Origin of the sequence: Bradyrhizobium sp. 40 (genome assembly GCF_023100925.1) — a bacterium.
Classification (GTDB): Bacteria; Pseudomonadota; Alphaproteobacteria; order Rhizobiales; family Xanthobacteraceae; genus Bradyrhizobium.
On record NZ_CP064688.1, the window covers coordinates 5,545,742 to 5,601,723 of the forward strand.

A 55,982-nucleotide genomic window follows, 5' to 3' on the forward strand; every position below is an offset into this window, starting at 1 on the left:
GTCGAGCACGAGGTGCGCAGCGCCACCCATCCGATGTTCATGCGGCCGATGGTCAATCGCAATCCGGCGCTGAACAATCGCAACTACGCATCCGGCCACGATCAATCGCTTTGGGCGATGGGACCGGACCAGTACGAGGGATAGGTGATCACCAAGTCCCGCGCCTGGCCGCAGCAACGTCGTAATGACCCAAGTCGCGGCCGGGCGGCTCCGCTGAGTGGAGCCGCCACATGTTGCGTGCGCTCCGGTGGGACGGGCATGCCCACCTTTAGCATCAGACGGGTGAGCGTCCCGTCAGAAGTGGACCTCGGTGCGCATGCCAAGAACCACGGCGTTATCGGTCTTCACGCCCACCGCGTTATAGCCGCGCCCACCGGGATTGATGACATACTGGGCGTCGAACTTGAGGTTCAGCCAGCCGGTTGCCTGCCATCCGTACCAGACTTCGAGCGGCACTTCGTTGCCGCCGGCGTTGGGACTGAGGGCAGCCGTGTTCACGTGGGTCGTTCCCACCGCGAAGCCGACTTCGTCCTGGGGACGCCACGAGAACGTTCCGGTATGCCTGAAGCCCAGGGCGATCTGGTAATCCTGGTACGACGTCCGATGATCGGCGACGGTGGTATTGAGGAAGGTATACCAACCCTGCGCGCCCGGACCCTCGACGGTCAACCGCTGCAGGATCGACTCGTAAACGCCGAAGCGGCCGCGTTGATCACTGATATTTTGATCCGGGACGCCACCGACGCCCGGGATGGTGCTGATAACACCCGGAAGACCGCCATCAATGGAGGAGGCGCTGTCGTACCAGCCGCCAAGTCTCCAGGTCCCGGTCAAGGGGCCCTTCGGCGCCCAGACCAACTCCACCGGCACCATCACGCCACTGGCGCGATTCGAGGCGGGAATGCCGGGCAGGAAGTAGACGCCCGGGTCTGACGTCGTCAGGTAACCCGGATTGGCATCGTAGACACCGACCGACACCGTGAATTCCGGCGCGATCTTGTAATGCACGACACCGGCCCACTGGCTCACCGGCCAATTGTAGATGTAGCCGCCCTGGATGTTGCCGGGCTGGCCGCCGCAGAAGGTCAGGTTGATGAACTCGCAGAGACCGAAGAAGAAGTCGGAGCCGACCGGAAGACGGCCGCCCTTGAGTTCAAGGCGGTCATCGAAAAGCTTCTGCGAATAATAGAGCTGCGTCAGGCGCAGAATATTGCCGCGGCCGAACACTTCGTTGGTCAGCTGCAAGGCGGGAATGTCCGCTTCGGTATTCAGGTTCTTGCCGAAGCGGTCGACCAGCGTGAGACCGACGGTGCCGCCGGGGATGCCGGCGAGTTTTCCCATATCCAGCTTCGCGCCGAACCACAACTGACCGGCGTTGGCTGCGGTGTTCCTGCTTCCACCCGAGACGTTGCCGACGGATTCGTTGCCGAGCGTCAGGCCCAGCTCGATGCCCTGTTCCTTCAGCTTGGTCCTGCCGAGATCGCCGAACAGATACGGCCGCGTCCAGAAATCGTCAGCCGTACCATACGGAACAGGTGCAGCTTTCGTCGAAAAATCGGCCGCATATACTCCACCGCAAAACAGCGATGAGAAAGCAATCCCCACACCGCACACCCCTGCGGTGTTTATAAACCTGCGCAACATTTTACTCGTCCTCCCGCCGTCTCAGGCTTTGCTTGTTTCGCCTCACGTCCCTGCCCAAAGCCCTCGAGCCTGGAACGCACTCCCTCCCCAGCGGCCGCCGACCAGGCAGCCTTGTATCAACTGGAGCCTGGATCCGTCATGCCCGATCACCCGTTCTCGCCGGCAACGCATCCGCGGCGCGCGGTGACGCGCCCTGGACTTGATCGGCCAATGTCGATTTCGGCGCGGCGCGGGCGACGCCGGCCAGTGCCTGCTTGCGCCGCCGTCGTACCTGCAATTGCTGATCCGCCAATACGCCGATCAGAATCACCGTGCCCATCACCGCGAAGTTCAGCGAATTGGGAATGCCCAGGATGTTCACCAGGTTCTGCAACACCTGCAGCAGCGCCGTGCCCAGCACGATGCCGAGAATAGACCCCTCGCCGCCGCGCAAGCTGCACCCGCCCAGGACGGCGGCGGCGATCGCGTAGAGCTCGTAGAAATTGCCGAAGGAGCTCGGCGAGACCGAGTTCGTGTAGAACACGAACAAGACCGTCGAAACTCCGGCGAGCCCGCCGCTGATGATATAGGCGGTTGCGATCACGAAGTTCGTGTTGATGCCCGAGAAGCGCGCGGCTTCCTCGTTCTTGCCGACGGCATAAAGCCAGCGCCCGTAGACCGAGCGGTGCAGCAGCACGCCGAGGATCAGCGCAAGGATGATCAGGAGGATGAAGGTGTTCGGGATTCCCGCCACATTGCCCGAAGCGATGTTGCTCAGTGTCGCGGCCTCGTCGCCGTAACCGAAGCCGCGGGTCGAATCGCTCGTGTAGTAGCGGGCGGCGCCGCGATAGATCAGCAAGCCACACAGCGTCACGATGAAGGGCTGCATCTTCAGCCGGGTGATCAGGAACCCCTGGATGCCGCCAAGCACCAGCCCGCCCAGCAGCACGGCCACGAGCGCCAGGGGCCACGGCACCTCGTAGGTCGTCAGAAGGTCGACGAACACGACGCCGAGCAGCGCAAACATCGAGCCGAGCGACAGGTCGATGCCGCCGGTGATGATTACGAGCCCCTCGCCGAGCGCGAACACACCGAACAGGCCGATCAGATTGGCCATGTTCAAGAGGTTCACCAGCGACAGGAAGGCGGGATTGATCGCGCCCGTGATGGCGGCGATCACCACCAGCAGCAATCCCAGACCGAGCTCTTTCCTGATCATGGCGCGGCCGCTTCCGCGGTTTCGAGCGCCTGACCCATGGCCAGTCGCAATACGTTGTATTCGCTGAACTGCTCCCGCTCGAGCACGCCGCTGACGCTGCCTTCATGCATGACCGCTACGCGGTCGGAGACGCCGATGACTTCCTCCATGTCCGAGGAGATCATCACGATCGCGACGCCCTGGTCGGCAAGCTCGCGCATCAACGCGTAGATCTCGCCCTTGGCGCCGACGTCGATGCCGCGGGTCGGCTCGTCGAAGAACATCACGCGCGGCTGCATGGACAGCCATTTGCCGAGCACGACCTTCTGCTGGTTGCCGCCGGAGAGCGTCACTACCTCCATGTCGATGCTCGGCGCCTTGATGGAGAGGCGCCTGACCTGCTCTTTCGCGACCTTGCGCTCGGCTGCGCCGCTGACCAGCCACATCCGCGCATGATCCAACAGGCTCGCCAGCGTCATGTTCTCGCGGATCGGCAATTCCAGCACGAGCCCGGATTTCTTGCGGTCCTCCGGCACCAGATAGATGCCTTGGCTGATCGCGTCGCGCGGCGATGCGACAGCGACCGGCGCGTTGTCGATCCTGATCTCGCCTCCCAGCAGCGGGTCAATGCCAAACGCTGCGCGGGCAAGAGAGGTGCGGCCGGCGCCCACGAGCCCCGCCAGGCCCAGGATCTCGCCATGCCGCACGGAAAGATCAACCTGCCGGTCGGGGAAGGCTGATGTCACGACGCCGACGATATCGCAGCCGCCCGGTTGCGGTGCCTGTTTCGGCGGGGTATGCAGCGCTTTCAGGTCGCGGCCGATCATCAGCCGGATCATTGCGGCGTGGCTCAGCTGGTCCCGCGCCAACTCGCCAACAGTGCGCCCGTCGCGCAGCACCACGACGCGGTCAGCGCAGGTCATGATCTCGCCGAGCCGGTGAGAGATATAGATCACCGAAATGCCGTGCGCCTTCAGATCGGCAATCACTTCCAGCAGCCGTTCCGTCTCCGAAATCGTCAGGCTGGAGGTCGGCTCGTCCATGATGATCACGCGGGCGTCGATCGAGAGCGCCTTGGCGATCTCCACCATTTGACGCTCGGCGATGGAGAGGTCTTCGACCAGCGTATCCGGCGCGAAATCGGCACCCAGCCGCTCCAGCAGCGGCGTCACGCGATCACGCATCTCGGCATTGTCCACCAGCTTTAGCGGCCCGCCCATCAGCTTCTCGCGCCCGATAAACACGTTGGCTGCGACGTCGAGATTTTCGAACAGGTTCAGTTCCTGGTGCACGAAGGCGATGCCGGCCTGCGTCGCCTCGGTCACCGTCACACGTGCATGGTCGGTGCCGCCGATGCGGATCACGCCCTCGCTCGGCGCGATCACGCCGCCCAGCACGCGCATCAGCGTCGACTTGCCGGCGCCGTTCTCGCCGATCAGGCCCACGACCTCACCGCGATTCACGTGCAAACTGACGTCATCGAGCGCCATGACCCCGGGATAGGATTTGCTGATCCCGGCGAGTTCGAACAGGATTTCCGCCATTCATTTCCTCCCGCGCGACGCCCGGCGGCCGTGCCGCCGGGCGCCTGATACTCACTTCTTGAGGAGGTTCTTCATGTCTGCGGTGAACGCCGCGACGTTGGCCTTGCTGATCACCTTGGTCGGCACGATCAGCTTGCCGCCCGCCGGGATCCAGGACTTGTCGCCGTTCAGCGTCTTGATGATGTTGGTGGCGGAGAGATAGCCGAACTCGTAGGGCTGCTGCACCACCGTCGACTCGATCGTGCCGTCGGAAACACCCCGCAACGTGCGCTGGTCCTCGTCGAAACCGACGATCTTCACCTTGCCGGCCTTGCCCGCCGCCTTGACCGCGTCATAGATCAGCGGTGTCTCGTAGCTCCAAAGCCCGGACAACAGCGCGATGTCGGGATATTTGACCAGCACGTTCTCCATGTTCGCCTTGGCCTTGGCGAAGTCCACCTGGTCGGTGAACACGTCGACCAGCTCGACCTTGGTGCCGGCGATGGCGTCCTTGATGCCCTGCACCCGCTCGCGGGCATTGTCCGCGTCCATCGTGCCGACGAACAGCGCGATCTTTCCGCCGTTCGGCAGCGCCTTCTTGATTTCTTCGCCAGCTTGGCGTCCGGCCGCGACGTTGTCGGTGCCGATATAGGCAAGCCGATTGCTCTGCGGCGCGTCGCTGTCCGTCGTGATCAGCACGGTCTTGGCCGCAACCTTGTTGAGCTCTTCGGTCGCGTGCGGCGCATCGTCGACCGAGATCGAGATACCGGCGACGCCGCGCACCAGCAGGTCGTCCAGCTCGCGCCGCTGGCCTGCCGCGGTCGCCTCGTTGGTAACGATCAACTGGATGTCGTATTCCGGGTGCTCCTTCTGAGCCTTTTCGAGCCCGCGGCCGGCGATGGTCCAGAAATCGGCCGCAGCATTGGTCACCAGCGCGATGGTCTTTTTCTGCTGGGCCTGCGCCGCCCCCGTGGCAAGCGCCAGCGCAGCTGCGGTCGCAAACAGCGACACCATGAGTTTCTTGATCGATCCGTTCATGTACACCTCCCTTGGTCACCCCGGTTCAGGGGTTTCACAGCGCTTATGCGCCATCTTTTATTTACATCGCGAACAAATGCCGCAGGGCAAACCAGCCGGATCAGGATGTACTTGCCCCTTCTTCAAGTCTAAATAGTACAGATGGTACGATAATAGTAAATATGGCTGCTGAAAACCGAATCCGATTGTGCTTTTTCGGTCACACGGGCATCTCATCCTCTCCATTAAATTTACGTGATGAATTAAAGAGGCAGCATGGTTGACCAAATTGAGCCGTCCAGACGCGTGTCGAACACGGCCCGCGAATCCAACCGCGGCCGGCTCGTCGACGTCTTGCGACGCCAGGGGCCGCTGCCACGCGTGGCGCTCGCCCGGAGTACAGGCCTGAGCTTCCCGGCTGTTTCCGGCCTGACGTCGCGGCTGATCGCGGAAGAGCTGCTGTGCGAGACGGAGACGGCGGCAACGCCGTGGTCCGAGGACGGCGAGGAAGAGGATGCGGACGGGCCGAATGGCCGTCGCCGCGGCCGGCCGGCCGTGCTGCTGACCCTGAACCCGGAGTTCGGGCGCATCGTGTCGATCTCGGTCCGCATGAACCTGATCGAGACGCTGATCGCGGATTTCCGGGGCTCCGGCGTGGCGCAGTCGCGACTTGCACTGTCGACGCGCGCGCTCGATGCAGCCGCGCTGCGCGATCTCGTGATCGCGCAGATCAATGCGTTGCTCGATGCGACGGCGACGCCGCGCCATCGGCTGTTGGGAATCGGGATCGCGCTGCAAGGCATCGTGAACGTCGACACCGGCACGACGCTGTGGAGTCCCGCGCTGTCGATCACCGAAGTCGATCTGGCGACGCCGATACGTCAGGCGTTCGGGGTCGAGGTCGTGATGGCGAACGACGCTGTCGCGGTCGCGCTCGCCCTCACGGCCGCCGAACCGGCATTGGCGGAAGGCCTCTCGGCCACGATCATGGTCGGTCACGGCATCGGGATGGGCGTCGTTGCCGATGGTGAAGCACGCTGGGGCGCCGGCAGCGAGATCGGCCATGTCAAGCTGGCGCCGGACGGCCCGCAATGCCGTTGCGGCCAGCGCGGCTGTATCGAGGCTTATCTTGCTGATTATGCGCTCTACCGCGACGCCCGCACCTTTCTCGATCTGCCGCCGGCGGACTCGCAGCAGCCGTCCGAGGGACAGATGGCCCTGCTACGCGAGCGCGCACTGGGCGGAGATCCACGTCTCGAGCACCTATTCCTGCAGGCGGGTCGCGCGCTCGCCGAGGCCGTCGCTGCAACGATATCGGTGCTGCGACCGCACCACGTCATCCTGGCGGGTCCAGGCTTGATGGCCTTCGACATGATGCGCCACGCCTATGAGGAGCGGCTCGAGCAGGCGGTGTTGCCATGGCTGCTCAGGTCCACGGCGATCCATCTGCGTCCAAGCGAGTCGGCGGTCATTGTCGAGGGCATGGTGCGACGGACGCTGCGGGTCGTGGACCAAAACCACATGGAAGCGACCGAGTAAGCGCCGCGAGCTAAGCGCTGGCTGGGGCGGGAGGGATCGAACCTCCGAATGGCGGAATCAAAATCCGCTGCCTTACCACTTGGCTACGCCCCATCAGGCCTTCGGGAACGGCGACGACACGAGCGTCCGCGGATTCCCTCGAGTGGTGCCGGTCTATAGGGAGAGGCGCGGCATTTCAACCGCCCGGAGGGGCAAAATACCACAGGCGCCGGTGGCGCCGCGCCATGCCTTATATGGGCGCTACGCCCCCCGCTCCCGACAGGCGTTCCGCCACCCCCTCCCGACAGTTGAGACCTCCGCCGTTTCATGGGAATACGACGCCAAGACCTGTCTCTCCGGGAGTGAGCCATGACCTACCGCGCGCCGATCTCTGACATGCTGCTGTCGCTCAACCACGGCGCCGGCCTGAAGGCTGCCATGGAGGCCGGCCATTACGGCGATTTCGACGGCGATATCGTGAGCGCCGTGCTGGAGGAAGCCGGCAAGTTCGCAACCGACGTGCTGGCGCCGCTGAACAAGGTCGGCGACGAGCACGGCATCAAGCTCAGCGACGGCAAGGTCACGACCGCGCCGGGCTGGCCGGATGCCTACAAGCGCTGGACCGAGGGCGGCTGGAACGCGGTCTCCGGCCCCGAGGATTTCGGCGGCCAGGGCCTGCCGCTCGCCATCAACGCCGCCTGCACCGAGATCTGGAGTGCCGCCAACGTCGCCTTCGGCCTCTGCCCGCTGCTGACGGCGTCGGCGATGGAGGCGCTGGACGCGCATGGCAGCGACGAGCTGAAGAACATCTATCTCGAGAAGCTCGTCTCCGGCGAATGGACCGGCACGATGCAGCTGACCGAGCCGCAGGCCGGCTCCGATGTCGGCGCGCTGCGCACCCGCGCCGAGAAGCAGGCCGACGGCACCTATCGCATCAAGGGGACGAAGATCTTCATCACCTATGGCGAGCACGACATGACCGACAACATCGTGCATTTCGTGCTGGCGCGCCTGCCGGACGCGCCCGCCGGCACCAAGGGGATATCGCTGTTCCTCGTTCCCAAATTCATGGTGAACGAAAACGGCTCGCTCGGTGCGCGCAACGACATTTTTGCCTCTGGCGTCGAGCACAAGCTCGGCATGCATGCCTCCCCCACCTGCACCATGACCATGGGCGACCATGGCGGCGCCATCGGCTTCCTGGTCGGCGAAGAGAACCAGGGCATGCGCTGCATGTTCACGATGATGAACCAGGCCCGCCTCGGCGTCGGCCTCGAAGGCGTCGGTGTCGCCGACCGCGCCTATCAGCAGGCATTGTCGTACGCACAAGAGCGCAAGCAGGGCCGCGCCCTCGGCAACAAGGGTGACGGCTCCGATCCGATCTTCGTGCATCCCGACGTCAAGCGCATGCTGATGCGGATGCGGGCGCAGACCGCGGCGGCGCGCACCATCTGCTATGCGACCGCCGTCGCGATCGACGTCTCGACCCGCGCCAGCGATCCGAAGGTCCGCGCGGACGCTGCCGCGCGCGCGGCACTGCTGACGCCGATGGCCAAGGGCTATTCCACCGATATCGGCAACGAGGTCGCCTATCTCGGCGTGCAGGTGCATGGCGGCATGGGCTTCATCGAGGAGACCGGCGCGGCGCAGCACTATCGCGATGCCCGCATCACCGCGATCTACGAGGGCACCAACGGCATCCAGGCCATCGACCTCGTCACGCGAAAGCTCGCAGCCAACGGCGGCGCATCGGTGTGGGCGCTGCTCGACGAGCTCTCGGCCATCGTGAAGCAGGTCGAAGCCTCCAACGATCCCGCCTTCGGCACCACGGGCGTGAAATTGCGCGAGGCACTGGAGGCGCTGACGCGCACCAGCAAATGGCTGCTGGAGCGGCTTCCTTCCGCGCCGAACGAGGCGCTGGCCGGCGCGACGCCGTATCTGCAGCAGTTCGGCGCCACGCTCGGCGGCTGCATGCTGGCATCCGAAGCGCTCGCCGCGAAATCCGATGGCGTCACGGACGCCGTGCGCTACGTCTCGCTGGCGCGCTTCTTCGCCGAGAACATCGCCGTACAGGCTGGCGCGCTCGAGCGCACCGTGACGGAGAGCGCGGAGTCGGTCGCGGCGGCGGATGCGGTGCTGCTGGGATAGCTGCGATGCGTAGCCTGGATTGAGCGCAGCGCAATCCAGGATTCGTGCCACGAGCGATGACGGCCCCGGATTGCGCTGCGCTCCATCCGGGCTACGAAGCCGCGAGCTTCGTGCGTCTCCCCGGCCGCCACAGCACAACGGCCGTCGCCACCAGATCTAGCACCACGCACATCGCAAACGCGCTCGTGTAATCGCCGGTTACGCTGCGCACAAGACCGACGATGCCGGGGCCGAAGGCACTGACGATGCCGCTGATCGAGGTGCCCAGTCCCATCGCGGCGGCGAAGGCGCTGGCGCCGATCTCGCGCTGGATGATCAAAGGCGGGAACGTGATCATGTTGCCGATCGAGAAACCGTAGACGGCGCAGCACGCGAGCAGCACGGTCGGGTTCGTGGTTTGCAGAAGCACGAACAGAGCCGCCGCCTGGCTCGTCATCGATGCCGCGCAGGCGAGCCGCGGATCGAGCCGGTCCACGAACAGGCCGAGCGACAGGCGCCCGACCACCGCCATCGCCGCCATGATGGTGACGGCAAGGCCCGCACTGGCGCGGCCGATCAGCGGTTCGAGGAACGTCACCTGGTGGATGATGAATCCCATCTGCGCCAGCAGCGCGATCGCGATCGGCAGCACCATGGTCCAGAACGCCGCGTTGGCGAGCAGCGTCTTGCGCGAGTGAACCGCAGGCACGGCGGTGCCGCCATCGAATGAATCCCCGCCCGGCGTCGGCGGCATTTCCGTCGGCCAGCCTGTGAAGATGACCACCACCGGCAGCACCAGCACCACCATCGCCAGCGTGGCTGCCAGCATCGCGGAACGGAAGCCGATGCTGCCGCTCAGCGTCAGCAGCAGCGGCACGAGCACGATGCCGCCGCAGGTCGCGCCGTTGTAGGCGAGGCTGAGCGCGAGCCCGCGGCGCCGTTCGAACCAGGAGTTCAGCACGGTCGCGATCACCACCGTGCCCATGCCGGTCCAGCCGACCGACATCAGCGCATAGGCGAGGTAGAGCTGCCAGGGCGTCTGCAGCAGCGCCAGCAGCACCGTCGAAGCGCCGAGCGCCGACAGGCCGCACAGTATCAGCGACCGCAGCCCGATGCGGGCGAGCAGATCGTCGGTGAAGATGACGAGCACGGCAGTCAGGAGAAAGGAAAAGGTGCTGGCTGCGGAGACCAGCGTGCCCGGCCAGCCATGGGCGCGCTGCAGCTCGGCGAGATAGACGCCCTGGCCGTACAGACCGAAGCCGAACATGAAGAAAGCCATCAGGAAGCAGGCCAGCACGACGCGCCAGCCGCGATAGTGCAGCGAGGATTCGTCAACACGCGTAGCGGCAATCATCAATCGGGCAATCGGCCAAATGGAACGGCGCGAGGCGATCGTGCACCACAACCAGGGGTTTTTCAAATGAAAAAGGTAGCCGATTGTTGCAACGCGCAGCACGGAGGGGAGCGTGATGCGGCCGTCTCACGCGAATTCAGTCTCCAAAAGGTCGAGCCAACGCATTGGCACGCCTGCAAGATGATGTAGGCTGACGTTTCGCGAGTCTAGCCAATGTCAGTGTCGCGGCGACCGCAGGGGCCCCCTTCATGCCGAATGGCAACATCATCGTCACCGAAGAGCGCGGAACGCGCGTGATCACCCTGCGTCGCCCGAGCAAGAAGAACGCGATCACGCAGGACATGTATCGGGAGATGAGCCGCGCGATCGACACCGCGCAGAACAATCCCGACATCCGCTGCATGATCATCACCGGCGGCTCCGGCGTGTTCACCGCCGGCGACGACATCGACGATTTCATGCACGCCGATACGTCCCGCCCCGAGACGCTGTCCGACGGCGCCAAGTTTCTCTATTCGCTCGCACTCAACGCCAAGCCAGTGATCGCGGCCGTGGACGGCGCGTCGATCGGCATGGGCACCGTGATGCTGTTCCATTGCGACTATGTGCTGGCCTCGAACGCGGCGACCTTCTCCGCGCCCTACATCCATCTCGGGCTGGTGCCGGTCGGCGCGTCCAGCCTTTTGATGCCGAACACGATGGGCTACCAGCGCGCCTTCGCCATGCTGGTGATGGGACGGACTTTTACGGCCGCGGAAGCGCATGCCGCCGGCTTCGTCAACACCGTGGTCTCGCCGGGGCATACCGAGGTCGAGGCGCGCAAGGTGGCGCGCGATATCTGCAGGCTCCCCGCCGAAGCGGTCGCGACCTCGCGCAAACTGCTGCGCGTCGCATCCGAGGAGCTCACCCGCCGCATCGACCAGGAGGCCCATTTGTTCGGCGAGCGGTTGAAGTCGGAAGAAGCCACCGCCGCATTCAACGCTTTTGCGAACAGGAAGAAGAAAAAATAGGCTGCCGTCCGGCGCATCGCCGCGGAATGACGGCGAGAACTTTCGTGAAATCTTCGTGCGGAACGACTAGTCTGGTTCCATGCGACATGTTCTCCGCCTGACCGTCTTCTCGCTCGCGCTCGCCGCCCTGCCCGCGTCCGCCCAAACCGCCGCACCCGTCGAGCTGCGCATCCTCGCGATCAACGATTTCCACGGCAATCTGCGCCCGCCGCCGGGCGGCATCCGGATCAGCGATCCCGAGGACAAGTCCAGGAAGGTGATGGTGGCCGCCGGCGGTGCCGAATACATGGCGACGCTGGTGAAGCAGCTGCGCGAGGGCCACAAGAACACGATCTTCGTCGCCGCCGGCGACCTGATCGGCGCGAGCCCGTTCCTGTCGGCAATGTTCCACGACGAGCCTTCGATCGAGTCGCTCTCGATGATGGGGCTCGCGATCAGTTCGGTCGGCAATCACGAATTCGACGAGGGCAAGACCGAGCTGTTGCGGATGCAGAACGGGGGTTGTCATCCCGTCGACGGCTGTCAGGGGCCGCATCCCTTTACGGGCGCCAAATTCCACTATCTCGCGGCGTCCACCATCGAGACCACGACCGGCAGGAGCGTGCTGCCGCCTTACGAGATCAGGGAGTTCGAGGGCATCCCCATCGCCTTCATCGGGCTCACCTTGAAGGAGACCGCGGGCATCGTCTCGCCATCGGGCGTCACGGGCCTCGAATTCCGCGACGAAGCCGAGACGGTGAACGCGCTGGTGCCGCAGCTGAAGGCGCGCGGGGTCGAGGCGATCGTGGTGCTGATCCACCAGGGCGGCGAGCCGGCCGGTGACTACAATGAATGCCCTGCCATCACCGGGCCGATCGTCGACATCGTGAAGAAATTCGATCGCGCCGTCGACGTCGTGGTCAGTGGCCACACCCATCGTGCTTATGTCTGCGATATTGACGGGCGGCTCGTCACCAGCGGCGACAAATACGGTACGCTGGTCACCGCGATCGATCTCAAGCTCGATCCTGTAACCCGCGACGTCGTCAGCGCCAAGGCCGAGAACGTCCTCGTCGCCAATGCCTCGCTGCCTAGGGATCCCGAGCAGACCGCACTGATCGATGCCTACGACAGACTTTCGGCGCCGATCGCCAATCGCCCGGCTGGATCGGTGACGCAGACGCTGTCACGCGTGCCGAACGAGGCCGGCGAAAGCGCGCTCGGCGACGTCATTGCGGACGCGCAGCTCGCCGCGACCCGGGACTCCAGGGACGGCGGTGCCGTCATCGCACTCACCAATCCCGGCGGCATCCGCACCGACATCGTTCCAAAGGAGAACGGCGCGATCACCTTCGGCGACGTTTTCGCCAGCCAGCCGTTCCGCAACCGGCTCGTCACCATGACGCTCACGGGCAGCCAGCTCAAGGACATGCTGGAGCAGCAATGGCTCGATCCGAAGCGGCCGCGGATTCTCCAGGTCTCGAACGGGTTCAGTTACGCCTGGGATGCGGCGAAGCCGTACGGCGAGCGCGTGATCAACGAGAAGATGACACTCAACGGCAGACCGATCGAAGCCGGAAGCGGCTACCGCGTCACCCTCAACGATTACCTCGCAGTCGGTGGCGACGGCTTCACTGTCGTCAAACAGGGCACGGGGCCGCAATATGGCGGCTACGACGCCGACGCGCTGTTCGCGTTCTTCAGGGCGCACGGACCGATCGGGCCGCTGCCGCTGAGCCGCATCCTGCGCGTGAATTGATCCGGATCAAACGGACCGGTCCGGGACCACCCTTTGCCATTCCCGGGGGAACGCATAGATTGGGTTTTGCATTTGCGTTTTGGCGCCGGATGCGCCAAGCGACGTCGAGAGCCCGCATCCCATGAGGCCGACTGATGAGTACGCTTCTCCTCTCCCACAAGGCCTGCCTCGACCACGTCACGCCGCCGGGACACCCTGAAAGGCCGGACCGCCTGCGTGCGGTGGAGGAGGCGCTGTCGCATGAGCGCTTCCAGTTCCTGGTGCGCGACCAGGCACCGGAGGGCGATCTCGACCTCGTCACGCTCTGCCACAACGAGCACTACGTCACGGAGCTGCGCCACATCGCGCCGACCAGCGGACAGGTCTATATCGATGGCGACACCTCGATGTCGCCGGGCACGTGGGAAGCGGTGATGCGCGGCGTCGGCGGCGCGGTCGCGGCGACCGAAGCGGTGATGGCCGGCGAGCATCGCAATGCCTTCGTCGCGGTGCGCCCGCCCGGCCACCACGCCGAGATCGGCAAGCCGATGGGCTTCTGCTTCTTCGACAACGTCGCCATCGCCGCGCGCCACGCGCAGCGCAAATACGGCATCAAGCGCGCGGCCATCGTTGATTTCGACGTGCATCACGGCAACGGCACACAGGACATCTTCTGGTCGGACCCGACCGTGATGTACTGCTCGACGCACCAGATGCCGCTGTTTCCGGGCACCGGTGCCAAGAGCGAGCGCGGCGACCACGACACCATCGTCAACGCGCCGCTCGCCTCCGAGGACGGCGGGCCGGAATTCCGCATCGCGTTCGAGAATTTGATCCTGCCGCAGCTCGAAAAATTCAGCCCGGAGCTGCTCGTCATCTCTGCCGGTTTCGACGCGCATTATCGCGATCCGCTGGCGTCGCTGAATTTGCGCGCGGAGGATTATGCCTGGGTGACGCGCAAGCTGATGGACCTCGCCGACAAGACCGCCGGGGGGCGCGTTGTTTCTGTGCTCGAAGGCGGCTACGACCTGCAAGGACTGAAAGAATCTGTTACGGCGCATGTCGGCGCCCTGATGGGCGCCTGACGCACCCGCCACATTGCGCCCGCAAAACTTTGCTTTCTCCGACGTGAAGCGAATCGGGCAATCGGAAACTTATATGGCCGAAAATACCCAAATCGACGTCTCCAGGCTGACCTTCGAACGCGCCATCGAGGAGCTCGAAACGATCGTGAAGCGGCTCGAGGACGGCAAGGTGCCCCTCGAGGAATCCGTGACGATCTACGAGCGCGGCGAGGCCCTGAAGCGCCGCTGCGAGGAGTTGCTGCGCCAGGCTGAGGCGCGCGTCGACAAGATCACCACCGATGCCAGCGGCCAGGCCACCGGCACCGCGCCGCTCGACGTCCAGTAAGGGCCGCCTTCAAAACCGCCCATCCCACGCATCGGCCACCCGCAATTTTTCATGATCGCACGCCCGCGTCGGGCCGCTGCTGCTGCTTTGATCCAGGGAACCGGGCCCGGGGAGATCATGGAACTCCCTCACGCGGGCCCATCGTCTCCGAAAATCCCGTCTAAAGCAGCTTCTCACACCCCAAAAACCTGCCGAGGAACCGAGCAAGCTTGGAACTCTTGAGCTGGCGCCGGGATTAACCACTCTGGCCCGGGGGTTGCAGGTGCATGCCCGTAATCGGCCCAGCGGGTTGGCTTTGGCCCAAGCTTTGGTGTAAAGCTGCGCGGAGTGTGGCTTTTTGTAAGCCTTGCGTAGGCACTGATTGCCGACGACAAGCGCTTCAAACTGCTGATGAATTGGCTGGGATGGACGAAGCCGATCTAAGTGACAGGGATCACAGAGACTGAACCGGAGAGCACTTAAGCTCACCTAAGCTTGAAGACGGGGCTTTGCCCCATGCAGGTGGCTCCGACGGTTTAAGGACTCGCGCTGCGCCGATATTGAGCAAACCCATCGCGCACCGGAACGATCTTCCGGCGCTGACAAATTGGAAATCGCCGTGAACGCATATAGTAAAACGCCGCTTCTCGACACCATCCGGACGCCCGACGACCTGCGCAAGCTCAAGGTCGAGCAGGTTCGACAGGTCGCCGACGAGCTGCGTCAGGAGACCATCGATGCCGTCTCGGTGACCGGCGGTCATTTCGGCGCGGGCCTCGGCGTGGTCGAGCTCACCACTGCGATCCATTACGTCTTCGACACCCCGCGCGACCGGCTGATCTGGGACGTCGGCCACCAGGCCTATCCGCACAAGATCCTCACCGGCCGGCGCGATCGCATCCGCACGCTGCGCACCGGCGGCGGCCTGTCCGGCTTCACCAAGCGCAGCGAGAGCGATTACGATCCGTTCGGCGCCGCGCATTCCTCGACCTCGATCTCCGCCGGCCTCGGCATGGCGGTCGCGCGCGACCTCGCTGGCGGCAAGAACAACGTTATCGCCGTCATCGGTGACGGCGCGATGTCGGCGGGCATGGCCTATGAGGCCATGAACAATGCGGGTGCGATGAACTCGCGCCTGATCGTCATCCTCAACGACAACGACATGTCGATCGCGCCGCCGGTCGGCGCGATGAGCGCCTACCTGTCGCGGCTCTACTCGGGCAAGACCTACCGCACGCTGCGCGATGCGGCCAAGCAGATCAACAAGCGCTTGCCCAAGATCATCGCCAGCCGCGCCAACCGCGTCGAGGAATATTCCCGCGGCTTCATGATGGACGGCGGCACGCTGTTCGAGGAGCTCGGCTTCTACTATGTCGGCCCGATCGACGGTCATAACCTCGACCATCTCCTGCCCGTGCTGAAGAACGTGCGCGACATGGAGACCGGCCCGATCCTGGTTCACGTCGTGACGCAGAAGGGCAAGGGCTACGGCCCGGCGGAAGCCTCCGCCGACAAGTACCACGCCGTGGTCAAGTTCGACGTTGCGACCGGCACCCAGGCCAAGTCCAAGCCGAATGCACCGGCCTATCAGAACGTGTTCGGCCAGAGCCTCGTCAAGGAAGCGGAGAAGGACGACAAGATCGTCGCCATCACCGCGGCGATGCCCTCCGGCACCGGCGTCGACATCTTCAACAAGGCGTTCCCGGACCGCACCTTCGACGTCGGCATTGCCGAGCAGCACGCAGTGACGTTCGCCGCCGGCCTCGCCACCGAAGGCTACAAGCCCTTCTGCGCGATCTACTCGACCTTCCTGCAGCGCGGCTACGACCAGATCGTGCATGACGTCGCGATCCAGAGCCTGCCCGTGCGCTTCGCCATCGACCGCGCCGGCCTCGTCGGCGCCGACGGCGCCACCCATGCCGGCTCGTTCGACAACGCCTATCTCGGCTGTCTGCCGAACATGGTGATCATGGCCGCGGCCGACGAAGCCGAGCTGGTGCACATGGTTGCAACGCAGGTCGCGATCAACGATCGTCCGAGCTCGCTGCGCTATCCGCGCGGCGAAGGCCGCGGCATCGAGATGCCCGAAGTCGGCATTCCGCTCGAGATCGGCAAGGGCCGCATCGTCCGCCAGGGCAGCAAGATTGCCCTGCTCTCCTTCGGCACGCGCCTTGCCGAATGCGAGAAGGCCGCCGACGAGCTCGCAGCCCACGGCCTTTCGACCACGATCGCGGATGCGCGCTTCATGAAGCCGCTGGACACCGAGCTGGTGCTCAAGCTCGCGCGCGACCACGAGATCCTCATCACCATCGAGGAAGGCTCGGTCGGCGGTTTCGGCTCGCATGTCGCGCAGTACCTGAGCGATCAGGGCGCGCTCGACAGCGGCCTGGTGCGGTTCCGCACCATGGTGCTGCCCGACGTGTTCCAGGACCACGACACCCCGGCGGCGATGTACGGTCGTGCCGGTCTCGACGCCAAGGGCATCGTCGCCAAGGTGTTCGAGGCGCTCGGCAAGGACGTCAAGGCCGAGACGGTCAAGCTCGCCTGACAGCGAGCTTTGACCTTCCGCGAATCAGCTCGATGAAAATCTATCTGGCAGGCCCCGACGTGTTCCTGCCAGATGCGGTCGAGATTGGCCGGCAGAAGGCCGCGATCTGTGCTGCGCACGGCCTCACCGGCCTCTATCCCCTCGACAACGAGATCGACCTCGCCGCTCCCGACGCCTCGCGGCAGATCTTTTGCGGCAACGAGGCGATGATGGACTCGGCCGATGCGATCATCGCCAACCTCACGCCATTCCGCGGCGCGGGCGCCGATCCCGGCACCGTCTACGAGCTCGGCTACATGGCCGGCCGCCGCAAGTTCTGCCTCGCCTATTCCAATGACGGCGCCGCCTATGCCGACCGCCTCAGTCGCTTCTTGGACGTGACGTCCGAGGACGGGCGGCTAGTCGACGCGCAGGGGCTGACGGTCGAGGATTTTGGCCTCGTCGACAATCTCATGATGATCCATGCGCTGGAGCTGCATGGCTGCCCGCTGGTGACGCCGGCGCAGATGCCGATCGACGTCTGGCACGATTTGGCCGCGTTCGAGGCTTGCGTCCGGATGGCGGCCGCGCGATTGATCGCTACATAAGCGCCTCAGGCGTCTTCGGAGAGATGATGTCCCCTGCCCGCAAGCGCGCGGATGTTCTGCTGGTTGAGCGCGGCCTGTTCGAGAGCCGGGCGCGGGCGCGCGCGGCGATCGAGGCCGGGCTCGTCACGGCCGACGACAAGCAGGTCGCAAAGCCGTCGGAGACGATCGCCGAGGACGCCGTGATCCAGGCCGAGCCCGCGCACCCCTACGTCTCCCGCGGCGGCGTCAAGCTCGCCGGCGCGCTGGAGCGCTACCCGATCGAGATCGAGGACCATGTCTGCCTCGACGTCGGCGCGTCCACCGGCGGATTCACCGAGGTGCTGCTGGCGAATGGCGCAAGTCTCGTCTTTGCCGTCGATGTCGGCACCAGCCAGCTGCATCCCTCGCTGCGCGGTCACTCCAAGATCGTGTCGATGGAAGAGACCGACATCCGCGCCTATGACGGCAAGCGTTTGCCGGCGCGGCCGGATGTCGTCGTGATCGACGTCAGCTTCATCTCGCTCAAGACGGTGCTGCCCGTGGCGCTGTCGCTGGCGGCCGCGCCGATGAGGCTGCTGGCACTGATCAAGCCGCAATTCGAGGCGGACCGGAAGCACAACAAGAAGGGCATCGTCCGCGACGCCGCCGTGCACCGTGAGATCTGCGACGACATCGCCGCCTTTGCGGCCTCGCTCGGCTGCACCGATATCGAGGTGTTCCCGTCGGCGATCACCGGCGGCGACGGGAACATCGAATTCTTCCTGGGCGCCCGCCGTGGTTGAGCGCGTGACGATCGATCACGTCGGCCATCGCGGCGACGGCGTCTCGCTCGACGCTGGGGAAGCCATCTATGTGCCTTACACGCTCGGCGGCGAGACTGTCGAAGTCGATCATGTCGTCGGCAATCATCCTGACCGCCGCAAGCTGCTCGCGGTGGATGTCGCCAGCCCCGAGCGCGTCACGCCGTTCTGCCCGCACTTCGGCGTCTGTGGCGGCTGCGCGATCCAGCACTGGGCGAGTGAACGGTATCACGCCTGGAAGCGCGGCATCGTGGTCGAGACCTTGGCCCAGGCCGGCATCGACTGCGAGGTGGCGTCGCTGGTCGATGCCCACGGTGCGGGACGCAGGCGCATCACGCTGCACGGGCGGTTCGGCACCCATGACATCCTCAAGGTCGGCTTCTCGGCTGCCAGCTCGCACGACGTCATCCCGATCGATCGCTGCCCGATCCTCGATCCCGGGCTCGCGGGTGCACTCGATGCCGGCTGGGCGCTCGCCGAGCTGCTGACGTCCAGAATGCCGGTGACGAAACCGCTGGACATCCAGGTCACCGCGACCGCCAACGGTCTCGACATCGACGTGCGCGGCTCCGGCCCGCTGCCAACGCCGCTCGTGACGGCGCTCTCGCGCGTCGCCGAGCAGCATCGCCTGGCGCGGATGACACGGCACGGCGAGCTGGTGCTGCAACGCCTGCCGCCGACCGTGCAGATGGGCCGCGCCGAAGTGACGCTGCCGCCGGGCTCGTTCCTGCAGGCAACCGTCGCCGGCGAAGAGACGCTTGCGTCGCTGGTGGCCGAGCGCATCGGCAAGGCGAAGAACGTTCTCGACCTCTTCTGCGGGGTCGGTCCGTTCGCGTTGCGGCTCGCCGAAAAGGCCCGCGTCACCGCCCATGACAACGACGCCGGCGCCATTGCAGCGCTCGAAAAAGCCGCGCGCACACCGGGCCTCAAGCCGATCAAGGCCGAGCCGCGCGATCTGTTTCGCCGTCCCATGGTGGCGCCGGAGCTGCGCGATTTCGACGCCGTCGTGTTCGACTCGCCGCGCCAGGGCGCGCAGGCGCAGGCCTTGAAGCTCGCCTCCAGCCAAGTGCCTGTGGTGGTCGCGGTCTCCTGCAACGTCGCGACCTTTGCCCGCGACGCGCGGCTGCTGATCGACGGCGGCTACAAGATGGATGCCGTGGTGCCGGTCGACCAGTTCCGGCATACGCCGCATGTCGAACTGGTGGCGAAGTTCACGCGCTAACGGCGAAGACCGCCCAGCGCCGGTGACTCGCCGGGCAGTATCGACGAGTTGATGTCGCTGTCCATGCGCCCGGATTGCTGCTGGGTGAAGCCGGCGCCGAACGACAGGCTGAGATTGGAGGTCGGCTTAAACTCGACACCCGCAAATGCGCCATAGCCGGGCGAGGCGTTGGAGGTGAGCGGCGCAAGCGAGCTGCCGATGCCGCCGCCGTATTTCAGCGTGTCGAAACCGGCAAAGAACGTGACGGGCATGCCGCCAGCGGTCTTGGTGTTGTAACCAAATTGCGTGCCATCGTAGGAGAGCGCGCTGAAATTGCCGACGGGCCCGCTCTGGCTGAAACCGTTCAAACCGAGATTGCCGCGCTCGCTTCCGACAAAGAACCCGGGACGAAAACTGTAGCTTCCGTCGGCATCGCCGGCCTTCAAGCTTGGAAAGTTGCCGTAGGCGTCGGCACTCTGGCCGACACTGCCGCCCCAACCGAAAGGACCGCCCGGTATCCAATACCTCACGGGCGCCACTTGCGCATGAGCCGATGCTCCGCCGAGGCAAAGCACGGCGAAGAGAATTGCGAAGGCGCGGGAATCTGTGAGGCTGGACATTGAGATGACCGTCAAGGAAGTGCGGAAATTATACGCGACGGATGCCCCGAAGGCCAGTGGAGCCGGCCCGGAGCGTCGCTTCAATCAACTCCCGCACGCGTTTCCGAGGTCTTGCACGGTTCCCACGGCGACAAAAAGGTCGAGAGCGTTCCGCCGCCGCCACCGCTCGTGCCAGGTAACTCGAAGCGTTCGATTGCGGTACTGTGGCGGCGCCGACATCAGGCAGCGGCAAACCACGGCGAGGCGTTACGCCGTTCTGTCCACCGAGGACGATGTATCCGACGGCGGATATTTCGTCACGGGCACGACGAAGGACTTGTTGCGGACCTGGTAGATGATCTTGCCGTTCTGCCCGTCGTCGGTCGCAATCTGGGCCTGCCCGAACATGATGACGTTCTTGTAGACGGTGCCGGTGCCCTGACGGGTGACGCCATCGGTGGTGACGCTGACCTGCGCTTCGTTGCCGTTGACAGCGAGCACCCTGAAGCTCGCGCTCTTGCCATTGTCACTGGAATAGCCGCCCCAGCTTCCCATCAGGCGGCTGTCGGAGGCCGGCGGCGCCTGCTTCTCGAGAGTCGCGGTCTGCTTGCCCGCGCCCGCAGATGACAACAGCACCAGACTCTTGCCGTCCTTGGTGCCGACCGTGACCGTGCCGAAGGTAAGAAGCGAACCGGCGACCTCGCCAAAACCGCGCTCCGTGCGCCCGTTATGGGTGTACTCGACCTGCGCGCGGGCACCGCGGATGTTCACGACCTTGAAGCTGACGGGCTGGTTGTTGCCAGCCCAATTGCCTTTCCACTCACCGAGCAGGGAGCTCTGGTGATACACCCGCTCGAGAGCGGGAGAAATCTGGCTGGTGCTCGATGAGACGATGGCCATTGGATTGCTCGGCGGATTTGTCTGACGGGCCCGCTTGGTTCGCGCCCCGACAGGAACGTCAGAACAGTATCCGGAAACAATTGGAAGCAGCCGATTAGGGCCACGCAACAGTTAACGCATGGTTAAAATTCCATCGCGGGCAAATAGGGCAAAAGGTCTCGTTCGGGTGCAGCGCTCAGCGACCCCAGCGGTCCGACCAGATCTTCTCGCCGATCATGCAGTTCACACGCGGCTCCTTGTCCTTCTCCGCAACCCGCATCACGGGGCGCTCCGGCATACGGCCCGCAACCTCCATCAAGAGCTTGGTGCGGATGGCTTCCTTGAACTTGTCGCGGTCCTTGATCGTGATGACGAAGGAACCGGGACCGCCGATGACGCAATCCTCATAGTAGAAATCGAGATTGTCGATATCCATGGTCGAATAGGAGGGCTCCTTGACCATGATCGGCAGGCCGTTGATAACGATGCCCTTCTCGATCGCCGCGTCGCGCGCGATCGTGACCGGAGTGCCATTGTTGTTGGGACCGTCGCCGGAAATGTCGATCACGCGGCGCAGCCCCCGATAGGGATCCTCATCGAACAGCGGCATCGCGAAACTGATCGCGCCGGAGATCGAGGTGCGCGAGGCGCGCCGGATCGGCGTCTTCATGATTTCGGCGGCGACGGCATCGGCGGTCTCCGGTCCGTCGATCAGGCGCCAGGGAATGATGATCTTCTGGTCGGTCGAGGCGGCCCACTCGAAATAGGTCACCGCGATGCGGCCGTTCGGACCCAGCTTCAGCGCCTGCAGGAATTCCTTCGACTGGATCGCCTGCGCATAGCCTTCGCGCTGGATCGCGAGCTCGTCCATGTCCATGGAGTAGGAGACATCGACAGCGAGGATCAGCTCGACATCGACCGTCTGCGCGTCTCTGTCGGCTGCTTGCCGCTGCGGCTGATTTTTGAGCAGCGCCAGTCTGGGCGACTCAAACTTGGGTCCTGGTGCCGCGATGCCCGCGACGTCCCCTCCGGCGAACATGCCGGTCACCAGCACAGCCCCGATCGAGAACAGCAAGCGCATCGCAGCCTCCCGTCGTATGACGTGATGGTGACATGCAATCGCCTTGCCGCAAAGTCCGAAGATCGCTCGCGCTTCACATTCCAGTTAGGCATTTGCCAGTTAGGCATTTGCGGGCGGGAATTGCCAAGCATTGCGCAAAGCTGCCGCGATGTTGCCGCGCTCGCGCCGCTGGACTGGCGCCGTCACGCGTGGTGCGCTCCCGGACAACGGTCCACTGGACAGCGCACCCTCGCCCACTTGTCCGGCGCGATTTCCATGTTAGGCTGGCCGGACAGATGGGGATGGAGTCCCCCGACAACCGCCCGGCGGCCTGTGACCGTAGTGGGCTGATGACTCCTGCTTGAGGAGGGGCAATTTTCAGGCCTCTGCCTTCGGCGGGAGCATGGACAAACCCGCCGCTGGCGGGTTTTTTGTTGCCCGGATGCGAAGGCCAAGGAGAGGTCAAGCAGAGGCCGAGGAGAAGTCCTGGACGTGACGACGACAACACCGAATGCTGCACGTGCGGGCCTGCCCAGGGGGATCTGGGTGCTCGGCTTCGTCTCGATGCTGATGGACGTCTCTTCCGAGATGATCCACGCGCTGCTGCCGGTCTATCTCGTCACCGTGCTCGGCGCCTCCACGCTCACCGTGGGCTTCATCGAGGGCATTGCCGAGGCGACCGCCTCGATCACGAAAATCTTCTCCGGCGCGTTGTCCGACTGGCTCGGCCGGCGCAAATTGCTCGCCGCGCTCGGCTACGGGCTCGCCGCGCTGACAAAACCGCTGTTCCCGCTTGCCCCGAGCGTCGGATGGCTGGTTGCCGCGCGCTTCATCGACCGCGTCGGCAAGGGCATTCGCGGCGCGCCGCGCGATGCACTGATCGCCGATATCGCACCCATCGGCCTGCGCGGCGCGAGCTTCGGCCTACGGCAGTCGCTCGACACCATCGGTGCGTTCGTCGGGCCGCTCATCGCGATCGGCCTGATGTGGTGGACGGTGGACAATTTTACGATGGTGTTCTGGGTGGCGGTGCTGCCGGCGTTCCTGTCGTTCGGACTGATCGTGTTCGCGGTGAGCGAGCCAGAGCCTGACCCAGGCCGGGAGCCGTCAAAGAATCCGCTCAACATGGCCGCGATGCGCCAGCTCGGGTCCGTGTACTGGCGTGTCGTCGCGGTTGGCGTCGTGTTCACGCTAGCGCGTTTCAGCGAGGCCTTCCTGATTCTGCGCGCGCAGAACATTGGGCTCAATGCGATGTGGGTGCCCGCCGTGCTGGTGCTGATGAACATCGTCTATGCGTTGTCGGCCTATCCGGCCGGCGTGCTCTCGGACCGGATCAACCGCACCGGCCTGCTCGCGCTCGGCCTGGTCTTCCTCGCCGGCGCCGATCTCGCGCTCGCACTGCTGCCAAACCTTGGCGGCCTCGCCCTCGGCGTCGCGCTGTGGGGACTGCATATGGGATTGACGCAAGGCCTGCTCTCGGCCCTCGTCGCCGACGCAGCGCCACCGAGCCTGCGCGGCACCGCGTTCGGCTATTTCAACCTGTTCACCGGCCTTGCCTTGCTGGCCGCAAGCGTGATCGCCGGCGCGCTGTGGGATAGCTATGGTCCGGCCGGCACCTTCCTGGCGGGGCTCGGCTTTGCGCTGATCGCGCTGATGGGACTATTTGCCGTCGGCGGCGGGCTGGTAACGGAGGATACATGATGGAAATGGCAAACGGGGGAACGAGACGTTGAACGTCCAATTCATTCTGGCGGTCGCCGCTGGTGGAGCGCTTGGCGCAGTCGTGCGCTATCTCGTTGCGATCGGTTCAGGCCGAGCGTTCGGCACCGATTTCCCCTGGGGCACCCTGATCATTAACGTGACGGGATCGTTCCTGATCGGGGTTTTCACCGCGATGTTCGCGACGAGGTGGAACCTGCCGCAAGCCGTCCGGATATTTCTGACGGTGGGGATTTGTGGCGGATACACCACATTCTCGACGTTCTCGCTGGATGCCTGGTCTCTGGTCGAGCGTGGACAGACATGGGCCTCGGCCGCCTACATGATTGGATCGGTAGTGTTGTCCCTTGCAGCCCTCATCGCCGCAATGCAACTCGTCCGCGCGCTTCCGTAAGAGCCGAGCGCAGCGGCGCATTCCTGCTCATCCGGAGCCGCATATGACAAGCGCGCCTAGCATCTTGGAGAAGGACGGCGTCCTGCAATATGATCGGTTGGCTGGAAGCTCAACTGCACCAAGGCGTTTCAGAAGCGATGGCCGACACTGTTGCCAAACCGAAAACCAGGACGAAGACCAAGGTCGAGCGACCGAAGCTGCACAAGGTCATCCTGATCAACGACGACTTTACGCCCCGCGAATTCGTCACGATGATCCTCAAAGCCGAATTCCGCATGACCGAGGATCAGGCCTACAAGGTGATGATCACCGCCCACAAGCTCGGCGCCTGCGTGGTCGCGGTTTTCACCAAGGACGTCGCCGAGACCAAGGCTACCCGCGCAACGGATGCCGGCCGCACCAAGGGCTATCCGCTGCTGTTCACGACGGAGCCGGAGGAGTAGCGGCACCGGTCCGGCTTTGGTGCTTTGGCGCCCTCTTTCGATTTCGGCGCCGAATCTGCCCTGCCGAATAATGTATCTATTGGCCGTCAACAGGCGCATGGTAAGCCATCACCGGCCCGTCACGGCATCCGTCGGTGACTGAGAGAGTCTTTGCGCTCCCGCCCAATGCGGAGCGTCCTATGCAAGACACAACCAAGAGAACCATCCCGCTGAGCAATCGCCTTGCCCAATTGGCAGCCGAGGCTCGTCGTCGCGCAGAGATTGCCCCGCCCGGCGTCCAGCGGGAAGCGCTGCTCAGAGCGGCGCGATTGAGCGAAACGGCCTCGCATATTCATGACTGGATAAGCCTGCCTGGTCCCAAAACACCGAGGTAGTGGCAAGCGAACCTGGTCGGCGGCCTGTTCACGTCGAGTGACGAGATCCGGGCCGAGGGCGGCATCCGCCTGCAAATCACACCTCAAATATAAGTTGTATGAAATGAACTATATTTCATTTTGGTTGTTGTAACAGCGTCCCCAAACGAAACGGGGCGGTCAACAGCCAAAGCAGCCCCCATGATGAAATCTTTTATCGCGTTCGCGATGTTCGCGCTCCTCGGAGTGTCCGTAATGGTGTTGCCCGGCTTCGCTCCGCAAGTGAAAGCGCGCGAAACCGTTGCTTTGGCGAAGGCGGACCGGCTGGCGAGCCACCCGGTGACCCGGAACTGCCTGGGCCAGGTCTGGCCGGACTTCGAAGCGTCGTGTCTGCGCCGAGGTGAATCCGATGTCAGGGTTCATGAAGCTCGTTTGGTGACGGCGCGCCGCTAAACCAACAATCGCAAAGCGCCGGCCGAGCTTGTCGGATGTCCAGGAAAGTATCGTGCACAGATGTCAACACCTCCAACCTCCTTGCCGAATGTTCTCGTCGTCGAAGACGAGATGATCCTGCGCATGCGCGCGGTCGATATCGTGGAGGATGCAGGCTTCTGCCCTGTGCAGGCCGTCAACGCCGACGAAGCCATCGCGATCCTCGAGTCGCGGTCAGACATCTCGCTTCTGTTCAGCGACATCCAGATGCCCGGGACCATGGACGGCTTGAAGCTGGCCCACGCGGTGCACGATCGCTGGCCTGCCATCAAGATCGTGCTGGTTTCCGGTCAGGTAAAGCCGTCTGAAAACGAAACGCCGGCCGACAGCCGCTTCTTTCGCAAGCCGCTCGCCGTCGACGAAATGATCTCGCAGTTGCAAACCATGATCGGAGCGGGCGCGCTAAAAATCCTTCCGACCACAACGACGGATCCTGGGGACAACCTTGAGGTTGCTCGATCGCCACAGGAATCGGTTCTGGTAGCGGAAAACGACAATCTGCGCCTGTTGCTGGAACAGGCCGACACCGACGCCAAGGTCCTGCTCGCTCAAGCCGGCATCGAAGCCCACGAACGCGAGGCTGCCGACAAGTTGCAAAAGCTCATCCTCGGAGAGCTGCATCATCGCATCAAGAATACGCTTGCGACGGTGAGCGCAATCGCAGCCCAGAGCTTCCGGACCGCAATCAGTCTGGAGCAAGGCCAAAAAGCCATGGATGGCCGCTTGCTGGCGTTAGGGCGTGCCCACGACCTGTTGATACAGGTCAGCTGGTCAAATGCGAGCCTCACTCATACCCTGAGCGGCGCCACCGATCCCTATGACAGTCAGGGGGGCCGACGATTCCATTTCAATGGGCCGGACCTCAGGATCACATCCGGTGCCGTGATAGCGCTCGCGATGACATTCAACGAGCTCTGCACCAACACGACGAAGTTCGGCGCGCTGTCCAGTTCCTCCGGCCATGTCGAGATCGTATGGACGGTCGACGAGACCGAGCAAAGGCTGCGCCTGAAGTGGAGCGAAAGCGGCGGCCCTGCGGTGGCGCCGCCGACACGACGGAGCTACGGCACCCGGATGATCGAGTCGCTCGGCCAGCAACTGAACGGACAGGTGCGGCTGGCCTACGAACCGTCCGGATTTGTCTATCAGCTGGATGTACCGTTGAAGTCGGTGATGGCGTCGAACGCCTGAATTCTGCTCACCGGGTTGGCGGCGGCGGACCTCCGAGGACGACCTCAGGCCATCGCCACCGGCCTCTCCTCCGTCAGCCCGTACACGCGCTGCGCCTTTGAAAAGCCCGCAATCGGGAATTCGCCGAGCTCGTGCCAGTCGTGGCGGCAGACATTGGCGAACATTTCCGAGGCCACGACGGTCCGCCCCAGGCGACCCGTGATCTTCTCGAGCCTGGCGGCAAGGTTCACGGCCGGGCCGATGCAGGTGAAGTCGAGGCGGTTGCCGCCACCGATATTACCGTAGAGGATATTCCCGACGTGGAGCGCCACGCCGAAACGGAAGCGCTCGATGACGTCGCCGACAGGATACGCGAGCGCCTCGACGCTGGCGCGGGATTCGCGCGCCGCCTCCAGCACCCGCGTGCAGACATGCGCGGCATCGCCGACATATTCGTCGATCGGGAACACCGCGAGCAGGCCATCGCCCATGAATTTCAGCACCTCGCCGCCATGGCCGCGGATCGCGGCGACCTGGCAGTCGAAATAATGGTTGAGGATCTCGACCACAGTCTCGGCCGGCAGCCGGTCCGACAGTGCGGTGAAGCCGCGCAGATCGGAGAGCCAGATCGCAGCCTGCATGGTGTCGTTGTGGCCGCGGCGGATCTGACCGCCAAGGATGCGCGCGCCGGCACGATTGCCGACATAGGTGTCGAGCAGCATCTCGGCGGTGCGGCGCAGGCTGATGATCTCGGTGATGCGCGCGAGCGGCTTGACGATAGCGTGAATCGCCGCGATGTGGTCATCGGTGAAGCCGCCTGGATGGCGCGTGGTCCAGCTCGTCGCGTGGACCGAGCCGTCGAGAAACGGCATTGGCATCGCGACGTAGTCGGTTACGCCTTCGGCACGCATGTCGTCGAGAAACGGAAAATGCTTGCTGCCGGGATCGTCCATGCGTCCCCGCACCTCAAGTCCCTGCTCGAACACGACCCGCAGCGGACTTCTGGCGAATTCCGGCGTCTCCAGTATGTCGAAATCGACCGTGCCGATCTCGACCTCCTCGCCCTCCCGCCAGATGAAGTTGCGACCGAAAATTTCGGGATGCAGCGTACGGATGAAGATGCCGAACCGCCATAGCGGCAGACCGGCTGCGACCATCCGTTCGCAGGCTTCCGCCGTCATCTCGGCCGGGGCCTTCGACGACCAGGCGCCATCGATCAGCCAGCTGGTGATACGTTGGAGCTCAGAGCTTTCCATGCGCGCATTTGCGGACGAAGTTGTGGGATCGTCAAGCTGCGCGGTGGCTAGTGGCGCGACACAAGCGCTCCGCCAAGCACTAGCGCCCGACCTGCCCGCGGTCGCGCAGGAAATGGACCGATTATGCCTCGCCCCACCAGAATTTCAGAGATATCCGAACTCAACGATTGGGCATGGTTGAGAAGGCGTCATTTCCCGCATACAAACCTCTACGGGCAATTGGGGACCGCGATGCTACAGGGGCAATGGCTCGGAAAATACGCTGGAACTAATACCGGCGAAGTCATTCTAGAGCTGGATAGCGTGGACTCCAGTTATGGAGGCCGGGCTTACATTTACGACGATAGAGCCGACTTGCCTTCGACGGCGGCCTACGTAGCCATACCGGCGGGAGTGACCACCCATCAAATTAAGAACCTTCCGCTCTTAGCACTCGCCCCAGGCGGTGATTTTTCCACTTGGAATAACGTCCGCTCGCTTTTTCCTGGCGTAACGTTCCCGACCACCGCCGACACTGATTGGACGATCGCTGGAAATACAATCAAAGTCGATTGGCTCACGAACATTGGGACCAGCGGGAGCGCCACTGTTACCAGAGTCGACGGAAGTAGACCCTCGAAATTGGCTCCGATGAGCATCACTACGTGGGACGAGTTTCGCCATCATGTACGTGACCTTTCGCCCTATCGATATGTCTTTAGAGGCCAAGAGAATAATAGTTGGAGACTTCGAACCTCGTTTCATCGCACGCAACGCGCTGATTTGATCAGATACATGCAGCTTGACGTCAACGAGCTCCATCGCCACCTGAGTGGCCTGACGACTCATCTATTTAACCTGACCTCTGACATTGAATACGCAGCGTTTCTTAGCTTGGCTCAGCATCATGGATATCCGACGCCCCTGCTAGATTGGACGTACTCCCCGTTCATTAGCGCCTACTTTGCGTTCAAGAAGGCAGGACCGCCTGTAGAGAAAGTCAGAATCTTCCTGTTTGATCGGCAACAATGGGTGACCGATTGGATGCAGCTACAGCGGATCGCTCCGGCGCGCCTACACTTTTCGATCATAGACGCTGTTGCCTTGAATAATGCTCGAAAGATTCCGCAACAGGCCTTAGCCACCGTTACAAATGCAGAGGATATTGAAGATTACATCGGGAGCAAGGAAACTGATACCCGCAAGTATTTGCAGGCGATCGACCTTCCAACAGCGCAACGCGAACAGGTGCTCAAGGAGCTGAATCTGATGGGTATCAATGCCGGGTCTTTGTTTCCGGGATTGGACGGCGCGTGCTCTCAATTGCGGGATCGCTTCTTCGGACTCTAAAGGCTTCTCAATACTGGATACCAACGTTGCCAAAAATTACTAATTTGGGCGATAGACAGGCGAACCATTCCTTGAGCCGTAAACTGCGTATACGCGCCATAGCATCACAGCTGCGGACGAATATCACTGCGCGTCAAGCTGCGCGGGGGCTAGTGCCACGATACTAGCGCCCGACCTGCCCGCGGTCGCGCAGGAAATGATCGGCCAGCACGCAGGCCATCATGGCTTCGCCAACGGGGACGGCGCGGATGCCGACGCAGGGGTCGTGGCGGCCTTTTGTCATGATCTCGGTGTCGGCGCCTTGGCGATCAACCGTCATACGCGGCTGCAGGATCGACGAGGTCGGCTTGACCGCGAAACGCACCACCACCGGCTGCCCTGTGGAGATGCCGCCCAGCACGCCGCCGGCGTGGTTGGACAGAAAACGCGTGCCGTCATTGCCGGTGCGCATCTCGTCGGCGTTTTCTTCGCCGGTGAGTTCGGCCGCGGCAAAGCCGGCGCCGATCTCGACGCCCTTCACCGCATTGATGCTCATCATTGCGGCGGCGAGCTCGGCGTCGAGCTTGGCGTAGATCGGCGCGCCAAGGCCTGCCGGCACACCTTCGGCGACGACCTCGATCACCGCGCCGATCGAGGAGCCGCTCTTGCGGATGCCGTCGAGATAGGTCTCGAAGAACGCGGCCTTGTCCTTGTCGGGACAGAAGAACGGATTTTTCGCAATCTCGTCCCAGTCCCACTTCGCGCGGTCGATCTTGTGCGGGCCCATCTGCACCAGCGCGCCGCGCACCTTCACGTCGGGCAGCACCTTTCGCGCGATCGCGCCGGCGGCGACGCGAGTGGCGGTCTCGCGCGCCGACGAGCGGCCGCCGCCGCGATAGTCGCGCAGGCCGTACTTCGCTTCATAGGTGAAGTCGGCATGACCAGGGCGAAACTTGTCCTTGATCTCGGAATAGTCCTTCGAGCGCTGGTCGGTGTTCTCGATCAGGAGCCCGATCGGCGTGCCCGTCGTCACCTGCACGCCGGTCTCCGGATGCGCCATCACGCCGGAGAGGATCTTGACCTGGTCCGGCTCCTGACGCTGGGTCGTGAAACGCGACTGGCCGGGCCGGCGGCGATCAAGATCGCCCTGGATGTCGGCTTCGACGAGCGGGATCATGGGCGGGCAGCCGTCGACCACGCAGCCAATCGCCACCCCATGGCTCTCGCCGAAGGTCGTGACGCGGAACATGTGGCCGAAGGTGTTGAAGGACATCGCTGCTCGCAGGCTCGGTTCCCGCGTGTGGTAACGCGCGGGGCGCCGGGGGTCAAACCCGCAGCCGCCACGGAGACGGCGAGCGGGCTTAACTAAACTTCTCGAGCCGCCCGTCCCGGAACACGTAGACGGCGCCCTGCTCGATGTAGAGTTCGGCGGCGCTCGCCGGCGTCTCCAGGCCGAGTGAAACCATCAGGGCCCGGCAGGTCCCGCCATGGGCGACCGCGACGGTGTCGGTCCGGAGCTGGTTGTACCAGGCGCGCACGCGGACCTGGACATCGGCGTAGGTCTCCCCGCCCGCGGGGCCCACCGTCCATTTGTCGGCGAGGCGCCGGGCGTAGATATCGGGATCGGAGGCCTCGCTCTCGGCCAGCGTCAGTCCCTCCCAGGTGCCGTAGCCGATCTCACGCAGCCGATCATCGAGCGCATAGTCCGCAGTCGGCAGTTCGAGCTTGCTCCGCGCCAGTTCCATGGTCTCTCGCGCGCGGCCAAGCGGACTCGACACGTAGGGTAATGCAGCCTTGTCGCGGCCCTCGCGCTTGAACAGATCGGCGAGAATGCCACCGGCCTGCACGGCCTGACCGCGACCACGCGCGTTCAGCGGAATGTCCTTGATGCCCTGAAGCCTCCCGAGCGCGTTCCACTCGGTCTCGCCGTGGCGCAGATAATAGATGGTGGGCACGGGCATTGCTGGCTGAAAAGTTAGTCCTTCCCGCCGAACGAAATGTCCGGCGCGTCCGGGCGCTTCATGCCGAGCACGTGATAGCCGGAATCGACGTGGTGCACCTCGCCGGTGACGCCGCGCGAGAGGTCGGAGAGGAAATACAGAGCGCTGCCGCCGACGTCTTCCGTGGAGACGTTGCGCCGCAGCGGTGCGTTGGCTTCGTTCCACTTCAGGATATATCTGAAATCGCCGATGCCGGACGCCGCGAGGGTCTTGATCGGCCCCGCCGAGATCGCGTTGACGCGGATGTTCTTCTCGCCGAGATCGGCGGCGAGATAACGCACGCTTGCTTCGAGCGCCGCTTTCGCGACGCCCATGACGTTGTAATGCGGCATCCACTTCTCGGCGCCGTAATAGCTGAGCGTGATGAGCGAGCCGCCGTCGGTCATCAGCTTCTCGGCGCGCTGCGCCACGGCCGTGAACGAATAGCAGGAGATCAGCAGGGACTTCGAAAAATTCTCCTGCGTGGTGTCGACGTAGCGGCCGTCGAGTTGCTCGCCATAGGCGATCGCATGCACCAGGAAGTCGATCTTGCCCCACTTCTCCTTCAGCACCGCGAAGGCCGCATCGATGGTCGCGGCATCGGTGACGTCGCAATGGCCGAGCACGAGCCCGCCGATCTCGGCGGCGAGCGGCTCGACGCGCTTCTTCAGCGCATCGCCCTGGTAGGTGAAGGCAAGCTCGGCGCCGGCCGCGTGGCATGCCTTGGCAATGCCCCAGGCGATCGAGCGGTTGTTGGCAACGCCGAGGACCACGCCCCGCTTGCCCTGCATCAGACCTGAATTCTGCGACATTTTGCTAACGTCCCGTCGAGCTCCGGTGAGGTTTGGAGGTACACCAGCCCTCCGTTGCGGTACAGTCCTAATACGCGGCGTTAACGCTGTTTCAAGCGCCGGAATAGCCGTTCCGCTCGGGTGTTATGATCGTTGTGGCGCTCGCGCCGAACATCAGGACGTCAAGACCGCAATGAGTGCGTTTCGCCAAAGCGTTGAAGCCATGATCCCGGCATTGCGCCGCTACGCCCGCGCGCTCACGCGCGAGGCGGATGCGGCCGACGATCTGGTGCAGGATACGCTGGTGCGGGCGCTGCGTTCGGAGCGCCTGTTTCTCGGGGGCGACGTCAGGAGCTGGCTTTATACGATCCTGACCAACCTCAACAAGAACCGGCGGCGCTCGCTGGCACGGCGGCCGCAATTCATGCAGCTGACGGAGAACAATCCGGATGCCAGCGGGACCGAAGCCGAAGGGCGCGATATCGAGAGGGCGCTGGCGACGCTCGTCGAGGAGCAACGCTCGGTGCTGCTCCTGGTGATGCTGGAGGGCATGAGCTACCGCGAGGTCGCCGACATCCAGGGGGTGCCGATCGGCACCGTGATGTCGCGCCTGGCACGCGCCCGCGCCCACGTCAAAGCCTCGCTGGAGGGTGAGCGCCCGGCGCTCAGGCGGGTGAAATGATGGCAGGATTGATGCATCGCGCCGGTCGTTCCTCCTGCATGGCATGGGAAGCGGCGCAGTTGAACCACGAAGAACATTTTGGGCCGCAGAGCCAGAGACGATCGATATGAACGACCGCAAGATCCCAGTGACCGAGGACGAACTGCACGCCTATGTCGACGGCGAGCTGCCGGCCGAACGCCGCGCCGACGTCGAGGCCTGGCTTGCCGCGCAGCCTGAGGATGGCGAGCGCGTGCAGTCCTGGCGCGCCATGGCCGAGATGCTGCACGCCCGCTACGATTCGGTCGCCCAGGAGCCGGTGCCGGCGCGGCTCGAGCTCGAACGGCTGGAGCGCCGCCCGCGGCACTGGCTCTATGGCGCAGCCGCGGCCGTGCTGGTGGCCTTCGTCGCCGGCGGCGCCGCCGGCTGGCTGGGGCATGGCGCCGCCAACGCGCCGTCGACCTTCCAGAGTTTTACGACTGACGCGCTCGACGCCCACCGGCTCTATGTCGTCGAGGTCCGCCATCCGGTCGAGGTCGGCGGCAACGAGCGCGACCACCTCCAGGCCTGGCTGACCAGACGCTGCGGCTGGACCGTGTTTGCACCGAACCTGGAGGCGAGTGGACTGAAGCTCGTCGGTGGCCGGCTTTTGCCGGGGCCGAACGGGCCGGCGTCGTTCCTGATGTATGAGGGCGCCTCGGGCGAGCGGTACACGATCTACACCGCCAAGACCGAGAATGGCGCGACGCAGATGCGCTACGCCAGAACGGACAAGGACGGGGCGCTGTTCTGGTCGGAGCGCGGCGTCGGCTACGTCGTCAGCGGTGGCGGCGACCGGGATCGGCTGACCAAAGTGGCGCAGGCGGTCTACGACCAGGCAGAGAAAAGCGGCACCTAGACAACCACGCAAACGCGGTGCCTCGATTCCGACATTGAAAATTTGGAATGAAGACATCGGCGCGTCTCATTATCGCACCGGATGATCACGCGAAAATGAGCAGCGTTCGATCCGCCGATCGACGCGGGCGGCCTCGATTGGGGTTTTTGGTACCGCGCTGGTCCCCCTCTCGAGGCCGCACCTTTTTATCGGCTGCCCCGCCGGACAGCCGACACGTCGAGCACGTGAGCCAAGAATGGCTACCACGCCTCGGGCATATGATGAGCATCATCTCGATGGACGACGCTCTCAGTCTTTAGGAGAACCCCTTCACACTTTTCGGATCACGCTTAACCAAGCCCGCTACGCGGATTGTAGGGGTGCTGGTCCCGCCACTTCTCCATCAATGCTTCAAGCTCGGCGTCGTTCCCGTCCGGTAACATAATCCTGATGGTGACGAAGAGATCCCCGGTTCCGCCAGCTTTTGGCAGTCCCTTGCCCTTAAGGCGGAAGGTCCGGCCGCTGGAGGTGTTTTGCGGGACCGACAGTTCCACGGCATTGCCGAGGGTGGGCACGCGGACCTTGCCGCCAAGCACCGCCTCGTAAAGCGTGACCGGCAGGTCGATCCTGAGATCGGCGCCCTCGATCTTGAAGAACGGATGCTGGGCGATGCCGATCGTGATCAGGAGATCGCCCGGCGGATGGCCCTGAGCGCTCTCGCCCTGTCCCCGCAACCGGATCTGCTGGCCCTCGGTGACGCCGGCCGGAATCTTGACGTTGAGTTCCTTGCCATTCGGCAGCCGAACGCGCTTCTCGCCGCCCTTGACCGCCTCCTCCAGCGAGACGGTCATGGCGACATTAACGTCGAGATCGAGCCCGATCCCGCCGGTGTCGAATTCGAACTGGGCACCGCCGCCGGCCCCGGGGCGCGGACGCGGCCCACCGCCGAACATGCTGTTGAGGATGTCCTCGAACGCGCCGCCGCCCGGACCAGGGCCCGCGCCGCCGCCGCGGAACGTATAGCTCTCGAACCCGCCGGGACCCGCGCGCCCGCGCGGCCCACCGCCGCCGCCCGGAAACCCTTGGAAGCGCGGCTTGCCGTCGGCGTCGATCTCGCCGCGGTCAAATTGCTTGCGCTTGTCCTCGTCGCCGAGGATCTCGTTGGCCGTATTGAGCTCAGCGAAGCGCTCGGCCGCCTTCGGGTCGTTCTTGTTGCTGTCGGGATGGTGCTTCTTGGCAAGCTTACGATAGGCGCTCTTGATCGCGGCAGCGTTGGCGCTCCGCGGCACCCCCAAGACCTCATAGGGGTCGCGCATCCGTCACGTCTCCTTCAAGAAATCGAATTGTTCAAAGGGCTCCCCGCCCCACTTGAGCCTCATGTGGGGGGCGAGTGGTATTTTTGCAACTAGCTTGGTGAAGCGATTCCTAGCTCCGCCACGGCTTTAGCGTATGAATCTCCCAACTGCCACGGCTGCTTTGGCAGCCCGCACCCTGGAGCCAGCTTTCGGTGCTGCCGTTGACGTAGCTCGCCAGGAAGTCGCGGCACTTGCGGCCGTCTTCAGCGGCATAGGATTGCGCGATCGGCGTGACCGAACCGCGCGCCCCGGTTTCCGGGTTCTCCCAATGCTGGCTGGAATCCTTGTCGTTCTTGCTGAGGACGTCGGAGGCAGCGTTGCGGGCGAAGGCGAGATCGGTGTCGGTCGGCGCCTTGGCCGGCATCGCGATCGAGCCGGTGAGGTCGCTGTCGTCGGCCTTGGCGTAGGCACTTTTGTCGTTGCGGGAAAAGCTGCAGCCGCCGGTGCCGAGCCCGATCAGAATGATCGTCATGACGAAGCCGGACGGCCGGATCGCCGATAGGCCAACGCGTCCCCATACCCTATATAGGGCGGTAGCAGACAACAACGCGTTTTGGACCGCAGGACGCAACTCGGACCCCAGACATGACCGACACGACCTCGATGAAACACCAGACACCCTTAACATCCGGTGATTTCACCGCCGCCGACGAGCCCTTTGCGCTGTTCGAGGCCTGGCTGAACGAAGCCATCAAGAGCGAGCCGAACGATCCGAACGCCATGGCGCTCGCCACCGTCGATGCCGATGGCCTGCCGGACGTGCGCATGGTGCTGATGAAGGGCTTCGATACCGATGGTTTCGTCTTCTACAGCCACATCGCCAGCCAGAAGGGCCGCGAACTCGCCGCAAATCCTAAGGCGGCGTTACTTTTTCACTGGAAGTCGCTGCGCCGTCAGGTCCGCATCCGCGGCAACGTGACGCCGGTGACCGAGGCCGAGGCCGACGCCTATTTCGCCACCCGCCCGAAGCAGGCGCAGATCGGCGCCTGGGCGAGCAAGCAGTCGCAGGAGCTCGAGAGCCGCTTCGCCTTCGAGCAGGCGATCGCCAAGGTCGCCGCCAAGCACATCATCGGCGAGGTGCCGCGTCCGCCGGGCTGGAGCGGCTGGCGTATCACGCCGTCTCGTATCGAGTTCTGGCACGACCGCCCATTCCGCCTGCACGACCGCATCGAATTTCGCCGTGACGCGGCCGGCCAGAAATGGTCCAAGACGCGGATGTATCCTTAGTATTTTGTTCGAGCATGATCCTTTCGGAAAGCCCCTCCGGGTCCGGATCATGCTCCAACCTGAAAGACCTTCATGCCGCAGCCTTCCAATGCGCCGCGCCGCACGCTGCTCCTGACCGGGGCTAGCCGCGGCATCGGCCATGCCACCGTGATCCGTTTCTCCTCGGCCGGCTGGCGCGTGATCACCTGCTCGCGACATCCGTTCCCGGAGGATTGTCCGTGGGACGCAGGCCCAGAGGACCATATCCAGGTCGACCTCGCCACGCCCGCCGATACCACCCGCGCGATCTCCGACATCCGCGACCGTCTCGAAGGCGGAATGCTGCATGCGCTGGTCAACAACGCCGCGATCTCACCGAAGGGCGCCGGCGGCTCCAGGCTCGGCTCGATCGACACCGACCTCGACACCTGGACGCACGTGTTCAACGTCAACTTCTTCGCGCCGATCATGATGGCGCGCGGGCTGATCGAGGAACTGAAGACGGCCAAGGGCTCTGTCGTGAACGTCACCTCGATCGCGGGCTCGCGCGTGCATCCCTTCGCGGGCGCGGCCTACGCCACCTCGAAGGCCGCGCTCGCATCCCTGACGCGCGAGATGGCCTCCGATTTCGGCCGCGTCGGCGTGCGCGTCAACGCGATCGCACCCGGCGAGATCGACACCTCGATCCTGTCGCCGGGCACCGAGAAGATCGTCGACCAGCAGATCCCGATGCACCGCCTCGGCACACCGGACGAGGTCGCCAAAATCATCTACGTGCTGTGCACGGACACCAGTTCTTACGTCAACGGCGCCGAGATCCACATCAACGGCGGCCAGCACGTGTAGGCTACCTCGTCATTACTTCGTCGCTTCAGCGCAAAATTGCTTCGCAACTTTGTCGCGAGCTCCTCGCAATGATGATGTTGGAAACAACGCCGGGGAAGCAAGGCGATCCAGACAACGCCGCCGCAAGACCTGGATCGCCCTTAGCTTCCGTTCCTCAATCGAGTCGAATCCGACGTGACCTCTCGCGTGGCTGCGGAGCGGCCGTGCTGATTGCAGTCGAGCAATCGTCGTCGTTCTCGCCGTCGAGCAGCGGAGCACCACAGTGCCGGCACATGCGCGCCGACATCGACGACGCCTTGCCGCTCGCCAGGACCTGACGATAGTTCGCCAGATTGATGACGTTGCGGGGCGACGTTATTTGTTTTTCAACCATGGCTGTTCCTCGCGGCTAACACTCTGCTTATCGCAGACAAGTTTCGCGCAAACGTTCAGCCCACCGCTCAAATTTTACCGGAGGAATTGGGGCGGCGAGCATACATCGCCGTGCGGCCGCAATCCCGCTCTATTCTGCGACACCAGACACCGTGTCTCTGCGTCCGGCGTAAGGTCTCGGTAGCTATTACAGCCACTTCTTCCACTTGAAGATCCAGTAGGGAACGATCGCCGCGATCAGCATCAAGACCAGCGCGAACGGATAGCCGTGCGCCCATTCGAGTTCCGGCATCGACTTGAAGTTCATGCCGTAGATCGAGGCGATCAGCGTCGGCGGCATCAGGACGACCGCCATGACCGAAAACAGCTTGATGATGTTGTTCTGCTCGAGATTGACGACGCCGAGCATGGCGTCGAGCACGAAGGTGATCTTGCTGGAGAGGTAGGAGGCGTGGTCGGTCAGCGAGACGACGTCGCGCTGCATGGTCTTGAGCTGCTCACGCATGTCCTTCGACCATTTCACGCCCTCCACCACCGCCGAGAGAAAGGCGACGACGCGGCCGATCGAGACCAGGCTCTCGCGAACCTTGGAGGTCAGATCGCCCTTGCGGCCGATCGAGATCAGGATTTGCGAATATTGCTTGGCGTGACCGTGGCGCTCGCTCTCCGGCTCAAAGATGTCATGCGAGACCTGATCGATCTCGGCGCCGCAGCGCTCCAGGATGTCGGCGCAGCGGTCGATCACGGCATCGAGCAGCTCCATCAGCACCATTTCGCCGGTGATGGCCGGCGTGCAGGAACGCGCCAGCTTGGCCTCGACCAGCGCAAAGGGCTTGGGCTGGTCATAGCGCACCGTTACCAGGCGGTGGTCGCCGAGAATGAAGGTCACCGCCGTGGTCCGGGGCATATCGGTATCGGAGTGGCACATCAGCGTCGCGGTCATGTAGCGCGCGCCGTTCTCCATATAGAGACGGCTGGAGATCTCGATCTCCTGCATGTCTTCCCGGGTCGGGATCGCAATCCCCGAGAGCCTCTCGACGGCTTTGTCCTCGGCCGCGGTCGGGTTGACGAGGTCGATCCAGACCGCATGCTCCGGGACTGCCGCGAGATCCTCGACGATGGCCTTCTTGAGGGAGGAGTCGGAGGAAACGAACACAGAAAACATGCACAACTCCAGCAGCGGCCTACGACAGACTGACAGCCCTTAGCGCGATTCTGACAAGTTGATGATGACAAGCACATTAACGGAGCGTTTGCATTTGTGGCGACGCCGTGGCCCAACTGTGGCACGGAATCGACACATGTGCCCGTTTTGCCTAGAAACCGACTCTGGCCCGCAAAACTTGCGGCAGAAAAGCCACAGGTAAGGTCTTGCAGCGCGGGAGAAGCTTCGAAAGGCTGGAATTGTGGCAGATTTCAACGATAATGGAGCCAACGGAATCGTGGAATTGGGCTTGCTCAAGCCCTGCGAAAGCTTGTTGTTGTTGATTGGAACCAAATCATGTCGTCGCTGAAAGTTACGCTTGGTATTTTGGCCGCTGGCCTGATGCTGTCGGGCTGCATGCAGGCCACACATTACGAGGCGACCGACACCAAGGCGTTCAAGCCGAAAGACAAGGAACTCCTCGCCAAGGTCAGGTATGAGAAAACTGCGGTCGCAGAGCCGTTCCGCCGCGCTATCGTCGATTACCACCGCAAGGAATCGCCGGGCTCGATCGTGGTCGATTCCGACAACCATTACCTCTACTACGTCATGGATGGCGGCAAGGCGATCCGCTACGGCATCACCGTCGGTGAAGAAGCCATGGCCTGGTCGGGCATCGCCAAGGTAGGCAGCAAGACCGAGTGGCCGGCCTGGCACCCCACCCCCGGCGAAATTTCGCGCCTGGGCGTGCCCACCTTCGTCGCCCCCGGTCCGGACAATCCGATGGGCTCCCGCGCGATGTATCTCTACTCCGGCGGCAAGGACACATTGTTCCGCATTCACGGCACCAACCAGCCGGAATATATCGGCGCCTCGATCTCGTCGGGCTGCATCCGCCTGACCAACGAGGACGCGATCGACCTCTATGATCGCGTCAAGGTCGGCACCCTCGTTGTGGTGCTCGAGCCCAAGCACGGCGACTCGCCCTACAATTCGCGTCTCGCACTCGGCGGCAGCCAAACCGGCCAGGCTGGCAGCTACTGATCAGGTACCTGATCTCAGACATTCAAAAGCGCCGGTTTCACCGGCGCTTTTTTGTTGCCGGTTTGTGCGGCTGGGTTTTATTGCCATCGGCCGCAGGCTTGTCCGCGGGCGCAGGAGATTTCTTCGCCGCCTCGTCATTAACTCCCTGCTTGGCTTCGGGTTTGGCCTCGGGCTTCGCTTCGGGTTTGGCCGCGAGCTCACGCGGCGGCGCCTCCTCGGGCCGTTCCGCCGGCAGGAACGGGGCAACCTGCGGCAGGGGATCCCAGACGTTCCACTGACAGATCCGATAGTCGTTGCGCCGCTGCGCGAGGTCGAGATGGATATGGTCCTCGTGGTACCAATCCGAGCCGGGGCCGAGCACGGTCGAAAAGCGCGAGCAGACCGAATGCAGCACGCGCTCGCGCACCTCGCGCGGCATGGTGCGGTCGGTCAGGCCGATCGACTGCCCGTTGGCGAGCTTGATGGCGCGGACATCGATCGCATTGGCCTTGCCGTGCTCGGACAGCATGGCGCCGACAACGCGGTTGCGGCCGCGGCACTCGAAGCTGTCGAAATTGTCGAGATCGCTGATGGTCGAGCCGAGGCTCGCGGCCAGCGGCACCACGTCCTTGCGCACCCAATTGGCGATTGCGGACGCCATGGTGCAGCGGAGGATCGCCGCCGGCTTGACCGCCACCTTGCGCTTGTCCGGCAGCACGATGGCTTCGAGCCGCACCAGATCCTCACCGCCGCAGGCGCCCGGCCCGCGGATATCCGGAATCGAGGGCGCGATCGCGATCTCCTCGGTCAGCGCGAGGCGACAGGCGGAGGCCTGCTTCTCGGGCGGCGGCGCCGCCTCGGCGGGCTTCGGGGCGCCAGGTTTGTCCGCGGAAGGCTTGTCGTCGGTCTCCGAAGGAGACTCGTCCGATGCCTTGGCTGAGGCCTTGGGGGCCTCCTCGGGGCGAGGCCTCGGGAGCGGGATCTTGCCAGAGACATTGGCGGAATGAACCGTCGCGCGCGGCCGTGGTGCAGCAATACCAAAGATGTCCAGCGGGGACCCATATTTGCGCGCCTCCGCCCCATCCGCGAACCCGAGCACGACGGTAACCATTGCCGCGCCGACGGACATATAGCCGCGACAAGACCATTTGCGGCGAAAGGCGGGCAGGCTAAGACTCATGACAATTCTTTGGCCCAACGCTGAGAGCGACAATCCGCCCAGCGGCTTCTCGGAGGAACGACGGAATGCTTGGTTTGATGCAAGACTGGCCCCTGCTCTGCCACCGGATCATCGAACACGCCGCCAAGATTCATGGCAAGCAGGAGGTCGTGACGCGATCGGTCGAGGGACCGATCCATCGCACCACCTATGCCGATATCCACAAGCGGGCGCTCAAGGTCTCGCAGATGCTGGAGCGCGACGGCATCAAGCTCGGTGACCGTGTCGCAACGATCGCCTGGAACACTTGGCGCCATCTCGAGGTCTGGTACGGCATCATGGGGATCGGCGCCATCTGCCATACCGTCAATCCCCGCCTGTTCCCCGAGCAGATTGCCTGGATCATCAACCATGCGCAGGACCGCATCGTGATGACCGACATCACGTTCATTCCGGTCCTGGAGAAGATCGCCGACAAGCTGACAAGCGTGGAACGCTACGTCGTGCTCACCGACAAGGCGCACATGCCGCAGACGACGCTGAAGAACGTGGTCGCCTACGAGGACTGGATTGCGGAGGCCGACGGCAAGTTTAAATGGAAGGACTTTGACGAGAACACGGCGGCCGCGATGTGCTACACATCAGGCACCACCGGCGACCCCAAGGGCGTGCTGTATTCGCATCGTTCCAACGTGCTGCACGCGCTGATGGCCAACAATGTCGACGCGCTCGGTACCAGCGCCTCCGAGACCATGCTTCCCGTGGTGCCGCTCTTCCACGCCAACAGCTGGGGCATCGCCTTCTCCGCGCCCTCGCAGGGTACCAAGCTCGTCATGCCCGGCGCCAAGCTCGACGGCGCCTCGGTCTATGAGCTGCTCTCGACCGAGAGGGTGACGCATACCGCCGGCGTGCCCACGGTGTGGCTGATGCTGCTCCAGCATATGAACGCCAACAATCTGAAGCTGCCGGACCTGAAGATGGTGATCTGCGGCGGCTCGGCGATGCCGCGCTCGATGATCAAGGCCTTCCTCGACATGGGCTCGAACGTCCGCCACGCCTGGGGCATGACCGAGATGAGCCCGATCGGCAGCGTCGCGGCGCTGAAGCCGCCGTTCCAGAACGCGACCGGCGAGGCCCGGCTCGACGTGCTCCAGATGCAGGGCTACGCGCCGTTCGCCGTCGAGATGAAGATCACCGACGATGCCGGCAAGGAATTGCCGTGGGACGGCACGACCTTCGGCCGCCTCAAGGTCGCCGGCCCGGCCATCGCCAAGGCCTATTACCGGGTCGACACTGATATTCTCGACGAGGACGGCTTCTTCGATACCGGAGACGTCGCGACCATCGACGAAGCCGGCTACATGCGGATCACCGACCGCTCCAAGGACGTGATCAAATCCGGCGGCGAGTGGATCTCCTCGATCGAGCTGGAAAACCTCGCCGTCGGCCATCCCGCCGTGGCGGAAGCCGCCGTGATCGGTGTGTTCCATCCCAAATGGGACGAGCGTCCGCTGCTGATCGTGCAGCTCAAGCAGGGCCAGCAGGCCAGCCGCGAGGACATCCTGAAGTTCATGGACGGCAAGATCGCCAAATGGTGGATGCCTGACGACGTTGCCTTCGTCGACGGCATCCCCCACACGGCGACGGGCAAGATCCTGAAGACCGCGCTGCGCGACCAGTTCAAAGAATACCGCTTCCCGAACGCGGCGGCGTAGGCGGCCAAACCAAACACCGTCATTCCGGGCGATGCCAACGTCATCGAACCCGGAATGACAGGCCGTAACATCCCGGGAACCCTTGAATTTGCCTCGGGGCCGTGGTCTCAACGGCCCATCGTCGTGCCCGATCGGCCGGCATCGCCCTCAAGACCCCGGCAGAGCTCACCCGATGGCCCGCAGGTTTTCCGCTCCCTATCAGTCGGAGCCCGTGTCCAGTCTCGCGAGCTGGGCGCGCAATCTGGCCGTGTTCGCGGTGGTGGCGGTGGTGGTCTCGATCATCATCGTCCGGTTCGGCTTCCTGGAGATGAAGCCGGCACTCGCGACCTTCTTCGGCGGGCTCGGGATTGCGGCGCTCTCGATCCTGTTCGGGCTCGCCGGCTTTGCCGCGATCTGGCAGAACGGCTCGCGCGGCATGGCGCGCATCCTGCTTGCCTTCCTGATCGACGGCGCGATCCTCGCCTATCCCGCCTATCTCGGCCTGCAATACCGCAAGCTGCCGGCGATCCACGACATCACCACCGACCCGATCGACCCGCCGCGCTTCGACGCGCTGGCCCGCCTGCGCACCGGCGATGGTGCCAATACCGCTGTGTATGCCGGCCTCTATTCGGCCGAACAGCAGCGTCAGTTCTATCCCGATATCGAGCCGATCGAGCTCGAGATTTCGGTCGACCGCGCCTATGCGATCGCGCTTCAGCTCGTCAACAAGCGCAAATGGCTGGTCATCGACGAGCGCGCGCCGCAGCCGCCGCGCCGCATCGGCCGCATCGAGGCGGTGGCGCGCTCGCCGATCATGGGATTCCGCGAGGACATCGCGATCCGCGTCGTGCCCGACGGCGAGGATTCCCGCGTCGATATCCGCTCCGCCTCGCGCTATTTCGAGAGCGACCTCGGCAGCAACGCCGCGCGGGTGAAGAAATTCATCGACGATCTCAACACCGCCGCCGATGCAGACGCACTCAAGCCGGTGAAGAAGACACCGGTGGCTCCGCCGAAGGCGCCGGCGAAAACTGTGAAGAAATGACGGAACGCTAGGCGTTCGCCATCCGATAGGTCCCGCCGATCACGGGATCGCCATCCGTCGCCACCACGCCGCGGGCGACCAGGTCCTCCAGATGCGCCAGCACGGAGTAGCCCGCCGCGGTGGTGAGCCTCGGGTCGATGCCGATATAGATCGCCCGGACCATGGTCGGGATGTCGGTCTCGCCCTTGGCAAGGCGGTGCAGGATGGAGGCCTCGCGCGCCTTGCGGTGGCGGATCAGGAAGCGCACGAAGCGCGGACCGTCCGGAATTTCGGGGCCGTGGCCGGAGAAATACACATCCTCCTCGCGCGCGGCGAGACGATCCAGCGATTCCATGTAGTCGATCATCGAGCCGTCGGGCGGCGCCACGATCGAGGTCGACCAACCCATCACGTGATCGCCGACGAAGTTGAATTTCCGCTCGGGCCAGGCAAACGCAAGGTGATTGGCGGTATGGCCAGGTGTCGCCACGGCCTCGAGCCGCCAGCCGTCGCCTTCGACCACGTCGCCATGGGCGATCCTGATATCGGGCGCGAAGTCGCGATCGGCGCCGGATTCCGGGTTGTGCTTCTCGCTCTCGAAACGCGGGCGCGAGGCGCGGTGCGGGCCTTCGGCGTAAACAGCCGCGCCGGTCGCCCGCTTGATCCGCGCGGTGTTCGGCGAATGGTCGCGGTGGGTGTGGGTGACGAAGATATGGCTCACCGTCTCGCCGCTGACAGCATCGAGCAGCGCCGCCGCATGCGCCTCGTCATCCGGACCGGGATCGATGATCGCGACATTGCCTCGGCCCACGATGTAGCTGACCGTGCCGGTGAAAGTGAACGGGCTCGGATTGTTACAGAGCACGCGTCGCACACCGGGGCGGACTTCCTCGACGATGCCGGGCTTCAGCGGAAAGTCGCGATTGAACGGGACGTCGTCGTTGTCGGACATGGGACTTCCTGTGCACTACAGCCCCAACCCTCGCCGTCATACCCCGCGAAGGCGGGGTATCCAGTACGCCGTGGCGCCGGTGGCGAAGGCGAGGTCTCTGGGATACTGGATCGTCCGCTTTCGCGGACGATGACAGCTGAGCAAAACGACGGCCACGGAATACGTGCCTAGAAAAATGCCTGAATGCCCGTGATCGCGCGGCCCAAGATCAGGGCGTGGACGTCGTGGGTGCCCTCGTATGTGTTGACGGTCTCAAGGTTATGGACGTGGCGCATCACGTGATACTCGATCGAGATGCCGTTGCCGCCGTGCATGTCGCGCGCGACGCGGGCGATGTCGAGCGCCTTGCCGCAGTTATTGCGCTTCATGATCGAGATCATCTCGGGCGCGAACTTGCCCTCGTCCATCAGGCGGCCGACGCGGAGCGAGCCCTGAAGGCCCAGCGCGATCTCGGTCTGCATGTCCGCGAGCTTCTTCTGCACGAGCTGGGTCGCAGCGAGCGGCTTGCCGAACTGCTTGCGGTCGAGCGTGTACTGGCGGGCGCGGTGCATGCAGTCCTCGGCCGCGCCGAGCACGCCCCAGGAAATACCGTAGCGGGCGCGGTTGAGGCAGCCGAACGGGCCCTTCAGGCCGGAGACGTTGGGCAGCAGCGCGTCTTCCGGAACCACGACGCCGTCCATCACGACCTCGCCGGTGATGGAGGCGCGAAGCGACAGCTTGCCGCCGATCTTCGGTGCCGACAGGCCCTTCATGCCCTTCTCCAGCACGAAGCCGCGGATCTGGTTGTCGTGCGCGGCCGACTTGGCCCAGACCACGAACACGTCGGCGATCGGCGCGTTCGAGATCCACATCTTGCTGCCGGTCAGGCGATAGCCGTCCGAGACCTTCTCGGCGCGGGTTTTCATGCCGGCCGGATCGGAGCCGGCGTCAGGCTCAGTCAGCCCGAAGCAGCCGACCCACTCACCGCTGGCGAGCTTCGGCAGGTACTTCTTGCGCTGGTTCTCGTCGCCATAGGCGTAGATCGGATACATCACCAGCGACGACTGTACCGAGTTCATCGAGCGGTAGCCGGAATCGACCCGTTCGATTTCGCGCGCGACCAGACCATAGGCGACATAGCCTGCATTGGCGCAGCCATATTCCTCCGGCAACGTGATGCCGATCAGGCCGAGTTCGCCCATCTCATTGAAGATCTCGCGATCCGTCTTCTCTTCGAGATAGGCCTTGGCGACGCGCGGCAGCAGCTTGTCCTGGGCGTAGGCGCGCGCGGTGTCGCGCACCATGCGCTCGTCTTCGGTGAGCTGCTCGTCGAGCAGGAACGGATCGTCCCACTGGAAAGAAGCCGAAGCCGGCTTGTCCTTGGCCTGAGGGCGCGCGGTCATGAAACGTCCTTTCGTCTGGTTCCGTCAAAATTTGCCCGACAACGTAAAGCGCCGCGGCAACAAGTGCAATTGCGTTGCAGATGATCGGGTCTGCGTGAATCCCGGGGACCTGCGAGGCGCGCCTCGGGGGATGCGCTTCGCGCACCCCGGGATGACAGCGCTAGCTTTCGAGCAGCTCGTTGGCGACGATCTCGATGCCGAAGCCCGAAAGACCCTTGTAGTCGTGCACGGAGGAGGTGAGATGCCGGATCGAGGTGACGCCGAGATCGCGCAGGATTTGTGCACCGACGCCGACTTCACGCCACTGCCGGTTGCGGTCAGCCTCGGTCGCGCTCTCATCGGGCAGCGGCGCCACGGGGACACCGGCGGCACCGTCGCGCAGATAGACCAGAACGCCACGGCCCGATGTCTTGAAGTGCTCGAGCACCGCCGCCATGCGCTTGTGGCCGGTGAAGATGTCCTTGACGATGTTCGGCTTGTGGAAGCGTGTCAGGACGTTCTTGCCGTCGCCGACGCCGTTATAGACGAAGGCGACGTGGGCGATGGAATCGAACGGCGAGCGGTAGGCATAGCCCTGAAGCGGCCCGATCGGGCTTTCGGTGACGAAGGTCGAGACCCGCTCGATCAGCTTCTCGCGCACCTGGCGGTAGGCGATCATGTCGGCGATGGTGACGTGCTTGAGCTTGTGCTGGGCGGCGAAGCGGGCGACCTGCTCGCCCTTCATTACGCTGCCGTCGTCATTCATCAACTCGCTGATGACGCCGACTGGCGGCAGGCCGGAGAGCTTGCACAGATCGACCGCGGCCTCGGTATGACCGGAGCGCAGCAGCACGCCGCCGTCCTTGGCGATCAGCGGGAAGATGTGGCCGGGACGGGCGAAATCGTTGGCACCAGCGTTGGGATTGGACAGCGCGCGGCAGCACGAGGCGCGCTCCTCGGCCGAGATGCCGGTGCCGCCGTCGGGCTTGTAGTCGATCGAGACCGTGAATGCGGTGGTGTGCGCGGAATCGTTGTGGGCCACCATCGGATCGAGCCGCAGGCGGCGCGCATCTTCGGTGGTGATCGGCGCGCAAACGATGCCGGAGGTGTGGCGGATGATGAATGCCATCTTCTCGGCGGTGCAGAACGAGGCGGCGACGATCAGATCGCCCTCGCCCTCGCGGTCATCGTCGTCGGTGACGACCACGAGCTCACCCCGGGCAAAGGCCTGCAAGACTTCCTGGACGTTATCCGGCATTTCCCAATCTCTGACGGTTATGGCCCGGAGGCTTAGCCGGACTTGGGCCGGGGCGCTAGTGTCCCCGGCGCAACCGCATATGCCGGACCGCAGCCCTGCCCGACGGGCGGCTTGCACCGGGCATTCCAGAGATATGGGCGCGGAAAAGCCCGGTGAGAAGCCGGCCTAGCGCGGTCAGGGCAGCACCTCGCGCCGCTCGCCAAGCCGCTGATCGAGTTCGGCACGCTTGTCGGCCAACAGGCCGGCTTGGGCGGCCTCGATCACCGTGAACAACTCGTGGGCGTCGCTGAGCCGGGTCACGGTGACATAGCTGGCGCCAGCCGCGTAGAGTTCGTCCACATCCGACAACAGATCGGCCGTGGCAATGATCATGGCGGTCGGGTTGAGGGTGCGGACGTGGCGGACCAGCTTCTCGTTGCTGGCCCCCTTCAGAAGCGCATCCGGTACGCTGAGGATGATCATCTCGGACTTGCCGACGCCGGCATGGAGCAGCGTGTCGGCGCTGCTGATATCGCCATAGATCACATGCAGGCCGCGCGAAAGCAGCGTCTGGTACACATTGGGGTTGAAGTCGATCACGGTGATCTGCTCGAGCAGCACCGGTGCCTGCCGTTCGATCTCGGCCAGCAGCGCGCTCGCCGCACGGAAAAAGCCGAGGATGACGATGCGGCGCGCCTCGCCATGGCCTTCGTGCCCTTCCTCGCCTTGGCCATTGCCGTGGTCGAGATCGCGCAGGCCGATCCGCTTCAGGGGACCGATTGCCCAGCGGGTGATCTCATCGCTGCGGGTCATCACGAAGGTCGAGAGCACCGCCAGCACCACGAAGGCGAAGGAGGCCGCATTCGCCGTCTGGGCTGCGATGTGATGGTCGGCCACGCCGGTCTGGATCACCACCAGCGAGAACTCGGAGATCTGCGCGAGATTCAGGGCCGGCAACAGGCTGGCGCGCAGGCCCTGCTTCATCAGATAGAGCGGTGCGAAGGTGGTGACGAGGCGGCTCACCACCGTGAACGCCGCGATCATCAGGGCAAGCCCGATCACGGAGAGGCCGGGCACGGGAATGGTCATGCCGAGCGCGACGAAGAACAGCGTGATGAAGAAATCGCGAAGCGTCGTGACCTTGGCCGTGACGTCGAGCGCGTAGGGAAAGGTCGAGAGCGAGACGCCGGCGATCAGGGCGCCCATCTCGCGCGACAGGGACAGCCGCTCGGCGGTCTCGGCGACCAGGAAGCACCAGGCGAGCGCGCCGAGCAGGATCAGCTCGGGGCGGCGGGCGATCTGGTGAAACAGGCGCGGCAGCACGTAGCGGCTCACCAGCAGTGCCGCGGCGACCAGCACGGCGACGCGGCCGATCGAGAGCAGGACGACGCTGATTTCCAGATTGGCGAGGCTCGGCTGCACCGCCAGGAACAGGATCGCGAAGATGTCCTGGAGCACCAGCACGCCGAGGGTGATGCGGCCCGGCAGCGTGTCGAGCTCGCGCTTCTCGTAGAGCACCTTGACGATGATGACGGTGCTCGACAGCGCGCAGGCGACGCAGAGATAAACCGCGTCGAACTGGCCCCCACCGAGCGACAGGCCGATGCCGACGAAGAACAGCGCCCCGAGCAGGCAGCCGCCGAGGAGCTGGCCGCCCGCCGCGAACAGGATGACCTTTCCCGCCCGCACGATCTTCTTCAGGTCGATCTCCAGGCCGATCATGAACAGCATGAAGATCAGGCCGAGTTCGGAGATGACGCTGATCGATTCCTGCGACTTGACCCAGCCGGCGCCAAATGGACCAATGCAGAAGCCGGCGATAAGGTAGGCCAGGATCAGCGGTTGCCTGGAGAAGTGGGCAAGCAGGCCCAGCATCCAGGCAAACAGGATACAGAGAGTGATGTCGCGAATGAGCTCGTGCATGCCAGATTGGTCCGTTTTGCCGCACCCTAGTGATCGAGTGCGGCGCGGCAAGCGAGCAATTCGTCACATGCGGATGGGGCTCGCCATCGCAATGCTGCTATGTCCCCTCGCCTGCTCCGTCCCCGCGGCCGCTCAATCCAAGGTCAATATCGAACAAAGCTTTGCCGATTCCCTCACCGCACTGCCAAAAGAAGAACTCGCCGTCTCCGGCGGGTTCTACGTGCCCGCCTATTCCAGCGTCGCGATGAGCCAGGGCAAGCTGCGCGTCGACTTCTCGGTGACCCTGAGCGTGCACAACGCCTCCGAGACGCAAGCACTGGTGGTCAAACGCATCGCCTATTTCGACACCGCAGGCAAGCAGGTCGAGAGCTATCTGAAGGCACCCGTCGCGGTGAAGCCCCTCGCCACCGTCTCGATCTTCATTCCGACCGACGACGTACGCGGCGGGACCGGAGCCAATTTCCTCGTCGATTGGGCCGCAACAAGCGAGATCGCCGAGCCTGCCGTCGAGGCCTTGATGGTTGGCGGCGTCGCCAATGCGCATTACGCTTTCATCAGCCAGGGCCGTCCGACCCGGACGGTCGGCAAGAAATAAGCAAGAAGCACGACTGACCGGCGCAAAGCCGGCAGCCTGACAAGAATAGAACGAGGAACGCTCCCATGACGTCCAGCTTCGATTTTGCGCCCCTGTTTCCCGCAGGGCTGCCGGCCCCCTCTGCGCGCTGGACGGGCCTTGCCAAATACAGTTTTGTCGGCGGCAATAACGACTCCGAGCAGGTGCCGCTCGATCATCTGATCGAGGCGGCCAACCTGGCTCTGCAACGCGAAGGCCGCTCGCTCGCCACTTACGGGCTGGCACATGGTCCCCAGGGCTATCTGCCCTTGCGCGAATTCCTGGTGACAAAACTCAAGCGCGATGCTGGCATCAACTGCACGGTCGACGACCTCCTGATCGTCTCCGGCTCGCTGCAGGCGCTCGACCTCGTCAACGCCACGCTGCTGACGCGCGGCGATACCGTGATCTTCGAGCAGGATAGCTATCAGGGCTCGCTGACCCGCCTGGCACGGCTCGGGGTCAACGTTGTTGGCATTCCCCTCGATAAGGACGGCATGCGCATGGACGTGCTGGCCACGACGCTGGCCGACCTCAAGGGCCGCGGCATCCGGCCGAAATACATCTACACCATTCCGACCGTGCAGAACCCGACCGGCAGCATCATGCCGGAGGGCCGCCGCACCGAGCTGTTGCGGCTGTCAGCGGACTACGGCGTGCCCATCTTCGAGGACGATTGCTATGCCGATCTGGTCTGGTCAGGACAGCGGCCGCCGGCGATTTATGCGATGAGCCCGAACGGCGGCGTGATCCATATCGGCTCGTTCTCGAAGTCGATCGCGCCCGCGCTGCGCGTCGGCTTCATCGTCGCGCCCTGGGATGTGATGTCGCGGATGCTGGCGCTGAAGACGGACGCCGGCTCCGGCGCACTGGAGCAGATGGTGCTCGCCGCCTATTGCAAGCCGCATTTCTCGACCCACGTGCCGGCGCTGACCAAGGCGCTACGCACCAAGCTCGACACGCTGATGGAAGCCGTCAACGAGCAGTTCGGGACGGCAGCCGAGTTCGAGGAGCCGAAGGGCGGCATCTTCCTGTGGGTGAAGCTGCCCGATCAGGTGGATACGCTAAAGCTGTATCAGGCCGCGCTTGCCGCCGGCGTCTCGATCAATCCGGGGCCGGAATGGTCGACTGACAAGAACCATTCCAGATCGCGACTGAGGCTGTGCTTTGCGAGCCCCTCGCATCAGCAGATTCGCGAGGGCGTCGCCGTGCTGGCCGAAATCTGCCGCAAGGAGTTCGGCGTGCCGGCCCGCAGCGCCAATGTGGAGAAGCGAGCCTGAGCCTTCAGACGATCTGAGGCTGGCTGCCGTGGATCGCGGAGGCCAGCCGCAGCAGCAGCACGATCGAGACGTTGCCCTTGCCGGCCTCGATCTGGGCGATGTAGCGCTCGGAAATCCCGGAGCGGCGGGCCAGCTCCCGGCGCGACAGGACGCAGCGCATGCGTGAGGACTTCAAGCGGTCGCCCAGCTCGGCCAGAAACGCGCTCTCGGAATAAGGCGGCACGGCGCAGCTCCCGGGCAGCACCTCGCCTGCGAAATCCCTGACTTGATTCAGCATCGGTCTATCCAATTTCGCCTTCGGGAGCGCCATCCTACCCCGGAAGCGGCCGGCCTCATTGACGCGGATCAAATTCGCGCGCGATTGGTGGTCAGCGTGGACGATTGCTCGCAGGATGCTACACTTCGGAATCATTCGGAGGTGGGGCTTTTCAGAACATGAGGCGTTGTTTGAACCGCTGGATCGCGGCAGCAGTGCTGTGGGTTGCGTTCGAGCCGGCGGCTGGTGCCGAGTCGCTCGCGGCGACCGTTGAGCAATGGGGTCTGCTCGGCTCATGGGCGATCGACTGCGCGGTCCGGCCCGACCGCGACAAGGGCGCGCTCTTGATTTACGAGATCCGCAAGGACGGAAGGGTGATGTACCGGCGCAATTTCGGCGAGACCAAGGACGAAAACGAAGTGGTATCGGCGACGGTCAGCGCCGACGGCATGCTCAATGTGATGGTGTACTTCCCATCGCTGCAGCAGACGCGCGAGTTTGGCCTGCTCCTTTCGAAGCAAGGCAGCTTGCGCGCAATCTACAATCGCAGCGAGCGCGGCGAGTACACGATCAGGGACGGCAAATACGTCGCGACCGGCGCGTCAACACCTCCACAACAGCGCTGCGATTAACCCACCTGAACAGGCGTTCAGAAATCTCCTGCGATTCGTCCGGAACGTTCCCGCGAATGCGCCGTTTAGATTTGCATTCCATTGGAGGAGGACATCATGAAGAAGTTTGGTTATGTGCTTGCCGCTGTCGGCGCGCTCGCGGTTGCACTGCCGACGCTCGCCAGCGCGGAGACGGTGGTGATCAAGCGCGGAGGTCATCATCACGGCATGTATGGCGCCCGCGCCGAATACGGCATGCATCGCGATCACGGCTGGCATCGCGGCTGGCGCCATCGCGACCGCGTCGTCGTGATCAAGCGTGGTCACCGCCATCATTGGGACTAATGCGCAACGCAATATGGAAATGGCCCCTCGCGGGGCCATTTCTTTGCGTGCACGAAACGTTCGGCGAGGTCAGTCCCATGCCGGCGCGAAGCCGGGATTGACGCAGCGCCTGTCCTTCGGCAGCGCGGCGATCTTGTTGCGGTCGGCATCATCGAGGGTGATCTTCAGCGCGTCGAGATTGGCCTGCTGGCTCTCTCGGCGTGCGGCTTTCGGGATCGCGGCAACACCGTCCTGGTCGAGCAGCCATTTCAGCGCGACCTGCGCGGCGGTTGCATTGTGCCTCGCGCCGATCTCGGCCAGCACCGGATCGGAGGCGACGCGCCCCTGGGCCAGCGGGCAATAGGCGACCAGCGGGATCGATTTGGCCTTGAGATAGGCCAGCACCTTCGATTGATCGAGCATGGCGTGGTATTCGATCTGATTGCACGCGATCGGCGCCTTGATGTCCTCGACCGCGATCTTCAGCAGCGCCGTGGTGAAGTTGGCGACGCCGATCGCCCGCGTGCGCCCCTCCTCCTTCAGCTTCATCAGGGTCTCGAACACCGCGCCCCAGTTCGCCGCCTTGGACGGCCAGTGCACGAGATAGAGATCGACATGGTCGAGCCGCAGCTTCTTCAGGCTGGCGTCGAAGGCGCGGCGAATGGCGTCGGGGCTGAGGTTCTCGTGCCAGACTTTCGTCGTGACGTGCAGCTCGCCCCGCGACAGCCGGGCCGCGGCGAGCGCCGCGCCAATCGATTCTTCGTTGCCGTACATCTCGGCGGTATCGATATGGCGATAGCCGATCGATAGGGCGCTCTCGACCGCCGCGCGGCAGGCATCGCCCTGCATGCGGAAGGTCCCGAGGCCGAGCTTGGGCATGCTCATGCCCTGTGTCTTGAGAGTATCCATGAAAAGGCTCCTGATATCGTTCAGCCCGCCGGAGGCCAGCAGCAATGCTGCGTGAGCAGACTCTTTGGGGATGGAAGAGAGGTGGCGGGAATGGACAGCATAGCGCGGCAGGCGCAATGCGGCCAATCAAGATCGGGTTAGCGTCCCTCAGGAATGCTGCGCCACGACGGCTGGACGCGCCTGCGGCTGCGGCTCGATATCGACCGACCAGAGGTCCCGGTTGTCGACGTCCTTCAGCGTCACTGTCATCACGCCGGTCCGGCCATCGATGTCGACCTTGCCGAAGAACTGCAGTCCGAAACAGGGCGCGAGGTTTTCCCCCTGCGCCTCGCTGCACCCGTTCTGGTACATCGCGACGGGACCAAAGGTATCGTCGAGCTCGCCCGGCCCCCAGGTGCCGGCATGCAAGGGTCCCGAGACGAATTCCCAGAACGGTTCGAACTCCTGGAATTGCGCCCTGTTCGGATCGTAATAGTGCGCGGCGGTGTAATGCATGTCGGCGGTGAGCCAGACGATGTTGCGGAGTCCGGCGCGCTTGATGGACGCGAGAAGATCGGCGATCTCGTGCTCGCGCCGGTCGGGCGGCCCACTACCCAGCGCGACCGCATCGAGACTGACCAGCCCGATCGGCAGGTCGGCCGCGATCACCTTCCAGGTCGCGCGCGACGCCGCGAGCTCACGCTTCAGCCAGGCGAGCTGTTCGGCGCCCAGGATCCAGCCGCGGTGATCTTCGCCCTTGTTCCAGCTCTCGTCGCGATAGCTGCGCATGTCGATCATGAAGACGTCGAGCAGCGGGCCATAGGCGATCCTGCGATAGACCCGCCCCTTTCGCGCGCCGATGTCGTGGATCGGCATGAAGTCGAAGAACGCGCGGCGGGCGCGCGCGACCAGGCGCGGGGTGCCGTCATCCTCATGGCCGGCGGCGTCATAGCTGCCGGTCGGCGACCAGTCGTTGGTGACCTCGTGGTCGTCCCATTGCGCGAACATCGGCACCTCGGCATGGAAGGCGCGGAAGTGCTCGTCGAGATGGTGTATTTGTAATTGCCGCGGAACTGCGCCAGCGTGTGCGCGACCTCGGATTTCTCCTCGGTCACGACGTTGCGCCAGATCTCGCCGTTCGGCAGCTTCTGCTCGGAGGGGATCGTGCAGTCGGCATAGATGTGATCGCCGGAGTGGATGAAGAAGTCCGGGCGATTGTCGAGCATGGTGCGATAGCTGCGGTAGCCGCCGCGCGATCTGTCGATGCCCCAGCCCTGCCCCGCAGTATCACCGGACCACAGGAACGAGATCGACCGGCCGGCAGCCGGCGCAGTGCGGAAATGGCCGATGCGGCTTTCGCCGGCGATGCCGGTCGCGATGTCGTCGAAGCGCACACGATAGAAGATGTCCTGCCCGGGCGGCAGACCGTCCAGCAGCAGTTTCGAGGTGAAGTCGGCATCGGGCGACGCATCGCGCAAAGCCGACGCGATGACGGTCTTGAAGCTTTCCACGGATGAATAATCCACCCGCATCCGCGCCGGCCTGTCGGCGCGCGCCCAGATCACGGCGGAGCCATCCGAGACGTCGCCGGACTGGATGCCGCCTGCGATCTGCGGACGATCCGCGGCGCGGCTGAGATGCGGCGTTGCGAGCGCGGCAACGGCGAGGCTCGGGGTGGAACGGACCAGGAATTGCCGCCGAGTCCAGGCGCGCGAGGCGCGGAGCGCTACCATTCAGGAAACCTTCGTCGACTAGCGACGGAAGGTGCCTGCGTCGTTTGACCCCCGGCTTACGGTTTCTTGACCGCGGGCCTACGGTTTTACGACGTGCGGATGACGGCTCGGAGCTGAACCTAATGCTTCCAGTTGCAGATGCCGCCGCTGCGGCACGGCCAGGTCTGGATACGGGTGTCCATCGCCTGCGCGTCGAGGGGATTGCCGTGGCGATGCGCGAGCTTGGTGCGCGCCGCGCCGCGTGGCTGCGCGGGCTTGGCGTGCACGACGACCTTCGGCTCCGACACGCGCACGCGTTCGGCGGCCACCTTCTTCGGCACGTCGACCGGCTCGGCGCGCGCCTGCGCCTCGTTGCCGCCGCGCGCCTCCAGCGCGACCGGCGCGAACTGGGTTTCGGGCCCGAGCCGCTTCGGCGACAACACCGCCTTCGAAAGATCGAGGCCGAGATATTCACTGGGTTTGTAGTCGTCAGCGCGCGCGACGCCGCCCCATGCGAGCACGAGGGCAACGGCCATTGCAAAAGGAGCGCTCTTTGGAATCACGGACGCCTCCTGAAATTGATTGTTAAGAGGTAATTTACCTCTATTTAGGAAGCGTCGCGCGCAATTCCAGCGGTCAACTGCCGCCGTGGTTAAGAAGTTTGGCGGTGTCGGGCGACCTTTCGCGGTGCACCCGTCTCTTCAAGAAACCCCATCAGACGGGTGCGGATGATGGTTTCCGCCTCAGCCATGATCCTGTCGAGGAGTTCCTTGCAGGTGGGGATGTCGTGGATAAGGCCTGCGACCATGCCGCAGCTCCACGCGCCCGCGTCCATCTGCCCGTCCAGCATGATCCTGGGATAGACGCCCGCGACCTGGTCGTGGATGTCGTCGATCTTCAGCTTGTCGCCCTTCTCGCGTTCGATCTCGAGCAGGCGGTCGACATTGGCGTTCTTCAGCACGCGCTCGGTGTTGCGCAGGCTGCGCATGATCAGGCGGGTGTCGAGCTCGGTCGCCGCGACCAGCGCATTCTTGACGTTCTGGTGCACCGGCGCTTCCTTGGTGGCGATGAAGCGCGTGCCCATGTTCATGCCGGCCGCCCCCAGCGACAGCGCCGCGACGAGGCTGCGGCCGTCGGCCATGCCGCCGGATGCGACGAACGGAATCTTCAATTCCTCCGCTGCGCGCGGCAGCAAAATCATGTTGGGAATGTCGTCCTCGCCGGGATGGCCGCCGCACTCAAACCCGTCAACGCTGACGGCGTCGCATCCGATGCGCTCGGCTTTCAAGGAGTGGCGCACCGAGGTGCATTTGTGGATGACCTTGATCCCGGCGGCCTTCAGCGCGGGCATGTAGGCTTCCGGGCTGCGGCCGGCGGTCTCCACGGACTTGATGCCGCCTTCGACGATCGCCGCGATGTATTCCGGA

General features: G+C 64.1%; 53 protein-coding genes, 1 tRNA gene, 1 pseudogene and 1 riboswitch (2 of these 56 running past the window's edge). Of the genes and pseudogenes, 28 read left to right on the forward strand and 27 right to left on the reverse strand.

Annotated features, from left to right (window positions below):
- Positions 1–144: the final stretch of a hypothetical protein gene (locus tag IVB40_RS26655; protein WP_247399727.1), read on the forward strand. Its footprint begins 744 nt before the window's first position; only the last 144 of its 888 coding nucleotides appear in the window; the start codon falls outside the window, past its left edge; it ends in the stop codon at positions 142–144.
- Positions 145–294: 150 nt separating this feature from the next.
- On the opposite strand, the gene IVB40_RS26660 is transcribed toward IVB40_RS26655, so the two are convergent.
- The 4 genes from IVB40_RS26660 to IVB40_RS26675 form a co-directional block, all read right to left on the reverse strand.
- Complete coding sequence (locus tag IVB40_RS26660; RefSeq protein ID WP_247288392.1) at positions 295–1,644, reverse strand: carbohydrate porin; 1,350 nt, start codon at positions 1,642–1,644, stop codon at positions 295–297.
- Between the two features lie 136 nt (positions 1,645–1,780).
- A complete protein-coding gene (locus IVB40_RS26665) occupies positions 1,781–2,842 on the reverse strand; it encodes an ABC transporter permease (protein ID WP_247816793.1) in 1,062 nt (353 codons plus the stop codon).
- Complete coding sequence (locus IVB40_RS26670) at positions 2,839–4,365, reverse strand: sugar ABC transporter ATP-binding protein (protein WP_247360126.1); 1,527 nt, start codon at positions 4,363–4,365, stop codon at positions 2,839–2,841. Before IVB40_RS26670 ends, IVB40_RS26665 begins: the two co-directional genes overlap by 4 nt.
- A gap of 51 nt (positions 4,366–4,416) precedes the next feature.
- Positions 4,417–5,382 (reverse strand): sugar-binding protein, encoded by a 966-nt coding sequence (locus IVB40_RS26675; protein ID WP_247360128.1) that lies wholly within the window; start codon positions 5,380–5,382, stop codon positions 4,417–4,419.
- A 255-nt stretch (positions 5,383–5,637) separates the two neighbouring features.
- Between IVB40_RS26675 and IVB40_RS26680 the strand changes: the two genes are divergently transcribed.
- Entirely contained in the window at positions 5,638–6,900 is a 1,263-nt protein-coding gene (locus IVB40_RS26680; protein ID WP_247816794.1) for an ROK family protein, read from the forward strand.
- Positions 6,901–6,918: 18 nt separating this feature from the next.
- On the opposite strand, the gene IVB40_RS26685 is transcribed toward IVB40_RS26680, so the two are convergent.
- A tRNA-Gln gene (locus IVB40_RS26685) sits at positions 6,919–6,993 on the reverse strand.
- A 255-nt stretch (positions 6,994–7,248) separates the two neighbouring features.
- On the opposite strand from IVB40_RS26685, the gene IVB40_RS26690 reads away from it, so the two are divergent.
- Positions 7,249–9,027, forward strand: coding sequence for an acyl-CoA dehydrogenase (locus IVB40_RS26690; RefSeq protein WP_247816795.1), 1,779 nt, complete (start codon positions 7,249–7,251; stop codon positions 9,025–9,027).
- Between the two features lie 91 nt (positions 9,028–9,118).
- Here the strand turns inward: IVB40_RS26690 and IVB40_RS26695 are convergent, their stop codons facing one another.
- The gene (locus IVB40_RS26695; protein WP_247356872.1) at positions 9,119–10,360 is read right to left on the reverse strand and encodes an MFS transporter; all 1,242 of its coding nucleotides are present in this window, start codon (positions 10,358–10,360) and stop codon (positions 9,119–9,121) included.
- A gap of 248 nt (positions 10,361–10,608) precedes the next feature.
- On the opposite strand from IVB40_RS26695, the gene IVB40_RS26700 reads away from it, so the two are divergent.
- The 8 genes from IVB40_RS26700 (at position 10,609) to IVB40_RS26735 (ending at position 19,612) form a co-directional block, all read left to right on the forward strand.
- Complete coding sequence (locus tag IVB40_RS26700) at positions 10,609–11,370, forward strand: enoyl-CoA hydratase-related protein (protein WP_027516571.1); 762 nt, start codon at positions 10,609–10,611, stop codon at positions 11,368–11,370.
- A gap of 79 nt (positions 11,371–11,449) precedes the next feature.
- Positions 11,450–13,108, forward strand: a complete 1,659-nt coding sequence (locus IVB40_RS26705; RefSeq protein ID WP_247816796.1) for a bifunctional metallophosphatase/5'-nucleotidase — start codon at positions 11,450–11,452, stop codon at positions 13,106–13,108.
- A gap of 134 nt (positions 13,109–13,242) precedes the next feature.
- Positions 13,243–14,172 (forward strand): histone deacetylase family protein, encoded by a 930-nt coding sequence (locus IVB40_RS26710; RefSeq protein WP_018456262.1) that lies wholly within the window; start codon positions 13,243–13,245, stop codon positions 14,170–14,172.
- A 73-nt stretch (positions 14,173–14,245) separates the two neighbouring features.
- The gene (locus tag IVB40_RS26715; protein ID WP_027516568.1) at positions 14,246–14,497 is read left to right on the forward strand and encodes an exodeoxyribonuclease VII small subunit; all 252 of its coding nucleotides are present in this window, start codon (positions 14,246–14,248) and stop codon (positions 14,495–14,497) included.
- Positions 14,498–15,095: 598 nt separating this feature from the next.
- Entirely contained in the window at positions 15,096–17,024 is a 1,929-nt protein-coding gene (gene dxs, locus IVB40_RS26720) for a 1-deoxy-D-xylulose-5-phosphate synthase (RefSeq protein ID WP_027568725.1), read from the forward strand.
- Between the two features lie 32 nt (positions 17,025–17,056).
- On the forward strand, positions 17,057–17,611 hold the full coding sequence (locus IVB40_RS26725; RefSeq protein WP_247816797.1) for a nucleoside 2-deoxyribosyltransferase: 555 nt from the start codon (positions 17,057–17,059) through the stop codon (positions 17,609–17,611).
- Positions 17,612–17,637: 26 nt separating this feature from the next.
- Entirely contained in the window at positions 17,638–18,372 is a 735-nt protein-coding gene (locus tag IVB40_RS26730; protein ID WP_247819600.1) for a TlyA family RNA methyltransferase, read from the forward strand.
- Positions 18,365–19,612: a methyltransferase gene (locus tag IVB40_RS26735; protein WP_247816798.1), complete on the forward strand. Its 1,248-nt coding sequence runs from the start codon at positions 18,365–18,367 to the stop codon at positions 19,610–19,612. The genes IVB40_RS26730 and IVB40_RS26735 overlap by 8 nt, the downstream gene beginning before the upstream one ends.
- Here IVB40_RS26735 and IVB40_RS26740 read toward each other — a convergent pair.
- From IVB40_RS26740 to IVB40_RS26750, 3 genes are all read right to left on the reverse strand, one after another.
- Entirely contained in the window at positions 19,609–20,211 is a 603-nt protein-coding gene (locus IVB40_RS26740) for a hypothetical protein (RefSeq protein WP_247356883.1), read from the reverse strand. The two genes, IVB40_RS26735 and IVB40_RS26740, sit on opposite strands and share 4 nt — an antisense overlap.
- 246 nt (positions 20,212–20,457) lie before the next feature.
- Positions 20,458–21,090, reverse strand: coding sequence for a hypothetical protein (locus IVB40_RS26745; protein WP_027568720.1), 633 nt, complete (start codon positions 21,088–21,090; stop codon positions 20,458–20,460).
- 175 nt (positions 21,091–21,265) lie between these two features.
- The gene (locus tag IVB40_RS26750) at positions 21,266–22,150 is read right to left on the reverse strand and encodes a DUF1194 domain-containing protein (RefSeq protein ID WP_247290966.1); all 885 of its coding nucleotides are present in this window, start codon (positions 22,148–22,150) and stop codon (positions 21,266–21,268) included.
- 268 nt (positions 22,151–22,418) lie between these two features.
- A riboswitch (Fluoride riboswitch) is annotated at positions 22,419–22,496 on the forward strand.
- A 125-nt stretch (positions 22,497–22,621) separates the two neighbouring features.
- On the opposite strand from IVB40_RS26750, the gene IVB40_RS26755 reads away from it, so the two are divergent.
- From IVB40_RS26755 to IVB40_RS26775, 5 genes are all read left to right on the forward strand, one after another.
- Positions 22,622–23,830, forward strand: coding sequence for an MFS transporter (locus IVB40_RS26755; protein WP_247816799.1), 1,209 nt, complete (start codon positions 22,622–22,624; stop codon positions 23,828–23,830).
- A 28-nt stretch (positions 23,831–23,858) separates the two neighbouring features.
- A complete protein-coding gene (crcB, locus tag IVB40_RS26760; protein ID WP_247816800.1) occupies positions 23,859–24,242 on the forward strand; it encodes a fluoride efflux transporter CrcB in 384 nt (127 codons plus the stop codon).
- Positions 24,243–24,379: 137 nt separating this feature from the next.
- On the forward strand, positions 24,380–24,685 hold the full coding sequence (gene clpS / locus IVB40_RS26765) for an ATP-dependent Clp protease adapter ClpS (RefSeq protein WP_027568716.1): 306 nt from the start codon (positions 24,380–24,382) through the stop codon (positions 24,683–24,685).
- A 554-nt stretch (positions 24,686–25,239) separates the two neighbouring features.
- Positions 25,240–25,491 carry a hypothetical protein gene (locus IVB40_RS26770; protein ID WP_027568715.1) on the forward strand — a complete coding sequence of 84 codons (252 nt, stop codon included), beginning with the start codon at positions 25,240–25,242 and terminating at the stop codon, positions 25,489–25,491.
- 60 nt (positions 25,492–25,551) lie between these two features.
- Positions 25,552–26,721 (forward strand): HWE histidine kinase domain-containing protein, encoded by a 1,170-nt coding sequence (locus IVB40_RS26775; protein WP_247290974.1) that lies wholly within the window; start codon positions 25,552–25,554, stop codon positions 26,719–26,721.
- Between the two features lie 44 nt (positions 26,722–26,765).
- Here IVB40_RS26775 and IVB40_RS26780 read toward each other — a convergent pair whose 3' ends face one another.
- A complete protein-coding gene (locus tag IVB40_RS26780; protein ID WP_247816801.1) occupies positions 26,766–27,956 on the reverse strand; it encodes an adenylate/guanylate cyclase domain-containing protein in 1,191 nt (396 codons plus the stop codon).
- Positions 27,957–28,079: 123 nt separating this feature from the next.
- Here IVB40_RS26780 and IVB40_RS26785 point away from each other — a divergent pair, with 123 nt between their 5' ends.
- The gene (locus tag IVB40_RS26785; protein WP_247816802.1) at positions 28,080–29,285 is read left to right on the forward strand and encodes an FRG domain-containing protein; all 1,206 of its coding nucleotides are present in this window, start codon (positions 28,080–28,082) and stop codon (positions 29,283–29,285) included.
- 163 nt (positions 29,286–29,448) lie between these two features.
- On the opposite strand, the gene aroC is transcribed toward IVB40_RS26785, so the two are convergent.
- The 3 genes from aroC to fabI form a co-directional block, all read right to left on the reverse strand.
- A complete protein-coding gene (gene aroC, locus IVB40_RS26790; RefSeq protein WP_247816803.1) occupies positions 29,449–30,537 on the reverse strand; it encodes a chorismate synthase in 1,089 nt (362 codons plus the stop codon).
- An 88-nt stretch (positions 30,538–30,625) separates the two neighbouring features.
- A complete protein-coding gene (locus tag IVB40_RS26795; protein WP_247816804.1) occupies positions 30,626–31,225 on the reverse strand; it encodes a histidine phosphatase family protein in 600 nt (199 codons plus the stop codon).
- A 14-nt stretch (positions 31,226–31,239) separates the two neighbouring features.
- On the reverse strand, positions 31,240–32,055 hold the full coding sequence (gene fabI, locus IVB40_RS26800) for an enoyl-ACP reductase FabI (protein ID WP_247439019.1): 816 nt from the start codon (positions 32,053–32,055) through the stop codon (positions 31,240–31,242).
- Positions 32,056–32,227: 172 nt separating this feature from the next.
- Here fabI and IVB40_RS26805 point away from each other — a divergent pair, with 172 nt between their 5' ends.
- Both IVB40_RS26805 and IVB40_RS26810 read left to right on the forward strand, forming a co-directional pair.
- Complete coding sequence (locus tag IVB40_RS26805) at positions 32,228–32,716, forward strand: sigma-70 family RNA polymerase sigma factor (protein WP_007594679.1); 489 nt, start codon at positions 32,228–32,230, stop codon at positions 32,714–32,716.
- A gap of 106 nt (positions 32,717–32,822) precedes the next feature.
- Positions 32,823–33,593 (forward strand): anti-sigma factor, encoded by a 771-nt coding sequence (locus IVB40_RS26810; RefSeq protein WP_027568709.1) that lies wholly within the window; start codon positions 32,823–32,825, stop codon positions 33,591–33,593.
- A gap of 329 nt (positions 33,594–33,922) precedes the next feature.
- On the opposite strand, the gene IVB40_RS26815 is transcribed toward IVB40_RS26810, so the two are convergent.
- Together IVB40_RS26815 and IVB40_RS26820 are read right to left on the reverse strand one after the other, a co-directional pair.
- Complete coding sequence (locus IVB40_RS26815; RefSeq protein ID WP_027568708.1) at positions 33,923–34,888, reverse strand: J domain-containing protein; 966 nt, start codon at positions 34,886–34,888, stop codon at positions 33,923–33,925.
- A gap of 109 nt (positions 34,889–34,997) precedes the next feature.
- Positions 34,998–35,399, reverse strand: coding sequence for an RT0821/Lpp0805 family surface protein (locus IVB40_RS26820; protein ID WP_027516547.1), 402 nt, complete (start codon positions 35,397–35,399; stop codon positions 34,998–35,000).
- 113 nt (positions 35,400–35,512) lie between these two features.
- On the opposite strand from IVB40_RS26820, the gene pdxH reads away from it, so the two are divergent.
- Together pdxH and IVB40_RS26830 are read left to right on the forward strand one after the other, a co-directional pair.
- Entirely contained in the window at positions 35,513–36,154 is a 642-nt protein-coding gene (gene pdxH, locus IVB40_RS26825) for a pyridoxamine 5'-phosphate oxidase (protein ID WP_247399758.1), read from the forward strand.
- Positions 36,155–36,226: 72 nt separating this feature from the next.
- Positions 36,227–36,979, forward strand: coding sequence for an SDR family oxidoreductase (locus IVB40_RS26830; RefSeq protein WP_007607375.1), 753 nt, complete (start codon positions 36,227–36,229; stop codon positions 36,977–36,979).
- A gap of 154 nt (positions 36,980–37,133) precedes the next feature.
- On the opposite strand, the gene IVB40_RS26835 is transcribed toward IVB40_RS26830, so the two are convergent.
- Both IVB40_RS26835 and IVB40_RS26840 read right to left on the reverse strand, forming a co-directional pair.
- Complete coding sequence (locus IVB40_RS26835; protein WP_027568706.1) at positions 37,134–37,352, reverse strand: hypothetical protein; 219 nt, start codon at positions 37,350–37,352, stop codon at positions 37,134–37,136.
- Positions 37,353–37,538: 186 nt separating this feature from the next.
- Positions 37,539–38,516 (reverse strand): magnesium transporter CorA family protein, encoded by a 978-nt coding sequence (locus IVB40_RS26840; RefSeq protein ID WP_247816805.1) that lies wholly within the window; start codon positions 38,514–38,516, stop codon positions 37,539–37,541.
- A 336-nt stretch (positions 38,517–38,852) separates the two neighbouring features.
- Between IVB40_RS26840 and IVB40_RS26845 the strand changes: the two genes are divergently transcribed.
- Positions 38,853–39,539 carry a L,D-transpeptidase gene (locus IVB40_RS26845; RefSeq protein WP_027568704.1) on the forward strand — a complete coding sequence of 229 codons (687 nt, stop codon included), beginning with the start codon at positions 38,853–38,855 and terminating at the stop codon, positions 39,537–39,539.
- A 37-nt stretch (positions 39,540–39,576) separates the two neighbouring features.
- Here the strand turns inward: IVB40_RS26845 and IVB40_RS26850 are convergent, their stop codons facing one another.
- The gene (locus IVB40_RS26850) at positions 39,577–40,698 is read right to left on the reverse strand and encodes an extensin family protein (RefSeq protein WP_247816806.1); all 1,122 of its coding nucleotides are present in this window, start codon (positions 40,696–40,698) and stop codon (positions 39,577–39,579) included.
- A 65-nt stretch (positions 40,699–40,763) separates the two neighbouring features.
- Here IVB40_RS26850 and IVB40_RS26855 point away from each other — a divergent pair, with 65 nt between their 5' ends.
- Positions 40,764–42,392, forward strand: coding sequence for a fatty-acid--CoA ligase (locus IVB40_RS26855; RefSeq protein ID WP_247816807.1), 1,629 nt, complete (start codon positions 40,764–40,766; stop codon positions 42,390–42,392).
- A gap of 172 nt (positions 42,393–42,564) precedes the next feature.
- Positions 42,565–43,419 carry a DUF1499 domain-containing protein gene (locus IVB40_RS26860; protein ID WP_007594716.1) on the forward strand — a complete coding sequence of 285 codons (855 nt, stop codon included), beginning with the start codon at positions 42,565–42,567 and terminating at the stop codon, positions 43,417–43,419.
- 7 nt (positions 43,420–43,426) lie between these two features.
- On the opposite strand, the gene IVB40_RS26865 is transcribed toward IVB40_RS26860, so the two are convergent.
- The 4 genes from IVB40_RS26865 to IVB40_RS26880 form a co-directional block, all read right to left on the reverse strand.
- The gene (locus IVB40_RS26865; RefSeq protein WP_247356901.1) at positions 43,427–44,350 is read right to left on the reverse strand and encodes an MBL fold metallo-hydrolase; all 924 of its coding nucleotides are present in this window, start codon (positions 44,348–44,350) and stop codon (positions 43,427–43,429) included.
- 167 nt (positions 44,351–44,517) lie between these two features.
- The gene (locus tag IVB40_RS26870; protein ID WP_007594720.1) at positions 44,518–45,732 is read right to left on the reverse strand and encodes an acyl-CoA dehydrogenase; all 1,215 of its coding nucleotides are present in this window, start codon (positions 45,730–45,732) and stop codon (positions 44,518–44,520) included.
- 160 nt (positions 45,733–45,892) lie between these two features.
- A complete protein-coding gene (gene ribB / locus IVB40_RS26875; RefSeq protein ID WP_027568700.1) occupies positions 45,893–46,969 on the reverse strand; it encodes a 3,4-dihydroxy-2-butanone-4-phosphate synthase in 1,077 nt (358 codons plus the stop codon).
- 174 nt (positions 46,970–47,143) lie between these two features.
- The gene (locus IVB40_RS26880; RefSeq protein ID WP_247816808.1) at positions 47,144–48,871 is read right to left on the reverse strand and encodes a cation:proton antiporter; all 1,728 of its coding nucleotides are present in this window, start codon (positions 48,869–48,871) and stop codon (positions 47,144–47,146) included.
- A gap of 67 nt (positions 48,872–48,938) precedes the next feature.
- On the opposite strand from IVB40_RS26880, the gene IVB40_RS26885 reads away from it, so the two are divergent.
- Both IVB40_RS26885 and IVB40_RS26890 read left to right on the forward strand, forming a co-directional pair.
- The gene (locus tag IVB40_RS26885) at positions 48,939–49,466 is read left to right on the forward strand and encodes a DUF3124 domain-containing protein (RefSeq protein WP_247356912.1); all 528 of its coding nucleotides are present in this window, start codon (positions 48,939–48,941) and stop codon (positions 49,464–49,466) included.
- Positions 49,467–49,531: 65 nt separating this feature from the next.
- The gene (locus IVB40_RS26890) at positions 49,532–50,764 is read left to right on the forward strand and encodes a PLP-dependent aminotransferase family protein (RefSeq protein ID WP_247816809.1); all 1,233 of its coding nucleotides are present in this window, start codon (positions 49,532–49,534) and stop codon (positions 50,762–50,764) included.
- Between the two features lie 4 nt (positions 50,765–50,768).
- On the opposite strand, the gene IVB40_RS26895 is transcribed toward IVB40_RS26890, so the two are convergent.
- The gene (locus IVB40_RS26895; RefSeq protein WP_018456224.1) at positions 50,769–51,041 is read right to left on the reverse strand and encodes a helix-turn-helix domain-containing protein; all 273 of its coding nucleotides are present in this window, start codon (positions 51,039–51,041) and stop codon (positions 50,769–50,771) included.
- Positions 51,042–51,199: 158 nt separating this feature from the next.
- On the opposite strand from IVB40_RS26895, the gene IVB40_RS26900 reads away from it, so the two are divergent.
- Together IVB40_RS26900 and IVB40_RS26905 are read left to right on the forward strand one after the other, a co-directional pair.
- On the forward strand, positions 51,200–51,652 hold the full coding sequence (locus IVB40_RS26900; RefSeq protein WP_247356916.1) for a hypothetical protein: 453 nt from the start codon (positions 51,200–51,202) through the stop codon (positions 51,650–51,652).
- Positions 51,653–51,748: 96 nt separating this feature from the next.
- Positions 51,749–51,976: a hypothetical protein gene (locus IVB40_RS26905; RefSeq protein WP_027516531.1), complete on the forward strand. Its 228-nt coding sequence runs from the start codon at positions 51,749–51,751 to the stop codon at positions 51,974–51,976.
- A 69-nt stretch (positions 51,977–52,045) separates the two neighbouring features.
- On the opposite strand, the gene IVB40_RS26910 is transcribed toward IVB40_RS26905, so the two are convergent.
- From IVB40_RS26910 to IVB40_RS26925, 4 genes and pseudogenes are all read right to left on the reverse strand, one after another.
- A complete protein-coding gene (locus IVB40_RS26910; protein ID WP_247356917.1) occupies positions 52,046–52,864 on the reverse strand; it encodes an aldo/keto reductase in 819 nt (272 codons plus the stop codon).
- Positions 52,865–53,011: 147 nt separating this feature from the next.
- Positions 53,012–54,576 (reverse strand): annotated as a pseudogene (locus IVB40_RS26915) (alkaline phosphatase D family protein).
- 119 nt (positions 54,577–54,695) lie between these two features.
- Positions 54,696–55,118, reverse strand: coding sequence for a hypothetical protein (locus IVB40_RS26920; RefSeq protein WP_247816810.1), 423 nt, complete (start codon positions 55,116–55,118; stop codon positions 54,696–54,698).
- A gap of 89 nt (positions 55,119–55,207) precedes the next feature.
- Positions 55,208–55,982 carry the 3' portion of a nitronate monooxygenase family protein gene (locus IVB40_RS26925; protein WP_247816811.1) on the reverse strand. Its footprint extends 245 nt past the window's final position, so the window shows 775 of its 1,020 coding nt (coding positions 246–1,020); its start codon lies off the right edge, out of view — the gene reads right to left on this strand; the stop codon is at positions 55,208–55,210.

What these genes read in the sequence shown, in the direction of transcription:
- IVB40_RS26660 (WP_247288392.1), bottom strand. Translation starts at nt 1,644, where the DNA reads ATGTTGCGCAGGTTTATAAACACCGCAGGGGTGTGCGGTGTGGGGATT.
- IVB40_RS26665 (WP_247816793.1), bottom strand. Translation starts at nt 2,842, where the DNA reads ATGATCAGGAAAGAGCTCGGTCTGGGATTGCTGCTGGTGGTGATCGCC.
- IVB40_RS26670 (WP_247360126.1), bottom strand. Translation starts at nt 4,365, where the DNA reads ATGGCGGAAATCCTGTTCGAACTCGCCGGGATCAGCAAATCCTATCCC.
- IVB40_RS26675 (WP_247360128.1), bottom strand. Translation starts at nt 5,382, where the DNA reads ATGAACGGATCGATCAAGAAACTCATGGTGTCGCTGTTTGCGACCGCA.
- IVB40_RS26680 (WP_247816794.1), top strand. Translation starts at nt 5,638, where the DNA reads ATGGTTGACCAAATTGAGCCGTCCAGACGCGTGTCGAACACGGCCCGC.
- IVB40_RS26690 (WP_247816795.1), top strand. Translation starts at nt 7,249, where the DNA reads ATGACCTACCGCGCGCCGATCTCTGACATGCTGCTGTCGCTCAACCAC.
- IVB40_RS26695 (WP_247356872.1), bottom strand. Translation starts at nt 10,360, where the DNA reads ATGATTGCCGCTACGCGTGTTGACGAATCCTCGCTGCACTATCGCGGC.
- IVB40_RS26700 (WP_027516571.1), top strand. Translation starts at nt 10,609, where the DNA reads ATGCCGAATGGCAACATCATCGTCACCGAAGAGCGCGGAACGCGCGTG.
- IVB40_RS26705 (WP_247816796.1), top strand. Translation starts at nt 11,450, where the DNA reads ATGCGACATGTTCTCCGCCTGACCGTCTTCTCGCTCGCGCTCGCCGCC.
- IVB40_RS26710 (WP_018456262.1), top strand. Translation starts at nt 13,243, where the DNA reads ATGAGTACGCTTCTCCTCTCCCACAAGGCCTGCCTCGACCACGTCACG.
- IVB40_RS26715 (WP_027516568.1), top strand. Translation starts at nt 14,246, where the DNA reads ATGGCCGAAAATACCCAAATCGACGTCTCCAGGCTGACCTTCGAACGC.
- IVB40_RS26725 (WP_247816797.1), top strand. Translation starts at nt 17,057, where the DNA reads ATGAAAATCTATCTGGCAGGCCCCGACGTGTTCCTGCCAGATGCGGTC.
- IVB40_RS26730 (WP_247819600.1), top strand. Translation starts at nt 17,638, where the DNA reads ATGTCCCCTGCCCGCAAGCGCGCGGATGTTCTGCTGGTTGAGCGCGGC.
- IVB40_RS26740 (WP_247356883.1), bottom strand. Translation starts at nt 20,211, where the DNA reads ATGTCCAGCCTCACAGATTCCCGCGCCTTCGCAATTCTCTTCGCCGTG.
- IVB40_RS26745 (WP_027568720.1), bottom strand. Translation starts at nt 21,090, where the DNA reads ATGGCCATCGTCTCATCGAGCACCAGCCAGATTTCTCCCGCTCTCGAG.
- IVB40_RS26750 (WP_247290966.1), bottom strand. Translation starts at nt 22,150, where the DNA reads ATGCGCTTGCTGTTCTCGATCGGGGCTGTGCTGGTGACCGGCATGTTC.
- clpS (WP_027568716.1), top strand. Translation starts at nt 24,380, where the DNA reads ATGGCCGACACTGTTGCCAAACCGAAAACCAGGACGAAGACCAAGGTC.
- IVB40_RS26770 (WP_027568715.1), top strand. Translation starts at nt 25,240, where the DNA reads ATGATGAAATCTTTTATCGCGTTCGCGATGTTCGCGCTCCTCGGAGTG.
- IVB40_RS26775 (WP_247290974.1), top strand. Translation starts at nt 25,552, where the DNA reads ATGTCAACACCTCCAACCTCCTTGCCGAATGTTCTCGTCGTCGAAGAC.
- IVB40_RS26780 (WP_247816801.1), bottom strand. Translation starts at nt 27,956, where the DNA reads ATGGAAAGCTCTGAGCTCCAACGTATCACCAGCTGGCTGATCGATGGC.
- IVB40_RS26785 (WP_247816802.1), top strand. Translation starts at nt 28,080, where the DNA reads ATGCCTCGCCCCACCAGAATTTCAGAGATATCCGAACTCAACGATTGG.
- aroC (WP_247816803.1), bottom strand. Translation starts at nt 30,537, where the DNA reads ATGTCCTTCAACACCTTCGGCCACATGTTCCGCGTCACGACCTTCGGC.
- IVB40_RS26795 (WP_247816804.1), bottom strand. Translation starts at nt 31,225, where the DNA reads ATGCCCGTGCCCACCATCTATTATCTGCGCCACGGCGAGACCGAGTGG.
- fabI (WP_247439019.1), bottom strand. Translation starts at nt 32,055, where the DNA reads ATGTCGCAGAATTCAGGTCTGATGCAGGGCAAGCGGGGCGTGGTCCTC.
- IVB40_RS26805 (WP_007594679.1), top strand. Translation starts at nt 32,228, where the DNA reads ATGAGTGCGTTTCGCCAAAGCGTTGAAGCCATGATCCCGGCATTGCGC.
- IVB40_RS26810 (WP_027568709.1), top strand. Translation starts at nt 32,823, where the DNA reads ATGAACGACCGCAAGATCCCAGTGACCGAGGACGAACTGCACGCCTAT.
- IVB40_RS26815 (WP_027568708.1), bottom strand. Translation starts at nt 34,888, where the DNA reads ATGCGCGACCCCTATGAGGTCTTGGGGGTGCCGCGGAGCGCCAACGCT.
- IVB40_RS26820 (WP_027516547.1), bottom strand. Translation starts at nt 35,399, where the DNA reads ATGACGATCATTCTGATCGGGCTCGGCACCGGCGGCTGCAGCTTTTCC.
- pdxH (WP_247399758.1), top strand. Translation starts at nt 35,513, where the DNA reads ATGACCGACACGACCTCGATGAAACACCAGACACCCTTAACATCCGGT.
- IVB40_RS26830 (WP_007607375.1), top strand. Translation starts at nt 36,227, where the DNA reads ATGCCGCAGCCTTCCAATGCGCCGCGCCGCACGCTGCTCCTGACCGGG.
- IVB40_RS26835 (WP_027568706.1), bottom strand. Translation starts at nt 37,352, where the DNA reads ATGGTTGAAAAACAAATAACGTCGCCCCGCAACGTCATCAATCTGGCG.
- IVB40_RS26840 (WP_247816805.1), bottom strand. Translation starts at nt 38,516, where the DNA reads ATGTTTTCTGTGTTCGTTTCCTCCGACTCCTCCCTCAAGAAGGCCATC.
- IVB40_RS26845 (WP_027568704.1), top strand. Translation starts at nt 38,853, where the DNA reads ATGTCGTCGCTGAAAGTTACGCTTGGTATTTTGGCCGCTGGCCTGATG.
- IVB40_RS26850 (WP_247816806.1), bottom strand. Translation starts at nt 40,698, where the DNA reads ATGAGTCTTAGCCTGCCCGCCTTTCGCCGCAAATGGTCTTGTCGCGGC.
- IVB40_RS26855 (WP_247816807.1), top strand. Translation starts at nt 40,764, where the DNA reads ATGCTTGGTTTGATGCAAGACTGGCCCCTGCTCTGCCACCGGATCATC.
- IVB40_RS26860 (WP_007594716.1), top strand. Translation starts at nt 42,565, where the DNA reads ATGGCCCGCAGGTTTTCCGCTCCCTATCAGTCGGAGCCCGTGTCCAGT.
- IVB40_RS26865 (WP_247356901.1), bottom strand. Translation starts at nt 44,350, where the DNA reads ATGTCCGACAACGACGACGTCCCGTTCAATCGCGACTTTCCGCTGAAG.
- IVB40_RS26870 (WP_007594720.1), bottom strand. Translation starts at nt 45,732, where the DNA reads ATGACCGCGCGCCCTCAGGCCAAGGACAAGCCGGCTTCGGCTTCTTTC.
- ribB (WP_027568700.1), bottom strand. Translation starts at nt 46,969, where the DNA reads ATGCCGGATAACGTCCAGGAAGTCTTGCAGGCCTTTGCCCGGGGTGAG.
- IVB40_RS26880 (WP_247816808.1), bottom strand. Translation starts at nt 48,871, where the DNA reads ATGCACGAGCTCATTCGCGACATCACTCTCTGTATCCTGTTTGCCTGG.
- IVB40_RS26885 (WP_247356912.1), top strand. Translation starts at nt 48,939, where the DNA reads ATGCGGATGGGGCTCGCCATCGCAATGCTGCTATGTCCCCTCGCCTGC.
- IVB40_RS26890 (WP_247816809.1), top strand. Translation starts at nt 49,532, where the DNA reads ATGACGTCCAGCTTCGATTTTGCGCCCCTGTTTCCCGCAGGGCTGCCG.
- IVB40_RS26895 (WP_018456224.1), bottom strand. Translation starts at nt 51,041, where the DNA reads ATGCTGAATCAAGTCAGGGATTTCGCAGGCGAGGTGCTGCCCGGGAGC.
- IVB40_RS26900 (WP_247356916.1), top strand. Translation starts at nt 51,200, where the DNA reads ATGAGGCGTTGTTTGAACCGCTGGATCGCGGCAGCAGTGCTGTGGGTT.
- IVB40_RS26905 (WP_027516531.1), top strand. Translation starts at nt 51,749, where the DNA reads ATGAAGAAGTTTGGTTATGTGCTTGCCGCTGTCGGCGCGCTCGCGGTT.
- IVB40_RS26910 (WP_247356917.1), bottom strand. Translation starts at nt 52,864, where the DNA reads ATGGATACTCTCAAGACACAGGGCATGAGCATGCCCAAGCTCGGCCTC.